Origin of the sequence: Cupriavidus sp. HMR-1 (assembly GCF_000319775.1) — a bacterium.
Classification (GTDB): Bacteria; Pseudomonadota; Gammaproteobacteria; order Burkholderiales; family Burkholderiaceae; genus Cupriavidus; species Cupriavidus metallidurans.
On record NZ_ANKP01000278.1, the window covers coordinates 1 to 57,671 of the forward strand.

Genomic DNA, 57,671 nt, shown 5'->3' on the forward strand with positions numbered 1-57,671 from the left:
CAACGTGGGCGCCAGCGCGCGCATTCCGGTCAATGCCAGCGAGCGGCGCAGCGATGGCCGGTGCAGGCCGAGCATCTGGCGCGCCCAGGGCGGCAACAGCGCCACACCCGCATCGGCCATGGTCCGTACCGCAGGTATCAGCAGCGGGTTGGCCACTGGCATCGTCATGACCAGTTGAACGACCTCTCGGGTGCGCTCGCTATTGACGAGCAGCGGCTGCTGCGCTTCCAGATATGCGTCGATCTCCGCGCGGGAACGCGGCACGTCCGGCGCGCCAAGCAGCGCGGCGACCCTGGCTTCTTCCTCGAAGTAACGATCCTGCTCGGCTGCGGAGAGCGGCCCGACATAGCGCAGGTATCCCGTCAGAAAGCTCGACACTTCGGCCACGTGTACCCACGTCAGCAGCGCCGGGTCGTCGGCGGCGTACGGCTGGCCATCGGGCGCGGTGCCCTTGATGCAGGCATGGATGCGGCGCACGCGCTCGATCAGCGCCATGGCGTCGGCATGGCTGCCATATGTGGTGCCCGCGATGAACTGCGCCGTTCGCCCGAGCCGGCCCTGCATGTCGGTGCGAAACGTGGAGTGGTCCCAGACGCCCGCCAATGCCAGCGGATGGAGCGCCTGCAGCAGCAACGCGCTGACACCCCCGGCCAGCATCGCCGGGAAATCGGAATGAACACGCCAGCAGACCGCGTCCGGCCCGAACAGGCCGGGGTCTCCGGGTGGGTTGTCGTAGTCGAGCGTCAGCCCGGAATTGCTGCGCGTCAGGGCGCGGACCTGCGCGCCGGCCTGGTTGCGCAGACGCTGCAACGGGCTGGCGGAAGGTGTGGACGGGGCGGACGAGCGGGGGAGTCCTGGCGGCATTGCGGCATGGGCGCCTCCTCGACGCCAGAAAGCCACGGGTTCGATGGGGTCAGTCGTAACGCAGGTCCGTGGCCTTGCCCCAGAATACACGGTACGCGTAGGCCGTGTAACCCAGGATCGTGGGCAGCACGATCACCGCGCCGATCAGGATCACCATCAGCGATTCCGGCGCGCTGGCCGCCTGCCAGATGTCGATGCGATCGACCACGAGGTACGGGAACAGGCTGTAGGCCAGGCCGTTGAACGCCAGCAGGAAGATCACGGCGGTGCCCACGAACGGCACCCAGCACCAGCGGTCGTTGCCGTTCGCGTGCAGGTCACGCATCCGGCGCAGCAGTCGCTCGATGACCACGAACAGCACCATCGTCAGCAGCGGAATCGGCGCCAACAGGATGATGTTCGGCAGGGAGAACCACTTCTCGAAGATGCGCTCGCTGACCATCGGCGTGACGATCGAGATCGCGGCCACGCCAATCGCGGTGAGCCACAGGCTGCGGCGCGCCCAGTAGATCGCGCGCAACTGCAGGTTGCCCGTGGTCTTCATGATCAGCCAGCTTGCGCCCAGCAGGCAGTAGCCGGCCACCAGGCACAGGCCCACGGCCACGGCGAACAGCAGGTTGGGCAGGTCGTAGCGGAAGCCGGTGATGTACAGGCCGAGCATCAGGCCCTGCGAAAAGCTGGCCAGCAGCGAGCCCGCGTAGAACGCGAAGTTCCACCAGGGCTTGTGCGGGTCTCGTGCCTTGACGCGGAAGTCGAATGCCACGCCACGGATGATCAGGCCGGCCAGCATCAGCGCCACGGGCAGGTATAGCTGCGTCAGGATGACGCCGTGCGCCATCGGAAACGCGGTCAGCAGCAGGCCTACGCCGAGCACGAGCCATGTTTCGTTGGCGTCCCAGAATGGCCCGATCGAGGCGATCATGGTGTCCTTGTCGGCGTCGTCGGCGCGCCGTAGCAGCACGCCCACGCCAAGATCGTAGCCGTCGAGGATCACGTAGATCAGCATCGACAGGCCCATCAACGCCAGGAACACCAGCGGCATCCAGCCGGCCGGCTGGGAAAGATCATGCATCGTGGCCGGGTTCATTGCGCGCTCCTGAGCTGACCGGGGATAACGGATTGGGAGGAATCGTCCTTTGACTTGCCGGCCTTGCGCGCCAGGTGGAATACCACCGAGATATAGGCGACGATCAGTACGGCATAGAGCGTCAGGTACATGGCAAGCGTGCTGCCGATCATCGTCGCGGGCACCTTGGAGGCGGCCTGCGCCGTGGTCAGCACGCCGTAGACCAGATACGGCTGGCGGCCGATCTCGGTGACGTACCAGCCGGCGACCAGTGCGACCCAGCCGGAGAACGTCATCGCCACCAGCAGCCGCGCCATCCACGGCGCGGGCGCGCCGCGCTTGCGGAACTGCCAGGCAGCGACCCACGAGGCCGCCAGCATCAGCAGGCCAACGCCAACCATGATGCGGAACGCGAAGAACAGCGGGGCCACGGGCGGGTGGCGATCGGCAAACGCGTCGATGCCCTTGATTTCGCCGTCGACCTTGTGGGTCAGGTAGATCGACGCCAGCTTCGGAATCGCGATCTCGAAATCGTTCGACTGCGTTGTGGCGTTGGGCAGGCCGAACAGCACAGCCGGCGCGCCCTTCTCGGTCTTCCAGATACCTTCCATCGCCGCGATCTTGGCCGGCTGGTGATGCAGCGTGTTCAGGCCGTGCAGGTCACCGGCCACGATCTGCAGCGGAATCAGGATCGCCGCCAGCACCACGCCCGTACGCATCGAATGCAGGACTTCGCGGCTGCGATCGTTGCGCAGCCAGCGGTATGCGGAAATGCCGGCCACCAGGAAGGCAACGGTCAGGCCGGACGCCAGCAGCATGTGGACCAGACGGTAGGGGAAGGACGGGTTGAAGATGACCTCGATCCAGCTTGTCACATGCGCGCGACCGTCGATCATCTCGAAGCCGGCCGGGGTTTGCATCCACGAGTTCAGCGCCAGGATCCAGAATGCCGACAGCGTGGTGCCACCGGCCACCAGCAGCGTGGCGATGGTGTGCATCCGGTTGCTGACGCGGCGCGTCCCGAACAGCATGATGCCCAGGAAGGTGGCTTCCAGGAAGAACGCCGTCAGGACTTCATAGGCCAGCAGCGGGCCCGCGATATTGCCGACGGTCTCCATGTATCCCGGCCAGTTGGTGCCGAACTGGAAGCTCATCGTGATGCCGCTGACCACGCCCAGCGCGAATGTCAGCGCGAAAATCTTCACCCAGACGCGATAGGCGTCCATCCAGCTTTCGTCGCCGGTCTTGTTGTAGCGCAGCTTGAAGAACAGCAGGACCCACGCCAGAGAGATGCTGATGGTGGGAAAGAGGATATGGAACGTGATATTCGCGGCGAACTGGATGCGGGCCAGTATCACCGGATCGACACTTGCAAACACGAATTACTCCTTGCGGGAACGGGCGGACTTCGCGGGGGCCTTGGCGGCTTCCCGGGGGGCTGGCTTGCTCGATGCCTTGCTGGATGCCTTGTCTCCGCCGATACCGATGGCGGAGGTCAGGCGGTCCTTCACGTCGAGCAGCTTGGTGACGCGCGAGCCCAGGCGCATCAGCTTTTCCAGCGTGGCGACGTCAAGCTTCTGCGTGTCGCCGAACCACGTGGTGACCAGGAAAATCAGCCCGTACATCTCCTTCATGCGCGCCTGCGCGTGGAGATCCTCGGGTGATGTCGGCGTTTCGAGCTGCACTTCGCGCAGCATCGACAACGTGGGATCGATCTCGCGCCGGCGGCGTTGCTCGGCCAACGTGCGGAAGATGGCCCAGACGTCGTCGGGCGCGGAGAAGTACTCGCGCCGGTCGCCGGGCTGGTGGGACAGCCGCACCAGGTTCCAGGATTCCAGTTCCTTCAGGCCGATGCTGACATTCGAGCGCGAAAACCCAAGAGATTCGGCGATTTCGTCGGCGTTGAGGGGGCGCGAGGCAGTGAAGAGCAGGGCGTAAATCTGACCAACCGTTCGGTTAATCCCCCAGCGACTGCCCATCTCTCCGAAGTGGAGAACAAAGCGCTGGATCAGGGGCGAGAGTTGCATGTTCGTTTCGAACTTTCAGAATTTTGTGAAAGTTTAGTACGAAACGCCTGATCGTGCTCAAAGAAGTTCGCGCGGCGCTTTGCCGCAGGTGTCAACCGCCAGGTGGTCTGCGAATGACGGAAGTTGTCACGTCTCAAAATTAGTGGGTTTTGTCTCACAGTTAGTGGGTTAAATTCTCAAAGTTAATGGGTACACTGGACGAGTCGGATTCGCCCATGGAGGCGGATCTCCGCGAGACGAGAGCTCCGAGGGGTTGTCGAACACGTACTTTTGCTAACGGGCGCTCGGCGAATGCCCCGAGTCGGCGATGCGATGGCCGGCCCCCAGCAGAGGGCGGCAAAGACTGGCTTTGAAGTGCGCAGCTCGTTGCTGGATGAATGTGACGGCGACGTCGCGGTGTGCTTTACCGCGCGCTTGTGGCCAGCGCATCCGAAACTGCGAGCAACGCGCCGTAACTATGACGGTTCGGAGAGTGGCGAGCGTTGAACGAGGGCACGGTCTTGCGCAGCTAGGACGAGATCTACGCGGAGGAAGGCAGGTAGTTGCTTCCGTGGCTCAGCGGGGGCAGGTTTGTAAGTCCGCTGGCGGGACCTTTTCTTTCCAGCTATTTGTGGATGGCTTCGGGTGCTGGTCGTTGACATCGACGTGCGCGGATTGTTGCCCCGGCGTCCGCATTCGTTTGCAGATTCATCCGGTCAACGCAATGGACGTCTCTGACCGACCCGGAGCGGTCCTTTATCCGTTCGAAGTCTGCGTCCCCTATTCGAGCAAAAACGGACGCTGAACCGCGCAGTAGCTTCTGGCCGAACCGAGGAGTCTGCAGGCCACTAAAACCTCGATGCACGGCCGGACTTGTTGAACTCGCAGTATCTGCACTCCCGCCGCTAGTGGCACAAGTGCCGCTTACTTCTCGGTGCGTGGTACCTGAAGCCTCGATGTCCAAAGCTGCTGGCACGAGGGTGAGGGACTTTTCTTCCAATTCGTCACGGTAGGAGGACCAGACGAAAACACGGAGTCTTTAAATATTTAAACGATGGCATGAATACTTTGATGGAACGCTCCAAACTGCGACGATTGCGGCACCATGCTTTCCGCGAGCGGTAGTAGCCGGAGGATAGGCAGCTCCTCGGAATTGCCGTAGTGCTTGTCTGCGACACGTTTAGATTTCATAAAGTAGCTTTTTCACCGATATAGGTAGGGTCATGCTCACTGTGAGAAGCCTGTTGTTAAGCCTTGTCTTGGGCTCGGTATTCATTGGGTTGGCGGAAGCGGCGGAGAGACCCAACATCGTGGTCATCATGGTCGATGACATGGCACCGATGGACGTGTCAGCCTACAACCGCGGGCTCGGCGCCGTTACCACGCCGAATATCGACCGCATCGCAAAAGAGGGGCTAATGATCTCCGATTATTACGCCCAACCGAGCTGTACTGCGGGCCGCGCGGCGCTCATCACTGGACAATATCCGATCCGTACCGGACTCACGGCAGTCGGGCAGCCTGGCGCGAAAGTCGGCCTGCAGGACTCCGACGTCACCATGGCCCAGTTGTTGAAGGCCGAGGGGTACGCGACCGGCATGTTTGGCAAATCGCACGTCGGCGACCGCAATGAGTACCTGCCGACAGTACACGGGTTCGATGAGTTCTACGGCTTTCTCTATCACCTCAACGTGATGGAGATCGCTGAAATGACTAACTTCCCGAAAGACCCGAAGTTCCCCGGCATTCCCCGCAACATGATTCACGCGGTCGCTACCAGCTCGAATGACACCACTGACGACCCGCGCTGGGGGCGTGTGGGCAAGCAGAAGATCACGGACGAAGGACCGCTCACGATCGAACGGATGAAGACCATCGACGACACCTTCACCGACATGTCGATCGACTGGATCAAGAAGCAGAAGGCAGCCAACAAGCCGTTCTTCCTGTGGTTCAACCCTTCGCGCATGCACCAGAAGATTCACGTCAGCAATCAGTGGTTGGGCAAGAGCGGGCACACCGAGTACACCGATGCCGTGATGCAGCTCGACTCGCTGGTTGGCAAATTGCTGGATTCACTCGATCAGGAGGGGTTAAGCAAGAACACTATCGTCCTGTTCACCTCCGACAATGGCGTGAACCTCTCGCATTGGCCGGACTCTGGCGCTGCGTCGTTTCGCGGCGAGAAGGGGCTGACTTGGGATGGCGGCTTCCGTGTGCCAATGCTGGTCCGCTGGCCCGATCACATCAAGCCTGATACCTGGACCGGAGAGTTCATGACATCCGAAGACTGGCTACCCACTCTGATGGCTGCCGTCGGCAAACCGGACGTGAAATCCCAGCTACTAACTGGCCTTTCCGTCGGCGGCAGGACATTCAAGAATCACCTCGATGGCTACAATCAGCTCGATATGCTGACAAAGCCCGATGGCAAGTCCCAACGGCATGAATTCTTCTACTTCGCCGAAACCAGCATGAACGCGGTTCGCGTGGACCAATGGAAGATACACACGGCCATCAAGGACAAGTGGATGGAGGCAGCCAAGGAGATCCCCGGCGGGCTCGTGATCGACATCAAGGTCGACCCGTACGAGCGCTCTCCCGAAACCGGCGACCATTTCCGCTGGCAACAGCAGCGGAGCTGGATCATTCCAATCATGGCACCGTATATCGAAGCGTTTCAGAAGAGCATGAAAGACTACCCGCCTTCACAGAAGGGCGCCGGCGGGATAGGGATGGCTTCCATGGAGAATTAGCCTAAAGCGGCCGTTTGACATTGAGTCGTAAAAGTCGGCTTTTGGGACGCCGTCCACGGAGCGTCGAAGGTCAGCTTCTGGCCCGTCTCGCCCTTCCGTCTATCCAGGAAAGGGGTTACTGGCGCCGACGGCGGCTACCGCCCCTTCTCGGCCAGTCAGCTTCACAGCGCCGAAAGGCCGAGTCGGCCAGTTTTCTGCTGTTCGGTTTCATAGGATCGAGGGCCGTTCCCGACTCCAGAGCGGCCATCGTCGACCAGACCAATGGCCGGCCGCACATCGGCCAACACCGACTTGCGGCCAGGCATCTGCTTTTCAAGTCAGTCTCAGTCTCCCCGTGAAGGGCAGGATGGACACGCGGACATCAGTAGTCGCCGTTGTCCCGCAACAGCGCCGGATTCACCACCCGGATGCTTCGAAACGCAATCTCGATCAAGCCGCGTCTCTCCAGTTTCTTCAGAAGCTCGTTCAATGTCTGGCGCGAGACACCGACCATGGCAGCCAGGTCCACCTGGGACACCTTGACCGTGACAGGACCGGCATGTTGCTGGTCCGGACGCTGTATCCGCAGCAATGCCGCCAGCTTTGCACAAACACGCTCTTCCGGAGAAATCAGTCTTGAATCCGAGACGTGGCGCAGCAAGCCGGCATATCGCTCCGCGATGAACAGCGCAAGGTAGCGGTAGAAACTCGGATCTTCCTTTGCGATTCGCTCGAATTGCGCCTTGGAAAGCGTGAATATCCGGACGTCCGTGTCGGCGATCACTGCCACGGTGGTCTTCTCGTTGGTGACCAGGGCCAATGGGCCAAACCAGAAACCGGGGTCTCCTACGTGATAGAGGTTCTCCTCGCCGCCGACCAGCACGCGCGTAACGCGGACGTGGCCCTCCAATACTGCACTCATCGCTTTGGGTGTACTTCCCTGTGCGGAAACCACCGCCTTCCTTGGGAAGGTGCGCACCGTACCGCGGGAAATGATCTTGTCCTGCAAGGCTGCGGGCAGACTCGCAAACCACGCATTGCTCACAAGGATGCGTCGGAGTTCCTGATCAGTGGCGTCACCGGTAGCGGGCATGGAAAAACGAGATGAGTTGTCGTCCGGGCGACAAGTGCCAGGGCGCTTCAAATGTAGCATGCCCTCGCATGCTGGCCGTGCGGGCCGGGACGCTCTACTACAGCAAGGAGACGAGTCGTGAAGCAACATTCTGGTTCGGGATCGGTCAGGTCGACCGCGTGCCATCCATTCCGCCGCCGAATCGCGATGGCACTGGCGTTCGCCGCTGCGTGTGGCACAGTTGGCACGGCAGCCGCGCAGTCGCCGCAGTCGCAGCAATCGAAGTCTGGCGGGACTGCAGTCGTCGATGCTATCAGGGACCCGATTCCCGGCCCGCGCAATTGCTTCTGGTCGCGTGGCCCGGTCAGTGCCGATCCGTACATCAATATCGCATATCCCGATGCCGGCACGTTTTACTGGGGCGCGACGTTCTCGATTCCTGAGGGCGCGAGGCTTTCCATGGAAGGCAATTTTCCGCACTCGCGGTATATGTCGCTGATCAGCTATGACGGCGCCGGCGTTCCCGTCGAATCCGTCGCCGACTATCTGATCAAGCCCGCAACGGGTGCGGTGAATCCTTTCCTGCCCGGGGCAAATCGCAACGCAAAGGCGCGAGGCTACTCGCTGGATGTCCTCGACGCAGCGCCTCCGGCCGACCAGCCTGTGGGCATGAACTTGCTTGGGCAGCAGCGCTCGATATTGCATGCTCCGAAGTACGGACCCGGCCAACAGCAGGTTCTCTATCGCATCTATGCGCGAGACAAAGGAGTGGACGAGACAGGAGGCGTCGGACTGCCTGTTCCCGTGCTAACACTCGCAGATGGCCGGGTACTCAGGGGGGATGCGGCGTGTCCCGCATTGCGCACCCGGCAGCCGCTGCAGATCGATCCGGCAGCGCTCGCGGTCCCGATGGAGAAGTACCACGAGCTTGTTGCCACCGCCCGCGAGGTAGGCAAGGAGAAGCACCAGCCTGCGTTTCCGGCAACCAGCCCCCCTACTTGGTTTATCCAGTACGACCGAGAATATCTGTACAGCCTATACACCGGGAAGCCACTGACCAGCCCGAAGAAGAGCACCGGGGGCTTCTATCCGAACCTCGACAACCAGTACATCCGCACTATTGTCAACCGCAAGCTTGGCAAGGTGTTCGTCATCCGCGCCAAGGCGCCGACAACGCCTCGCACAGCCAACGGTGATGCCGTGATGGGCACGGGCGAGCTTAGGTACTGGTCCATGTGCTCAAATCAGGGCTTTGCCAATACCCGCGTCAATGGCTGCGTCTACGACGAGCAGGTTCCGGTTGGTCCGGATGGCTTCTACACGATAGTAGTGAGCCGGAAGGAAGACCGTCCACGCAACGCAACGACACAGTGCGGCATTGCCTGGCTGCCGATGGCGGATGACGGAGATGGCGCCGAAGACGCTGATGTCACGGTGGTGCAACTGCGGCACATGCTTGGGACGACAGACTTTCCCCACGCGGTACAGGCCATTTCGAAGCCGGGCGATGAACGCAAAGTCATGGGCGACTATTACCCGGCGGGCCGCTACATGTCGACCTCGGCCTTCGAGATCGCGGTGCCTTGCATGCAGGACAAGCACTAATCAGCTGCCGTGCTGGCGGAGTTCTTTCGGAGCAGTCGGTCGCTGGCGACATCGCGGAGCCAGCGGCCGGCGAGCCCGCTACTACTTCAAAGCAGAAACAGTACGGCAAGGCGACGCGCATATGCGGATGCGCTGGCAAACGCCTACGCCACATCGCTTTCGCTCGGCAACGGCCAGCCGCTTTTCGTTCGATGCCGCAATCAGTTGGCTAGATCGCCGCAACGTCGTCGTCGACGTATGGGGCGTTTTACCGACAGATTGGTCGTCACACGCGTAAGAGCCAACGTTGCTACCGACCAAGGGGCGCCCGCTCAAAACGCCGTCGTTGGCCGGCTACTGTCTGGAGGGGAAACTCAGCCTGACTATTCAGATGGCAGCTTTGGGCCGGTTTCCGCCCTCAGCCTATCCGCGCCTAGGCTTCCAGGCGCTAGAGGCTTCTACCGCCCCATCTCTGCCGGTTGAACTTCGTTTAGCAGACGACCGGAGTCACAACTAAACCGGCCATCGAGATTGAAAAGGCCAATGACTCAAAATGGCCGGTCTCGGCCCTCTGCGTATCCGGGCGCGGGCTTCCGGCGCAGACCCCTTTGTCTACAGGCAAAGAAAGGTCCCATCCGAAAGGCGGGACCCCGTCGGCGTCTTAACAGTTTTTGTTAGCGGCTAGGCCATGATGGCGCCCTTTGGCGATGCTATTTACCGCGTGTGCGCAAGGCCGGTGGGTGGGGGGCAAGCCGACGCTCAGTCAGCCCCCTCAGTCACCCCCCCTCAGTCAGCCGTGATATTGCCGGTTTGGATGACCTTCTTCCACCGTGCAAACTCCGACGCCTGGAACGCCGTGAACTGCTCCGGCGTATTGGCCACCACTTCGAAGCCCAATTCCAGCAGCTTAGGCTTGTTGGCCGGATCGTTCATGGCCGAGACCACTGCGTTGTGCAGCTTGGCCTTGATATCGGCCGGCAGCCCCTTCGGTGCGGCAATGGCCTGCCACGAGTACACGGTCACGCCCTTGTAGCCAAGCTCTTCCATCGTGGGCACGTCAGGCAGGATTGGCGAACGTTTGCTGCTGGTGATGGCCAGCGCGCGCAGCTTGCCGGCCTTGATGTGTGGCACGGCGGTGTTGATGTTCATGAACGTGGCATCCACTTGGTTGCCGAGCAGGTCGTTCAGCGCGGGCGCGCCGCCCTTGTACGGTACATGCACGCCCGTGGTGTTGGTTTGCTGCCAGAACAGTTCGGCGGTCAGGTGGTCGCTGGTCCCATTGCCGGCTGACGCGAACGTCATCTTGTTCGGGTTGGCCTTCTCGTAGTTGATGACGTCCTGCAGCGACTTGTACGGCGAGTTGGCGGGCACGGCCAGCACATTGGGCGCTTGCACGGCCACGCTGATGTAGTCGAAGTCCTTCGTCGGGTCATAGCCGGCGGCCTTGGTCAGGTGCGGGCCAATCACGAACGGACCCAGCGACGATACGAACAGCGTATAGCCGTCGGCCGGCGCGCGCTTGGCAGCCGCCGCGCCGATCATGCCGGCTGCCCCGGGACGGTTGTCCACCACGAAGCTGCCGCCAAACGATTGCTGGAACTTGGCGCCCAGGATACGGGCAATGTTGTCGGTCGAGCCGCCCGGCGGGAACGGCACGATCATCGTCACGGGCTTCTCGGGCCAGGCCGCATGGGCTGCCGTCATGGCGGCCCCTAGCAGCAGCGATACCAGAGCTTTCTTTACCATCGTTGTCTCCTTGCTGTTTTCGTGATGTTTGCGGTGATGTTGTCCGATGTCCAGGACCGCAGGTCAGCTTGCGCCGAACTCGGCCTGCTCGCGCGTCCAGGCACGTGCCTGTTCGCTGATGCTCAGTCCCAGGCCCGGCCGGGTCGGGACGATGATGCGGCCGCTGGCGATGTCGAGCCGCTCGTTGAACAGCGGTTCGAGCCAGTCGAAATGCTCCACCCACGGCTCGCGCGGATAGGCGGCGGCCAGATGCACGTGCAATTCCATCGCGAAGTGAGGGGCGATCATCAGGCCGGCATGCTCGGCCAGCGCGCACACCTTGAGGAATGGCGTGATGCCGCCCACGCGCGGGGCATCGGGCATCAGGTAGTCGGCGGAGCGATGGCGGATCAGGTCCCAGTGCTCGGCGGCGCTGGTCAGCATCTCGCCGGTAGCGATCGGCGTGTCGAACTGCTGCGCCAGCGCGGCATGACCTTCGTGGTCGTAGGCATCGAGCGGCTCCTCGATCCACACCAGGTTGAACGATTCGAAGGTGCGGCACATGCGCTGCGCGGTGGGGCGGTCCCACTGCTGGTTGGCGTCGACCATGATCGGCACGGCATCGCCGAGCTTTTCGCGTACGGCCGACACGCGCTGGATATCGATCTTGCCGTCCGACTGGCCCACCTTGAGCTTGATGCCACCGATGCCGCGCTCAACGGAGGCGACTGCGTTGACCAGCAGTTGGTCCAGCGGCGTGTGAAGGAAGCCACCCGACGTGTTGTAGCAACGGACCGAGTCGCGATGCGAGCCGAGCAGCTTGGCCAGCGACAGCCCGGCGCGTTTGGCCTTGAGGTCCCACAGCGCCACGTCAAAGGCGCCAATCGCCTGCGTCGACAGGCCGCTGCGTCCGACCGAGGCGCCGGCCCAGCACAGCTTGTCCCACAGCTTGGCGATATCGCTCGGGTCTTCGCCCAGCAGGGTAGGGGCGATTTCTCTGGCGTGCGCAAACTGGCCGGGGCCGCCGGCGCGCTTGGAATAGCTGAAGCCCAGGCCTTCGTGGCCGCTGGCGGTGCGGATCTCGGCAAACAGGATGGCCACTTCCGTCATCGGCTTCTGGCGGCCGGTCAGCACCTTGGCGTCGCTGATCGGCGTGGCCAGCGGCAGGTAGCAGGACGACAGACGAATGGCGGTGATGGCGTCAGAGGCGGGCGAGGCGGTCATGGGTGCATCCTGGAAAGCGGTCAAGACTTCGGACATCGTATGACATCGTTGTCAAAAAATGGCCGGAATTCGGCCGATCGGCGTTGCTATAATGCGGGCCGCTGCCATGTTGTACGCGATACAAGCGCACAACGGCAGCGAAAACGCGTCTTCGACAGTCTGATCGGGCCATGCCCGGGACAGCGCGTGGGAAGAATGCTAACGTTGTCATTTTAAGCGGTCAACCGTTGCAATAGCTCTCGGCATCGTCGTTTACCCGCACCGCAATCATTATTTCGAGCAGGCATGTCCGATTCATCCGGCAACAAATCCGTCACACTGCACGACGTGGCACGCGAGGCAGGGGTGTCCCTGATCACGGCGTCGCGCGCCCTGAGCAACCCGGGCGTTGTGTCCGCCAAGACCATCGCTCGCGTGCAGCAGGCCGTGGAGGTCACTGGATACATCCCGAACCTGCTGGCGGGCGGCCTGAAATCGCGTCGCAGCCTGACCGTGGCGGCACTGGTGCCCAATATCGCCGTGGCGCAGTTCCTTCCGACCGTCAAGGCACTGACCGATGCACTGGACGCCGCCGGCTACCAGTTGATCCTCGGGCAGACCGGGTATGACAATGCCCGCGAAGAGGCGCTGCTGGGCACCATGATCAGCCGCCGCCCCGACGGCATCGTGGTGACTGGACTGGTGCATGCCCAGGCATCCCGCGACCGCCTGCGCCGCTCGGGCATTCCTGTGGTGGAAACCTGGGATCTGAGCGACCGCCCGGTGGATATGGCGGTAGGCTTTTCGCATCTGAAGGTGGGCAGCGCGGTGGCCGGCTACTTTTTGGCCAAAGGCTGGCGCCGTTTTGGCATCGCCACCGGCGACGATCAGCGCGCGGCCGTACGCCACGAGGGCTTTATTTCGACGCTCGGCCATGATGTGCCAACGGCCCGTGTACCCGCCCCAAGCAGCCTGGGCCTCGGGCGCAAGGCATTGAGCGATTTACTCGAGCAGGACCCAACCATCCAGGCGATCTTCTGCAGCTCGGATCAGCTTGCGCAAGGCGTGATGGAAGAGGCGAGGTCGCGCGGCCTGCGCGTACCCGAAGATCTGGCGATCTGCGGCTTCGGCGACGCCGACTTTGCGGCGGACATGTCGCCGTCGCTCACCACGGTACAGGTCGACGGCGCCGGCATCGGCACGCTGGCGGCCAATTTGCTGCTGTGGCGCTGCCGGGGCGAGACGGTGCCGGCGCCGGTGGTGGATGTGGGATTCAGGATTGTGGAGCGGAGGTCGACTTGAGTCGCGATGGCGTCACACATCCGGCCCTGTCCATCGCGTGGCTACGCGCGAAGTCACCAATCATACTGCCCATCCCCGACACTCGATCAGTCGATCACCTCGAGGAAAACGTACGCGCGGACTCTCTCAGGCTAACGCCGGAAGACTTCGACGAGTTGGAATGAGGGGCTTGGCCGGAAGATGCTTTCCAGAGGCTCGCATCCGAACGTCGCTTGGCTGGATTCGGCCTTGGTGGCAGGACACCGGCGGACCGCTTTTCGGCTGACCTCAGCAACCGCCGTCCAGGATTGCTTGACGGCAACAAGCGCGTGATCGAGTCTGATCGACAAGCCAGAAGAGCATTTGACCACCGCAAACTGCCGTCCCCGACGGGGGCTTGGATCAATAGGCTTGATTGGTTGGTCGGAACAAGATTTCGTTGATGTCCACGTCCTCCGGTTGGCTCATCGCGAATACAACGGCCCGGGCGAAGGCGTCCGAACTGATGGCGTTCGCGTAGGTCTTGGCCATCCCCGCAGCGATGTCCGGATCGGTGATGGTTTGCGTGAGCTCGGTGGCTACGGCGCCGGGCGAGAGGATGGTCGTGCGGATGTTGTACGGCTTGACCTCCTGGCGCAGACCCTCGGAGATGACTCGCACGGCGTGCTTGGTCGCCGCGTAGACAGTGCCGCCGGGACCGACCTTGTGGCCGGCCACCGATGACACGTTGATGATGTGCCCCGCCTTCTGCTCCGTCATCACTGGCAGTGCCGCGGCGATGCCGAAGAGGACGCCCTTGATGTTGACGTCGACCATCCGCTCCCATTCGTCCACGTGCAGCCGTTCAAGCATCGAGCTGGGCATGAGGCCCGCGTTGTTCAGGAGCACGTCGAGTCGGCCATGCAGGCTCGTCGCGCGCTCGACCAGCCTCTGCACCTGGCTGCGGTCTGTGACGTCCGTCTTCAGGACCGCGTCCTTGCTGATGCCGAGCTCGGCCGCCAGCGCTTCCAGTCGGTCGACGCGTCGAGCGCCGAGGACAACCCTGGCACCTGCTGCGGCGAGGACCCGCGCGGTTGCCTCGCCGAGACCCGAGCTTGCGCCCGTGATAACGACAACCTTGTTCTCGATTCCAATCATGATGTTCTCCCAATCTAGTGGTGAAAGATGCCCGTGCTGCAAAAAGGGTTGGGTCAGCGGGCGGGTGCAGTTCGTGCGGCCATCCAGAGAGCGATGCCTGCGCCGACCACAGCGGCACCGGCGCTAACGAGGAACACGCTCGGCAGGCCGGCGTGGCCGCCGACGACGCCGAGGAGCGGGCTGCCAACTCCGAGCGTGAGATCGAGGCAGGCGGTGTAGCTACCCATAGCCAGGCCCTTGCTATCCGGCGGCGCCTTGCGCACGACCTCCGTGCCGAACGCCGGGTAGACGAGCGCGTAGCCGAGGCCCGTGAGCGCAGCGCCAAGGAGCGCGACCGTGGCCGAGGACGCCATCCAGAGCAGCAGTTGGCCAGCGCCTTCGATGAGGATGCTCACCATGGCGACCTTGGGGCCGCCCAGCTTGTCCGGTAGGTGGCCGAATAGCGCACGCATCAGAATGAGGGCCACGGCAAATACCGAGAACGCCTGCCAGCCAGCACTCCAGCCGTTGTGCATGTAAAGAAGCGAGACGAACGCGGTGATGGCGCCGAAGCCAAGGCTGCTTGCGGCAAGACCAGCGCCCGGCAGAAGGGTGGACGAGAGCACCCGCGAGGCGGAGGCCTTCTTCGCCTGCCTGGCGGGAACCGTTGGAGCGCGCGTGAGCATGACGAGGGTGGCCAGCGGCATCGCCAGCGTTGCTACGGCTACCCCGAAGAAGCCGAAGCTCGCGTAGAGCACGTTGCCCATCGGTGCGCCGACGGCGAACGCCGCGAACATCGCCGAACCCACCCAAGCGATGACCTTGCCGGTATGGGTCACCCCTGCCAGGCCGAAGCCCCAGCCCAGAGCGCCGGTGATGATGAAGCTTTCGGCTGCTCCCAGCAGCGCGCGCCCGACGAGCAGAACGCCAACTGACATCACCGGCGTCTCTCTGAAGGCGAGGGACAGCAGGTACAGGCCGCCGGAGAAAGTTGCGCCGATGAGGCCTATGGCGACAGCGCGCTTGGGCCCGCGGGAATCAGAGAACTGGCCTGCGACGACGCGGGACAGGAGCGAGGCAACAAACTGGCTGCCTGCGACCAGACCGACCACGAACGAACTCATGCCCAGCCCGTCGTGCACGTGCAGGGGAAGCACAGGCATTGCGAAGCCGACGATGAGAAATCCGATGAAGACGACGCTGATGACGGGCCCGACGACCGAGAAGAACGAGGGCTCCCCGGTGGGCGGATTGGCGGTTTGTAGCAGCGACATGGCAGGCTTGGTAACTGGGGCAGCCTGAAATTTAGGCTTTGCCCATTGCCGTGACTAGGTGGGAGAATTCGCTTGGACTTATCGACTGGAGCGAAGAATGCCGCGCGAGAACCTTCACGACATCCTCGCGTTCATGGCCGTGGCCCGGGAGCGCAGCTTCACGCGGGCGGCGGCCCAGCTCCGCATCTCACAGTCGACACTGAGCCACACGGTCAAATCGTTGGAAGCCCGAATGGGCGTACGCCTGCTGACTCGGACGACGCGCAGCGTTTCACCGACCGAAGCCGGCGAACGGCTACTTCGAAACCTGTCTCCGCACTTCGAAGAGATTGAAGCCGAGTTGTCCGCGTTGAGCGACCTGCGCGACAGCCCGGCTGGCACCATCCGCATCACTGCCACGGACTATGCGGCCAACACCGTCATTTGGCCGAAGCTGGCTAAGACGCTGGTGCAGTATCCCGACATCCACGTGGAGGTCTCGATTGACTATGGCCTTCGAGACATCGTGGCCGACCGTTACGACATCGGCGTGCGCTTTGGCGACCAGGTGGCAAAGGACATGACTGCTGTGCGCATCAGTCCTGACCGGCAGATGGCCGTGGTGAGCTCGCCGGCGTACCTCAAGCGGCACGTCGCGCCGAAGGCACCCCAGGACTTGGTCGCCCACAAGTGCATCAACATGCGGCTGCCGACGCATGGAAGTCTGCTGACGTGGGAACTTCAGCGCGACAGCGAGACCATCCAGGCCAAGGTCGAGGGGCAAGTTGTCGTGACGAATACCTACCAGGCGCTCGAGACCGCCGCGCTAGGCTTGGGTCTGGCCTATGTACCCTACGACATCGCGGCGCCACTGGTACAGCAGGGAAAGCTGCGCCGCGTCCTCGAGGACTGGTGTCCGACCTACCCTGGGCATCACGCCTATTACCCGAGCCGCCGGCAGAGCTCGCGAGCGCTGCAGCTTGTCATTGATGCGCTCCGTCAGAAGGAATGAAGACACGGCGGGCCTCTCGGGCTGGTAGATTTATCGAACCAGGCCATAAGTGAAAGCGACAGAACCATCTTTTTCGATGAACGTGCGAGGACTACGATTTCTCCAACGCAAGTAAGGAGACTGTCCATGCCCCACGTTGTCATCAAGATGTTTCCCGGCCCCAGTGAGGATAAGAAGCGGGGCTTGGCCGACCGCATCACCAAGGCGCTCATCGAAAGCATCGGCACGGCCAACGAATCAGTGTCGGTTGCGATCGAGGAAGTGTCGTCGTCTCGCTGGATGGCTGATGTCTACCGACCGGAAATCGAGCCCAACATGGGCCAGCTTTACAAGCGGCCTGGCTACAAGCCCTTCTGACGATGGATCGGGTCTTCGTCATCGGCGCCACCGGTGGCACGGGCAGCCTGGTTGTGCAGACGCTGCTGGAGGCAGGCAAGAGTGTCGTCGCGCTGGTTCGCCGCCAGGAGCAAGCAGCCGAGCTTGTCGCTGAGGTGCTGGTTGCCCTAGTCGACTCATCCCTACGTGGAGTTGTCATCGAGGTCACGGACGGCACGAGTTCCGTAAGAGCTTCGCTCGGCGCGCTCTCTTATTCCATTTCGGCCTGACGGTCGCATCACTTCAGAGAACTCGATGTTAAAGACTCATTTTGCCGCGACGTGCCTACTGGCTGCGGCTCGCGTCTGCGCCGCCGATGTCACGTCTACAGGGCAGCAGGTTTCGACCATCGGCGCGTCGGGCTCGTCTGCCGGCCCCGCTGCCTACTTCACCGGTCAAGTCCGAATCGAGCCTGTTTTCCCTGCGACCGGCGACATCAACGTGTCAGCAGGACGGGTGACTTTTTCGCCGGGCGCGCGCTCAGCGTGGCATACCCACCCCACTGGCCAGTACCTCATCGTCACAGAAGGCGTTGGCCTCACGCAGGAGTGGAACCAGCCCATCCGGGAACTTCATGTCGGGAACGTCGTGTGGTGTCCGCCTGGCGTCAAGCACTGGCACGGAGCCGCTCCAGGGTCGTCGATGACACATATCGCCGTCACGGGCATGGTCGACGGCAAGAACGTCAACTGGATGGGGAAGGTCAGCGATGAGCAGTACCTCGGCCACTGAGCCGCCCGACGCCCCTCGCAGGCATCTTCTGATTGCTGCAGCGGCGTTGGCGGCATCTCCGGCGTTCTCCAAAACCGACTTCAAGGAACCTTATATGACCGCGCTGACAGTTACCCAGCTCACCATCGGCCCTATCGCAGGCAATGCCGCGGTGGGCGACATCGCTCGCCTGAACAGCGCACTGCGCAAGGGACTGGATGCCGGACTGTCCATCAGCGAGGTCAAGGAAATGCTTGTCCAGCTCTACGCGTATGCAGGCTTCCCACGCGCGCTCAATGCGCTGGGCGAGCTCATGAAGGTCGTCGAGGACCGGCGAGCCAAGGGCATCATGGACGCTCCGGGTCGCCAGCCCGGCAAGGTACCGACTGGCAAGGCGCTCCTTGAGGTCGGCACCGCAAACCAGACCAAGCTGTCGGGGGCGCCCGTGGGCGGGCCGCTCTTCGACTTCGCGCCGGCGATCGACTACTTCCTAAAGGCGCACTTGTTCGGCGACATCTTCGCTCGAGACAACCTCGACTGGCAGAGTCGCGAGCTCGCGACCGTCGCCATCCTGTCTGCACTGTCGGGCGTCGAGTCGCAGTTGCTGGCTCACATACGCATCAGCATCAACGTGGGCCTGACCGCGGACCAACTCAAGCAGTTTGGCCACGATCTCGCTGCGCGGGGGGAGGCGCAGGCAAGCCAGCGCTTAGCGTCCGCGCTCGAAAAGCACTTGGCTGGCAACCAGCAGCAGTGAGCATTTGAGCGCACTGCGAGACATGAATTGTCAACGCATTCAAGGAACCCACCATGGAACTCAAGCGCGCGGGCTCTCAGCCTTCCGTGAAGGCCCAAGCCGAATACTTCACGGGCACCGTTCGTATCGATCCCCTGAACGCACCACCGGCTCCGGCGCGTGTATCCTGCGCGAGCGTCACCTTCGAGCCGGGCGCTCGCAGCAACTGGCACACCCATCCTCTGGGTCAGACCCTCATCGTGACCGCGGGCTGCGGGTGGACCCAATGCGAGGGCGAACCCATCGTCGAAATCCGCGCTGGCGACGTTATCTGGTGCCCGCCGGGTCACAAGCATTGGCACGGCGCGTCGGCGACCACTTCGATGACGCACATCGCCATCCAGGAGGCGCTCGACGGCAAGAACGTCATCTGGATGGAGCGAGTAACGGACGAGGAGTACTACGTGGGCCCCCAGGAGTCTTCACCAACTACGCATTGCCCCTGAGGACGCACCCTGATCGAACCGGACGACTGGAATGGGCGACCGTCGAACACCATGTTTGCGCCATCAAGCGGCTGGGGTCCGCACATAGCGACGACCCGCGGAGCCACGCTCGGATGTACTCACGACTCGGATTACCCGCCCTCGATGTGTTTGGCGCATCGGGCCATATGATATTGCCGGTTCATAGCCAAGCCGACTCACTCACGTCCTCTTTGGCCATCGAGCAAACGTTCGATCTGAAGCTTCGAATAGCCGCAACCGCTGCGAATCAGGCAACGGCGCGGTCCGCTTCAATGACCGCTTATGGCCGGTGGGCGACGACCAGGGGCATGCACACTATTGCTTTCCTGTGATGCTTCGATATGTAGACCACTCCGGGTCCTGGTCCAGCGAAATGGCGATAGGCAAGCGCGACTTGCCATCTAGAGCCTTGTTGAGGACGCGCATGAAAAGGTCGTGCGAACGGGCAAGGTAGTACCATTTCACTTTCCCTTCCCCGGTAGCCACGGCGGCAAGTACGCCAGATCGCTCGCTTTCTTCAGCCGCCTGCAGGCCGTCCTCGAATGCGTAGTGAAGTTGAGATTCGCTCTTCGTTGGCATGCCGCGCTGATTGGCGACTGGCCATGAAATTACGACAAGCGCGCCGAAGGATGACCTGCGAACCCAGTCAGGCAACTCATCTCGATAGCGAATAATGCGACGTGCGCTCCCCGCTGAGTCCTTGGAGACAGCGACTTTCCAAGCCTTCTCGTCCTGACCTGAGTGTGAAAACGAGGCAACTGCGGCAGCCACGGTGGCTACGAACCATTTTGAGAAGCGCATCCGAATATGTAGGATTGTTTTTGGCGAAGCGCTACTGCAGCGTTTTCAGCCAAGCTTTTCTGGAGCCCTTTGATTTGGGGTATCGCAGGAGGGGCGCGATGAAATGTATCAAAAATGCGAGAGCGTGAGGTTTGCGACGACGAGGGGTGTGGGAGCCGCACAACGAGGGCGACGCTCGGAATCCAGCGGGTCGAGGGGACATCCCCATTGTTCTAGCGGCTTCTCCGAAGGGGACATAGCCGCAACAGTTCCCCAATGGCTGCTCCTGGCCGGGAGGGGACTTTGGAATCCCAGGCCGGCCCCGTAGCTTGACCGAAAAGGAGAGTGTCATTCCCTTGCGGACGCCGGCTTACAGCACTCAGTTTCCCTCCCCCGCTGTGTACCCACCTGTCACTCAAATTGCCTGCGATTAGGCGCCAAATCTCGTCAGGACGTAAGACAATCCGTCGTAGATCGGGAAGCATGCCGTGCTTTGGAGGCGGGAACAGGCGTCTTGCGTGGGCGGCCAATAAGTTGAGGCGCTAACGCTGTATAGCGCTCCTGTGGGCGCTAGTCCGATATCTCAGACGACCATAGTGGCAGTGCTTTCCAACCCTTGCGCCATGCAGAGGCCAATTCAATGTTCTGAAACGGGCACTCGGAGATCGGGATGCCGCGCCTCGCCGCAGCACTCCCACGATCGTGCGCTGACTCTGGCGTGGCGGCCTGTTCAAGCGCCCATCGCCACGCCTTGTCGCAAGTCGCCTCGTCGAAGAGGCCGAAATGGCATTGTTCAATATCGATGGCCAGATGAGCGGCAAGCGTTTGATATGCCGCAGAGCGTTTCTTCGTGCTCGGCTTCCAAAGCAGATCAAAAGGCGCCTTCGCTTTGTTCCGCGCGTTCCGGAGTGCTTTGTTGGCTAGAGTCCCAAGCGGCGTGGCGGTGAACGGGTGCATGCCCACATAGGCATCGCAATGTGTGCATGCGTATGACCACGGCCATTCTCCGTACGATGCGCCGTAGATCTCCCTGTTGTTGACGATGCGAACCGGGCTATCGCAGTAGGGGCATGCTTGGGGACGTGTCCCGCAGCATTTCGACATTGATAAATGGTCTGTCCCGCAGCATTCGTGGCCATGACAAATATCGCAACGGCAAAGTATCCGCGCATGTTGGCCTTATGCAAGAGGCTGCACGGCTCACGTTGCAGGATGGCCCGTGTCAGAGCGACGCAAGAACTGAGACGGTAAGCAAATCCATCGGTCAACGAAACGCCGAGTATCGCGCTGAACCATCTTCCATTTTCGACCCGAAAGGGCAGGCGAGGCTTACGTCGAGCATCATCTGTCCGTCCCTTCGCCAGTCCTACCAGGCTGCCGTTGCCAATTCTGAGCGGGCAATGCTTAGCCGAGATTCGGCACAGATCCAACAAGCATCGGAGGCCGTGCAACGAGCTGGTGCCCAGGTATCAAAGTACCGGTGCGAGTAGAAGTTCGGTGGGGCCAGCCAGCGTCTACCACCGGCATCAGCTCTGGGCTTCCGCCACGACCGGTGACGGCGGCATATGACTCACGATCGAAGGCGGAGCAACCGGCTGTAGCCGACCCATCTGCGACGTCCGATGCGATAGTTCGAAGGGCTGTAAATGCTTGGGACGCGGACGATCGCCCAGTGGTATGTGGAGCTTGAGGCGCAGCGGGCTTACAACGCCCTATGCTACCTGAGGCAGCAACAGATCCAGGGGAGCAGACAACGACCGGCGAGCCGGTCGTGTGCAATCTGCTGCTCGGCACTGTCGACTCAACTGACTTCATGCCGGCTGCGTGAACGGAGGGGGGCTGGTTCGGAAAACGCGGGTAGCGGGACGCCTTCTTGGGCTCCCCCGGCGATCTAGGCTGGCTCAGGATTGGGCGTCACGATGTTGAACCAGGTCGGGAATGTATCGAGCATGCCCAGTAGCTGGCCGAACACCTCCTGCTTGCCCTCGATGCGCAGTTCGCCAGCTGCGATGGCTTGCTCGATGCTCGTGGGCCCGGCTTGCTGCAAACGCGCCAGTACGGCCTTGCTGAGCTTGATGGTGGCGTCCGCCCTGGGTGTCGCGTTGGCGAAATGGTTGAGCACTCCGTGCTTGACCTCAAGCGTGTACTGCTGGTCCACGTCGGTCAGGACCACATTCAGCACGAGGTGCTTGCCGGCTGCCTTCGGCCCGTTCAGCCGCACGGCCATGTAGCTGAACAGCATTTCGGGCGCCATCGCGCGGACCACGTCGGGGCTGGCGGACTGCATGCGGCGGATGTTCGGCACGCCGTTGCGCAGTTCGTTCGCACCTTGCAGATACTCGGCGCGCCACGACGGGGCTTCGGCCTGGTAGCCGAGCTGTTCATACGTGTCGGCCAGCAGCTCGCGCGCTTCCTTGTTCCCGGGGTTGGCAAAGACCACCTGCCGTAGCGCCTCAGCAAGCCAGCGGTACTCACCCTTGTCGAAATCCGCGTGGGCACGTGCCAGGATCGCCGCCTCGCCGCCCATGTACTCGACGTACTTCTTCGCGGCCTGTGTGGGCGGCAGCGGATCGAGCGAGGACGGGTTGCTGTCGTACCAGCCAAGGTAACGCTGGTAGACCGCTCGCGTGTTGTGCTTGACGGTGCCCCAGTAACCGCGGTTCGGCCAGTATTGCGCCAGTTCGGGCGGCAGCTTGACGGCTTCGGCGATCTCCGTGCCGACGTATCCCTCGTTCATCAGGCGCACCGACTGGTCGTGGATGTAGCGGTATGCGTCGCGCTGCTTCTCGAAGTAGTCGATGATGCGGTCGTGGCCCCACATCGGCCAGTGGTGAGACTGGAACTTGACCTCGATGTCCTTGCCGTAGCTGGTGATCGTGGCATTGATGCCGTCCACCCACTTGAGCGCATCGCGGACCTGCGCACCGCGCAGCGTCAGAAGGTTATGCAGCGTGTTGGTCGTGTTCTCGGCCATCCACATTGCCTTGAACTGCGGGAACCACGTATTCATCTCGGCGGGTGCTTCGGTGCCAGGCGTGAGCTGGAACATCATCTTCACCCCATCGATGACCAGTTCCTGACCGTCTTTCGAGATCGTGTCGGTGGGTGGCACCAGCGACATGGTGCCGGGGGCGGCAAAGACGCCCAGACCAGCCGCCAGACGGCCCTGCGGATTGACGGGCAGCGGCGCGCCGCCCATGTAGACCGCGCGGCGGCTCATGGCGTTGCCGGCGATCACGTTCTCGCTGACAGCCTCTTCCATGAAGCCTTCCGGCGCGATGATGCGCACCTTGCCGGACTGGATGTCCGCGTCGGTCACGATCCCTCGGATGCCGGCGTAGTGGTCGCCGTGCGAGTGGCTGAACACCACTGCGACGATGGGGCGCTGGCCAAGATGTTTGGTCACGAGATCGTACGCGGCGCGCGCCGTTTCCGAGTAGCTCAGAGTGTCCATCACGATCCAGCCGGTATCGCCCTGGATGAACGTCATGTTGGCCAGGTCGAGGCTGCGGACCTGGTAGATGCGATCCGTAACCTTGTAGAGCCCGTAGTTCGCCAGAAGCTGGGAGTTGCGCCACAGGCTCGGGTTCACGGTATCGGGGGCATTCTTGCCGACGACCTGCGCGCGCAGGGTGGCCAGGCTGGTGCCGACGTTACCGTGGGCGGCGCGCATCTCGGCCAGATCCGGCGCGGCAATCAGGCCGCGTTGGGCATCCTCAAACTCCTGCCTGTCCTGGAACGGCAACTCCTTGAGCACGGCGGCATTGGCCGCGCGCGTGGCGGCCGTCGCGGGCTTTGGTGCGACCTGCGCTACGGCACTGCCATGCGCGAGGATGAAGGCCGCCAGCCAGACCGCCACGCGGGCAGGCGTGGACGCGCCGGTTTGCCGGCTGGACGATGTGGGGGAGTTGCGAAGGACAGGCATGGTACTCAGCTTGACAGTAGTGTGTGGATGCGAAAACAGCGGGGTGGCACGGCGCGGCGGGCGATGATGTGCCAGACACGACGAGCCCTGATGTTGGCCGCGGCACGAAGCGTGAAACGTTCGAATCGTGCCGCGGCATCTGATGCGTGTACTGATACCTCCAGCGTCAGAAGATGTGGCGAATGCCACTCATCACGCCGACCATGTTCTTCTGGCCGGGGGCCTGTGGATAGTTGAACAGGTAGCCGGTGAACGGGCCGTCGTTGGCCAGCGCCCCGTTGTGCACCCACGCGGTGGTGAAGTAGATGTCGGTGCGTTTGCTCAGCGCGTAGTCGGCCACGAAGCTGACCTGCTGCGGGTTGGCCGGGTTGGTCGGCACGCTGCTGTTGGAGAGGGCAAGCTGCTTGATGTTCGTGTAGAAGTACGCAAGCTGCAAGTCGAGTGCGGCGTTGATGCGGTAGCTGACACCAGCGAACCAGTAATCGTCACGCATGGCGGTGTTGCCGTTGGCGTAGGTCTGGTCGCCCCAACGGTAGCCTGCCATGACCTTCATCGGGCCGTTGGCATAGCTGCCGGCAATCGCTGCCTTGCGGACTTTGCCGGTGACGCCGATCGAGCCAGCCGGATTCCACTGGTCGTAGCCGACGCCCAGGCCGAAGCGTTCGTCGAGGTAGACCAGCGAGCCACCCCATGCCGTGTTGTCGCGCGGGGCGCCCGGCGTTTCACCGAGGCCGCTGCCATAGAGAATGCCGCTGGGGCTCAGCGATGTCAGGCCCACGCCGGTGCCGAACGAGTAGTGGGCAGCGGCGGACACTGGCCCGAAGTTGCCCGTGTACTTGACCGTGTTGGCGGGCCGGTAGTTGATGCCCAACCACCAGACGCCCGGCTCATACGCCGGCGCGGCGCGCGTGGGCGAGAAGTTCAGCATGCCTTCGGCAAGACTCGAATACTGCTTGCCGAACGTCACCTTGCCATACTGGTTGCTCAGGCCGAGATAGGCCTGGCGATTGAAGATGCCGGTGTTGCCGGCGAACGCACCGGTATCGGGACTGAACTGGCTCTCGAGCGTGAAGATGGCCTTCAGGCCGCCGCCCAGGTCTTCCGAACCGCGCAGGCCCCAGCGCGATGCGGACAAGCCGCCCGTGCCAGGCATGTCGACGCGGCTACCTGCCGGCGGAACGCCTGCGAGTGTCTGCGATGCTGACGTCGGCGCCGTGGCGACCCGGTTGATGTACTCGACGCCGAGGTCGATGACGCCGTACAGCGTGACACTGGACTGCGCGTGCGCCGCGCTGGTCATTGCACTGAGTGCAGCCAGTACGACAAGTGATTTCTTCATGCTTTGAGGTCTCCTCTGCCTTCTTGATTTGTGACGCCCACGTTTGGGGCTGTCTGTTGTCGGCCCTCGATGCTGCTGTGCTGCGCGGCAGATCCTGCGGCCGGAGGACCTGCGCGTCTCGACAGTAGAGACGGCACCCCCCTGCTTCGCCTATCAAAATGGGGGGGGGAGGGGTAGGGAGGGTGCCATCGCGGATGCGCACACCGTCCCGAAACCACGCCCTGATGCGGCACTTGGTGGTCCCGCCGCGGCCGTGCCTGGCGCATGAGGGAATTCACCAGTGTGTTGCCGGCGTCGGACATCCATGGCGGGCCGATCCGCTTCCGGCCACCGGGCAGTAGTGGCCCCTGTCTTCAGGGGAGGGGCGAGGGGGCGGGTTGCGTGACTACAGTGGCATGACAAGCAGAGAATGACGGCCGGCAACGGTCGGCCACGGAGTCCCCCATGTATCGACCAGATTCACACCATCACAGCAGGCCGGCCGCGAGGCTGCACTATCCATGCGGCGAGGCGCCCGCGCCAGGGCAGGCGTTCGAGATCGCGCCCGGCGTGTTATGGATGCGTCTGCCGCTGCCCAATGCGCTGTCGCATATCAACGTCTGGGCTATCGAGGACGGCGAGGGCTGGGCGATCGTGGATACAGGCGTCCATACCCCGCAGTCCGTGGAGGCCTGGCAGATGCTGCTGGAAGGCCCGCTGGGCGGCCGGCCGGTCACACGGGTGCTGGTCACGCATCAGCATCCGGATCACGTCGGCATGGCGGGCTGGCTCACGGAACGATTCGGTTGCCCGCTCTGGATGACGCGGCTGGAGTACCTGCACAGCCTTGCCACCGTTGCAGAGACCGGACAGGAGGTACCGCGCGAAGGCCTCGACTTCTATCGCCGCGCCGGTTGGGACGATGGCGCGCTCGACGGCTATCGCCAGCGATTCGGGCGCGCGGGGCGCATGATCTCGCGCCTGCCGCGCAGCTACCGACGTCTGAACGATGGCGAGACGCTGCGGATTGGTGCCCACACGTGGCAGGTACTGACCGGGCAAGGCCATACGCCTGAACACGCCTGTCTCTACTCGCATGAACTGGCGGTACTGATTGCCGGCGACCAGATTCTGCCGCGCATATCGCCCAACGTATCGGTGCATCCGATGGAGCCCGAGGCGAATCCGTTCGCCGGCTGGCAGGCATCGCTCTCCCGCTTCCGCAGGCTGGTCCCGGACGATGTGCTGGTACTGCCGGCACACAATGATCCGTTCGAAGGCCTGCACGCGCGCCTCGACCGGTTCGAGCAGTCGCTCTGGCGCGACCGGGCGCGGTTGCGCAACGCGTTGGGAGAGCCCCGGCGCGCGATCGACCTGTTCGGCGTTCTGTTTGCTGCGCCCGTGGCGGCAAACGATGCGCTCCAGTACGCACTAGCCACGGGCGAGACCGTCGCCTATCTCAACTACCTCCAGGTGCTTGGCGATATCGATGTGCGTATCGATGATGCTGGCGTGGCGTGGTATCGGGCCGTTGCGGCGATCGAGGTGCCACCGGCGACATCGATGCCCACCGAAGCGGCACTGCCGACATGACACCGGAACCCCTTGCCCCGGCGAGGTTCGCCGCGTCGGCTGACGCCGGAGGCGATCCGTTACGCGTGGCACCGGCGTTGCGGCAGTGGCGCGAGGTGCTGATGCAGCAGCTTTCGCGGTTGCCGGCAACCGGCGCATCGATCGATACGCGGCACGGCCTGCTGCTGCAGCTTGCCCGTTGTGAACTCGATCTCCGCGCGATGCTCCCTTCCGCCTCCCGGCACGGGGCCCGATCCCGTTAGCCCTGCCGGCGCCTGTCACCAGGCGGGGACGCCCCGGCCCGAGCCCAGTGCGGGTGGGCCGCGGAATTGCCCGGCTACCTCCCCAAACAGATTCCGCAAATCCGCAAAAGAAAACTCCGGCTCGAAGCCGGAGGGCCAAACACTGGCAAGTCAACGTGGAGACAACACGTGGAACAGGTGCGGGCATGCGGGCGCAAGAATCGCGTCCGCATGCCCGCGAAAGTCAGGACACGCGGCGGGACTGATCCTTCCAGTACTTCTCGCGAACGTGCCGACGCAGGACCTTGCCGACCGCACTGACGGGCAGGGCCTCGACCACCGCCACAGTCTTGGGCGCCTTGAAGCGGCCGAGCTTTTCCTTGACGTGTTCGATCAGCGCTTGCGGATCAACCGACGCGTCGGACTTCAGTACTACCTCCGCGTGCACGGCTTCGCCCCATTTGTCATTGGGCACGCCGACCACCGCGGACATGGAAACGGCGGGGTGCGCGTTGAGCGATGCCTCGACCTCGACGGCATACACGTTGAAGCCGCCAGTGATGATCACGTCCTTCTTGCGGTCGACGATGAACACGTAGCCCGCGTCGTCGACGTAACCTAGATCGCCCGATTTCCAGAATCCGTCGTGGAACTCGGCCGCGGTGCCTTCCGGGTTGGCGTGGTAGCCGCTGATCGTGCCGCGCCCGCGCAGCCAGAGTTCGCCGGTGGTGCCAGGTGGAACATCGTTGCCATCGGTGTCGACGATCCGCAGTTCGATGCCGATGGTCGGTCTGCCGGCGGACGCGAGCCGGCCGGTCTCCACCGCGGTCAGGTGGTCGGACGGTGTCAGCGTGCAAACCGCCTGTGCGCACTCGGTGGCGCCATAGAGCTGGAAAAAAATGTTGCCGAAACGCTGTTGCGCCTGGGCCAGCTTGGCGGGGCTCATCGGGGCCGCACCGTAATAGAGCGTGCGCAGGCTGGAAAGATCATGCCGCGAGGCTTCGGGCAGATCCAGCAGCCAGTTCACCAGCGTTGGCACCATCAGCGTAGTGGTGACTCTTTCGGCTTCGACATTGCGGCACCACGCCTTGAGGTCGGCGGCGTTCTGCGTCAAGGTGCAGCCACCGCGGAACATCGTGGGCAGGAACGAAAGGCCGGAGCCGTGGCTAACTGGCGCGATGTGGAGGTAGCGCGTATTGCGGTTCAGCGCCACGCCTTGCTCTTCATCGGCATACATCGTGTCGCGTGCCGCGAGCCAGTTGTCGATGGTGTACTGGGCGCACTTGCTCCTGCCGGTGGTGCCGCCGGTGAAGCGGTAGATCAGGACGTCCGAGCAGGTGTCCGACTGGATGCCGGGTTCCCCATCGGATACCCCTTCCAGAAGATCCCAGAAGTAGTGGATGCCCTCGCGCGGCGCCGGGATCGGGTCCATGCAGACCACGGTTGCGCCGTGCTCGCACAGCATGTCGCCGTAGCGATCCAGCAGCGCAGTCTCGATGAAGACGACCTTGGGTCGGATGAACTCGACCTGCCAGCGGTGCTCGTCGAACGCATCGCGGATGTTGGTATGGGCCAAGGCGGAATCGCCCTTGAAGGCGGTCCACGCATGCAGCAACGAGAGATTGTCGTTTTCCAGGATGCAGAGCGCGACATCGCCACGGCGCAAGCCAAGCCGACTGCGCATCATGTTGGCAATAAGGTTGGTCAGCCGGTGCAGCTCGCGGAAGGTGTATCGCCGGTTGCGCTCGATATTTACGAGGGCTTCCTTGTCGGCGAACTGCGTGGCGGCCTGCCCCATGACGCGGGCAAAGTCCATCTTCATCGTTGTCTCCGTGGCGCTCTTGTTGGGATTGGGTCCGACCCAGTGTAGGAGCGCCGATTTCCGGATTGCCCCTCTCCCGTGGAGAGGGGGAGTGGCTGGGAGCGGCCAACACGAATCCATCCCGGATGCGCCTCCCCTGCAAGAAAGGGGGGGGAGCAACACGCGGCGCCTCACTAAGATGAGCCTCACACATGGCACCGAGCGCCGTCCTGGCGCAGGCGATCGCCAGGATCAGGGAATAGGAGACAGCATGGATTTCGAACTGAATTCGGAACAGCGACTGTTGCAGGACAGCGTCCGCCGCTTCATCGAGCGGGAGTACAGCTTTGATGCGCGCGCCGCGCTGCTGACGGCGGGCGGCAGCGGCATCGCGGCCAACTGGAGCACGTTCGCGGAGAACGGCTGGCTGATGGCCGCGCTGCCGGAGGCCTACGGCGGCCTCGGCGGATCACTGCTCGACACCGCGATCATTGCGCAGGAGCTCGGGCGCGGGCTGGTCGTCGAGCCTTACCTCGGCTGCGCCGTACTGGCCGCGCAGACGCTGGTGGCCGGCGGCACCGAAGCGCAGAAGGCGTACCTGTTGCCGCTGGTTGGCGCCGGTGCGCTGCGTATCGCGCTGGCGTACAGCGAACCCGCATCGCGTGGCATGCCGGAGCCGGTGGGCCTGCGTGCGGAACGCGACGGCGACGGCTATGTGCTGCATGGATGCAAGTCGCTCGTGCAGGGCGCCGTCGGCGCATCACTGTTCATCGTTTCGGCCCAGATCCCCGACACGCCGGGCGTCACGCTGCTGCTGGTGGATGCCGATACCCAGGGTTTGAGCCGTCGGGCGTTGCCATTGCATGACGGAAGCTGGGTCGAGGCACTGACATTCGATGCCGTCCAGGTCCGGGCCGACGCCGTACTGGGTGAGCCGGGACAGGGGCTACGGGCGCTCCGGGCCGGTCTGGCCGCGGGCACGGTCGCGCTCTGCGCCGATCTGATCGGCGCGATGGAGAAGACCATCGAAATGACTGCCGAGTATCTGAAAACGCGGCAGCAGTTCGGCGCGCCAATCGGCACCTTTCAAGTCCTGCAGCACCGCATGGCCGACATGGCCGCGGAACTGGAAGTGGCGCGATCGATGCTGCACGCTGCACTGGCCTCGCTGGCCAATGACGATGCACCGAAGCAGTTGAAGGCGCTGTCGGCGGCCAAGATGCTGATTTGCCGCACGGCGAAGTTCATCTGCGGCCAAGGCATCCAGCTCCACGGCGGCATTGGCATGACCGAGGAGTACTCGGTTGGCCATTACTACAAGCACGCAGTGGTGGCGGACGCGCTGCTCGGTGGCAGCGATGCGCACGAAGCAGCCTGCGCCACTGCGCTGCAGACCGAACTTCGCGCCGAACCTGACACCGAACCGCTAGAAATCGCTGCCTGAGCGATATCCGAGCCATCACCCACATTCGGAATGAACGACACCATGAAGACCTACGAAACATTGGCCCAGATGCAGTCCCTGATTGGCGAGGTGGTTGGCACCAGCGACTGGGTCATCATCGATCAGCAGCGCATCCAGATGTTCGCCGACGCTACCGGCGATCACCAATGGATTCACGTGGACCCGGAGCGCGCCGCCAAGGGTCCGTTCGGCGCGCCGATCGCCCATGGCTTCCTGACCCTGAGCCTGTTGCCGGTCTTCACCACGCGAGCCTTTGCGATTCGCGACATCAGGATGGGCGTCAACTACGGCCTGAATCGCGTGCGCTTCCTGAAGCCGGTACCGGTCAACAGTCGGCTGCGTGCGCACTTCAAACTGCTGAGGTTCGAGCCGCTGGACAACAACGGTGCGCAACTGACCTACGAGATGACAGTCGAGATGGAAGGCGGCGACAAGCCCGTGTGCGTGGCCGAGTCGATCGTGCGCGCGTTTGCCTGAGACAGCCAGAACGACTGAAACGAACCAAGGAGAAAGAGAAATGAGCGATACATCCGCCGTGCTCCTGAGCGAGCAGGAAGTCATGATCCGCGATGCTGCCCGCAAGGTGGCGCAGGAAGTCGTTGCCGCCACCGCCGCCGAGCGCGATCGCAGCGGTGCGTGGCCGCGCAGCGAATTGAAGGCCGTAGGCGAACTCGGCTTTCTCGGCATGCACGTTCCCGAAGAGTACGGCGGCTCCGCTGCCACCTTCCCGGAGTACTGCCTGGCCATCGAGGAATTCGCTGCTGCCGACGCGGGCTTTGCCACCATCCTGCACGTCCACAACGGGCTGGCAGGCGCGGTGGTGCATGCCGGCACCGAGGCACAGAAGCGCAAGTACCTGCCCGGCATGGCGTCCGGCGAGACCATCGTCGCGGGCCTGCTGACCGAGCCGCAGGCGGGCTCGGATACCGGGGCCTTCCGCACCACGGCGCGACGCGATGGCAATCACTATGTGTTGAACGGCAGCAAGCAGTTCATCTCGAACGGCAACGAGGCCGGCGTCGGCCTTGCTATCGCGGCAGTCACCGAGACGCCGGAAGGCAAGAAGGGGCCGAGCCTGTTCATCGTCGATCCGCGTGAACCCGGTTACATCGTGACGCGCGTCGAGGACAAGCTCGGTCAACGCTCGGCGCAGGTCGCCGCGATCCAGCTCGATGACCATCGCGTGCCCGCCGAAAATCTGCTGGGCGAGGAGGGCGCCGGGTACAAGCGCGTGATGAGCATGCTGTCCGAAGGCCGTATCGGTATTGCGGCGGTGGCTTGCGGCGTTGCCCGCGCCGCGCTCGAGGCGGCCGTCCAGTACGCAAACGAACGTGAGGCCTATGGGCGGCCGATCATCAACCTGCAGGGCGTGGCGTTTGATCTGGCGGACATGGCCACCCAGGTGGAAGTGGCGCGCCAGTTCACGCTGCATGCCGCACGCCTGCAAGCCGCGGGCGTTCCCTGTGCGAAAGAGGCGTCGATGGCAAAGCTGTTCGCCAGCGAGATCGCCGAGAAGGTGTGCTCGGACGCGATCCAGATCCACGGCGGCTATGGCTACCTGACCGACTTCCCGGTCGAGCGGTACTACCGGGACGCCCGCGTGACCAAGATCTACGAGGGCACCAGCCACATCCAGAAGGTCATCATTTCGCGTGCGCTGGGCGCGCGCTGAGGCGGAACGATCGGAGGGGGAGCCGGGGCGGTCGGCATCTGACCGTTGCCCGGTGATAAGGGAGAGGGGCCAGCCACGAGCTGGCCCTTTTTTCATGGATGGCTACTTCAGAAGCCCACGTTGCCGGGCCAGCGCGATCGCGTCATAGCGGCTTGATACGCCCAGCTTGGCCAGGATGTTCTTCACATTCCATTTCACCGTGCCGAACGTGATGTTGAGCGTCAGCGCGATTCGCTTGTTCGACATCGCCTCGGCGATCAGCGTGAGGATCTCCAGTTCGCGTGGCGTGAGCGGGCCCCGTTCGGCATCTGGCGCGATACGGGTGGCGGCGCTTGCCACGGCGCTCACTGGTGCGGGTTCCGGACGCGCCGCGCCCGGCGTCATCCTCGCCAGGATATCGGCGAGGTAGCGTGCCTCCGGCTCTGGCAGGCTGTCGGCATCCTGAAGCCCGGCGAGTAATCCGGCTGTCTGCTCCTTGGTGTCGAGCAGCGTCCGGACCAGCCCGAGCTTTGCGGCAAGCGTGACCGCATCGGTCAGGCAGCGTGTCGTTTGGTCGTGCTGCTGAAGTCCATCATGCGCCACGGCAGCCAGCAGGTCGGCCACCACCAGCGTCTGGCCACGGCCATACTTCTCGCCGAAGCGTCTCACCTCGGCCAGCGCCGCCAGCGCGTCACGCGGATTGGAGTCGGCCAGCGCCAGACGTGCGCGGACCAGCGCCGCGATGGCTGGGATCTGGACAAATGCCCCGGTGCCGTTCTCATGCGTGTGGCGCAGCCCTTCGAGCCGCGTTGCCAGTTCCCTGGCGCGGCGCTGCTCACCGGTGGTCAGCAGGATGCGGATCTGCTCGGCCAGCATGTACGCCAGCGCACGATCAAGGCCAAGCAGATGGAAGTGCGCGGCCTGTGCCTCGAGGAAGGCGAGGGCGGTCTCCGGCGCGTCCTGCAGGAAGTCGAGTCGCGCACGGCAGATCGACGACTGTGTCATCACGTCGGGCCACGACGATTGCATCATCCCGGCACGGTTGGCGAGCGCCTCGCGCGCATCGTCGATGTGGTCGAGCTCGTAGCTGGCGAAGGCGAGGGTATCCGCGCACAGGTTGGCCGGCAGCGATGCGCGGCCGTACCTGGCCTCCGCGCGGGCCAGCGTGCTCGCGCCCAGCCGTTCGGCTTCCCGCACGTCGCCCGCGAACAGGCAGGTCTGCGCGCGGCGGCTTTCGAAGACCATCGCCATATCGTTGTCGCGGTCCTCGGGGGCGATAGGGTTGGCGTCGAACAGCTCACGCGTGTCGTCCAGTCGGCCGACGGCGAGATAGGCAACCGCAAGCCCAACCAGGCACGCGTAGCGCAGCGACGCGTTCTCCATCGGCGCGTTGCACAGCGGCTCCAGCACCTCGATCACGCGCTGCAGATCGTCGCGCTCCACGGCCACGGAAGAGTCGATGATCGGAAACTTCGACGAAATGGCCGGAATCTTGGCGGCTTCCGTGCGACGGATCTGTTCCAGCCAGCGTTCGGCCTTATCGGCCCGGCCGGTGAAGGCATGGGCCATGCAGCCTAGGAAGAACAGGCGCGGATGCGAGAACAGCGTTTCCTGTGGCAGGCGATCGATCATGTACAGCAACGGGCCGATGTACGACATGCTCCAGGTCGAGCGGGTGGCGGCTTGCTCCATCGCATCGGCGGCGAAGTCCAGGTCACCGCCCAGGCTGGCGTGGCGCACGGCTTCCACAAGCAGGTCCTGCGCGGCAAACCAGCAGCTCGCGCGGCGGTGCACGGCTTCCACTGCCTCCTTGCCCTGTTGGGCAAGGCGCTGGGCGAGGAACTCGCCGAACAGTGGATGAAAGCGGTACCACGGCGACGGATCGTCGGTCTCCACACGATAGATCAGCAGGTTCTCGTCCTCGGCGCGCTTGATGAGATCCGCCGCATCGGGGTTTTCCGTGACGGCCTCCGCCAGGCCAGCATTGAAGCGGCGAAAGACAGACAGTTTCTCCATGAATGCCGTCAGTGCCGGCGGCAGGTACGCCACCACATCCTCTGCGAGATAGGACTGCAGGTCCGCCGATTTCCAGAGTAGCGAGCGCAGGTTGGTCCGCTTGCCAGGCCGGATACGCAGCATCGTCGCCACCGGTTGCAGGCATGCCGGCCAGCCGTTGGTCAGATCGTGGATCAGGCGCACTTCGTCTGCCGTCAGCTTCAGCGTGCTGAGGCTCTGGTCGAAGAACACGCGCGTTTCATCGAGGCCGAACGGCAGGTCTGCGAAGTCGATCTCGGACACCTGACCCTGCATGCGCAGCCGACCCAGGCTAAGCGGCGGCATGGTGCGCGACGCGATCACGAAATGCAGGTTGGCGGGGCAGTGATCGAGCAGCTTCTGCATCAGGCGGTGAGCGGCAGGTGCCTCCGCGTACTGGTAGTCGTCGATCAGCAGGTACAGCTCGCGCTCGACTTCCTCGAGGGCACTGGTCGCCACGGCCACCAGTGCCTCCATCGACTGCTCGCTGCCTGCGGCATCGGGCACCACGTAGTCAGCGCGCATGCCCAGACGCTGGAACGCCGTCATCAGATAGGTACAGAAACTCGAAAACTGCCTGTCGTCATGACTGAGCGACAGCCACGCCACGTCGATGCCGGCGCGCATCAGCTCCTGTCGCCACTGCGCGAGCAGGATGGTCTTGCCGAAGCCAGCGCCGCCGGTGAGCAGGGTGACAGTGCAGTCCTTCGTATCGCGCAGACGGGCGAGCAAATGCTCACGCGGAATGTGGCGAGGGCTGATGCGCGGTGGGGAGAACTTAGTCGCCACCAGGAGGTTGTCGGAATTCATCGTGGATGCTTGCCAGGAGGGATTCGCCTTTGACACCGGCGTAGGGGTACCAGCCAGGGGCGTAGTGATGGCACATGAGTGACAGCACATTATGGCGACCCGCCACCCGTTTTGGGAATGGGGGTGTTACCGGGTATGCGCGACTACGTGCGATATCCGGCATATGTCGCTGCTCACGTCCGCAAGGGGAGGGGCAGGCAACCATGCCGCTGACGTACCTTGCTTCCAACCAGAAATGCTGTCGGCAATAGCACATTGGAACAAGGAGAAGACATGAGCGAACCCGTAACTTTTGCGGTGAAGGGTCAGGTTGGCTGGATCACCCTGATGCGCCCCGAGGCCCGCAATGCGATCAGCAAGGACATGGCGCTGGCAATGGCCGCGCAACTGCGCGCGTGGCAGCAGGATGAAGCCGTGCGCGTGGTGGCGGTGACCGCCACCGGTCCCGCCTTCTGCGCCGGTGCCGACCTGAAGGCAGGGGGCACTCCGGGCCCCGGCGAGCCGGACCTGCTGGACACGCTGGTCGCGTTCTTCGACACCCTGCGCGCGTTCCCGAAGCCCACTATTGCTGCCGTCAACGGCCTCGCCATTGCGGGCGGGCTGGAAACCGTGCTGGCGTGCGATTTTGTGATTGCCGCCCAGAGCGCGCGCTTTGGCGATGCCCACTCGAACTTCGGCGTGTTCCCCGGCGGTGGCGGTGCCGCCATCCTGCCGCGCAAGATCCCGCAGAACATCGCCAAATACCTGCTTTACACGGGCGATTCGCTGCCTGCGGCCGACATGAAGCAGTACGGCCTGGTGGCCGAGGTGGTGGCCGACGAGGAACTCGTGGACCGTGTGCAGGCCATCGGCGACAAGCTGGCGAAGAAGAGCCCGCTGGTGCTGCGCAAGATGAAGAAGGTGGCCGATGAAGCGGCCGACAAGCCACAGGCCGATGCGCTGCGCCACGAACTGCTGGAGTTGCGTAACCACCAGCGTTCGTACGACATCGCCGAAGGCCTGCGCGCGTTCGCGGAGAAGCGCACGCCCGAGTTCAAGGGTTATTGACCGGGTCAGATACCCCCAAGCACCTCAAGCCCCCCCAATCATCTCAAGTATCTACAGCATTGGAGTAAGGAGACATGGAGAACATCTATATCGTTGGCGTCGGCATGACGCCGTTCGGCCGACATGCAGACAAGACCGTCAAGCAACTGACCGCCTGGGCCGTGGAAGACGCGCTGAAGGACGCGGGTTGCGATCGCAAGTGGGTGCAGGCTGCGTTCTACGGCAACTGCACGCAGGGCCATTTTGATGGCCAGCACATGATCCGTGGCCAGGTGGCGCTGCTGCCGCTCGGCTTCGACAGCATCCCCATCTTCAATATCGAGGGCGCTTGCGCCTCGTCGAGTCACGCCTTCAATCTGGCAGTGACGCAACTGCGCGGCGGCGCCGCCGACGTAGCGATCGCCGTGGGCGCGGAGAAGATGTTCTACAGCGACAAGGCCAAGATGTTCTCGGCGTTCGAGTCGGCCTGGGACATCGAAACCTTCGACGAGAACCGGAACTACCTGGCGGCGATGGGCAAGGGCATCGTGCCGCCGCCGGGCTCGCAGTCGGAGAAGCCGTACAGCCCGTTCATGGACGTGTACGCGGCACTGGGACGCGGCGGCCTGATGGAACGCTTCGGCATCACCCAGCGCCAGCTTGCGGCGGTGTCGTCGAAGAACCACGGGCACTCGGTGCACAACGAACGCTCGCAGTATCGCAACCCGATCAGCATCGAGGAGGTGCTGGCCGCGCCTCCGATCACGTATCCGATCACGCTGCCGATGTGCTCGCCGATTTCTGACGGCGCGGCGGCAACCATCATCTGCACGGAATCGGCGCTGAAGAAATACGGTTTCGACCGCAAGCGCGCGGTCAAGGTGCTGGCGAGCGTGGTGCGTTCGGCCTCCGCTCGCGCAGCGGATGCATTCGATCAGGGCTGCACTCACCTGGCTGGCAAGGCGGCATTCGAGCAGGCCGGCATTTCGCCGAAGGATGTCGACGTGGCGGAGATTCATGACGCCACCGCTATTGGCGAGTTGCTCTCGATCGAATCGCTGGGTCTGTGCGAGCCTGGTGCAAGCGGCGAAATGGCGGAGCGCGGCGAAACCACACTCGGTGGCCGGCTGCCGGTGAATCCGTCTGGCGGCCTGGAGTCCAAGGGCCATCCGATTGGTGCGACGGGACTGGGCCAGATCTTCGAACTGGTCGAGCAGCTTCGCGGCAACTGCGGCAAGCGCCAGGTCGAGGGCGCGCGTATCGCGCTGCAAGGCAACGGCGGTGGGCTGTGGCGTGTGGAGGAATCGACCGAACACGTCGGCATCTTCGGGCTGGCATAAGGAGGGATGCCCACGTCTGCCGCGGCATTGGCAGAGGTGGCGCGTGAGCGGGGCCGGAAGGATGCGGGAGGGCACGCATTTCCCGGCCCCGTTTGCATTTGGAGCCATATCGGCTCACTCGGCAGTGTTCCCCCTCCCATATATGGAGGGGAGCACCGCAATCGCGGTGCGTATCGTCAAACGCGTCCAGTGGCAAGTTGCTCGGGTTTCCGGGCGCGCCATGGACCGGCGCCGGCCCCCCGGCGCACGACTCTCACAACAATGCTGAGGAGACGAAATGACGAGTGTGTCCCGCACGCTGGACGTGCAGCAGTTCATCAACGAACACCGGTTCTCACGATATCAGTGGAAGATCCTGGTCACATGCTTCCTGCTGATTGCCATCGATGCCTATGACGGCCTGGCCATTGGCTTTGTTGTGCCGGTTCTGGTGCGCGAGTGGGGAGTGAACAAGGCAGCGTTCGGCCCGGTGCTGAGCGTTGGTGTACTGGGCCTGGCACTCGGCGCGCTGCTCGCCGGCCCGCTCTACCATCGCACCAGCCCGAAGACGGTGATCATCGGCTCCATGCTGCTGTTCGGCGTCTGCAGCCTCGGCACCATGACGGCCAACTCGCTCGTGTCGCTCGGCGTCTGGCGCTTCTTCACGGGCATTGGCGTAGGCGCGGCGGTTCCCGGCGCCGCCACGTTGATGTACGAGTACGCGCCAAGGCGCATGAGCGCGTTCCTCGTCAATGCGATCGCGGTAGGCGCCCTGATCGGCGCCTCGGCCTGTGGATTGACGGCGGCGGCGATGGTGCCCACGCACGGATGGACCAGCGTCTTCCTGATTGGCGGCGTGCTGCCGATCGTGCTGGCCGTGTTCATGCTTGCCGCGATGCCGCAGCCGCTGCACTTCATGGTGCAGAAGGGCTACCCGGGGCATCGGATTGCCGCCGTGCTGCGTCGGATTGCACCCAATGCCGCGATCGATGACGATACGCGTTTCGTGCTGCCGGAGGCGCAGGATGCCGGCAAGCAAGGTGTCGCCGTGGTGCTGTCAAAGCAGTTCCGCACCGGTAGCGTTCTGCTGTGGGCCGCTTACTTCTTTGGCACGTTCGCCTACTACCTGTTGGTCGGCTGGCTGCCGACGCTGGTGCAGGACATGGGGGCCTCGCTGCGGAACTCGCAGCTCATCACTGTGCTGCTGACCGTCGGCGGCATCGTCGGCACGTTCTTGTTCGGCTGGCTGATGGACCGCTTCGATAAGTACACCGTGGTGGCCCTGGCCTATGCGCTGGGCGGCATCGGCATCTGGCTGGTCGGGCAGCAGCGGGGGGACCTGGCCTGGGTGGCGGTGTGCGTGTTCGCAGGCGGCATTGGCCTGAGTGGCGCGCTGATGTCGATGGGCTCGCTCGCGGCGGCGTTCTATCCCGCAAGCGGCCGTTCCACTGGCATCTCATGGATGCACGGCATTGGCCGGTTCGGCGGCATCGTCGGACCGATGGTCGGCGCGTACATGCTGCGCGACGGCTTCAGCCTGCCCGCCGTGTTCACGGTGGTGATGGTGTTCGTGCTGCTGTCCTCGGCGGCGCTGATCATCAATAGCGCGACTGCCCGACGCAGCGCGGCCAACGGCATGCAGACAGAGTCCGCGTAACGTGTCCTGACCATCCGCCGCCCCCGTCGCGCACGGCGAGGGCGGCGTTTTATTTATCTGGAACGCATCATGTTTGATCTGCAAGGCAAGGTTGCCATCGTGACGGGGGGTGCCGCGGGAATCGGTCGCGCTGCCGCCATTCAGTTCGCCCGGGCCGGCGCGAGCGTCGTCGTGGCGGATTGGTCAGTGGAAGCGGGGCAGGGTGTCGTGGCGGAGATCGGGCGGGCCGGTGGCGACGCGTGCTTCCAGCGCGTGGACGTGAGCCGTGATGACGACTGCGCGGCGATGGTCGGCGTTGCGCTCGACCGCTTTGGATCGCTCGATATCGCCTTCAACAATGCCGGTGTTTCGGGACCGGTTTCGCGCACCGAGGACCAGGGGCTCGAGAACTGGCACAAGGTCATCGGCGTCAATCTGACTGGCGTGTTCCAGTGCATGGTGCATGAGCTGCGGGCCATGAAGGCGCGCGGTGGCGTGATCGTCAATACGTCATCGGTCGCCGGTGTGAAGGGCGCGCCGTATAGCGCCGCATATTCGGCCTCCAAGCACGGCGTGATCGGGCTGACGCGTTCGGCCGCCAGGGAGTATGGCAAACACGGTGTGCGGATCAATGCCATTTGTCCCGGCGTGACCAGCACCGCCATGGCGGACGAGATCGCCGCCGGCTCCGCGCCTGGTGCGTCAGCGGCGCTGCTGGCGGCCACCGCGCTGCGCCGCGCCGCCACGCCGGACGAGGTGGCTGAGTTGGTGGTGTGGCTGTGCTCGGAAAAGGCGTCGTTTGTGACCGGGGCGCACTACATGGTGGATGGCGGGCTGACAACGTAGGGCGATCGCGTTACGCCCCTCTCCCATGAAATGGGAGGGGGGAGCTTGGAGCAAGCTAGCGGCAGATCATCCGCCCTTCGACGCATTCCCATCCGCGCCAAAGGCCGTCCATCCACCGTCCACAGGCAGCGTGACGCCGGTCACGTACGACGCCCAGTCCGAAGCCAGAAAGGCCACCGCCTGCGCCACCTCGCGGGGATGGCCGAGCCGCCCCATCGGCGTGCGGCGCTCGAGCGACGTGACATCGAGCCGGCCTTCGCGGGTCATGGCGTCGAGTGGCGGTGTCCGGATGATCGCGGGCGCAACGCCGTTCACACGAATGCCCTTCTGCGCCCACTCGCAAGCCAGCGAGCGCGTCAGCATCACCACTCCGGCCTTGGATGCCGTGTAGGCCGCGATGCCGGGGCCGCCGCCGAGACCATAGATCGACGCGATGTTGATGATCGCGCCGCCACCGGTCGCCAGCATGTGCGCACCGACGGCCCTGGACATCAGCCATGTGCCCGTCAGGTTGATGTCGATAGTGCGTTGCCACGTCGCCAGAGACTGCCGGTCCGTGCGCGCGGCGGACTCCAGCACGCCGGCGTTGTTGACCAGAACGTCGATGCGCCCCATATGGGCGATGGCCTCGGCGGTGATCCGTTCGACGTCGGCCTCGGAAGACACGTCGCCGTGCAGCATCTGCGGTCCATCCGAACGGTGAACTTCATTCAGGTCGGAGGCGCAGACCACCGCGCCCGCTTCCACGAAGAATGCCGCCACCGCCGCGCCGATGCCGCTGGCGCCGCCTGTCACCAGCACTCGCTTGCCGGTGAAGTCGATGCGCTGGATATCGCTCACTCCGTACATCGTTGCACCTCCATCTTAAGGGAGCCGTTACTTGCCGGTGAACGCCGGCTTGCGCTTTTCCAGCAAGGCGCTGACTGCTTCGCGATGGTCGTCGGTCTTGCTGGCCAGCCATTCGTACGACATACACGTATCCATGACTGAATGCGCGATCTGCTTGAGACCGATGTTGGTGGCCACCTTGGTCCAGCGGATGGCGTTGGTGGCGCCATTGGCCAGCCGGTCGGCGAACTGGTCGACACGCGCGTCCAGCTCGGCGGACGGCACGGCATGGTTGATCAGGCCGATGCGTGCCGCTTCCGTGGCAGTGATCGCGTCGCCAGTCAGCAGGTATTCCTTGGCGCGGGCATAGCCGATGAGCTGCGGCCAGATGATGGCGCCGCCATCGCCGGCCACCAGACCGACGTTGACATGCGGATCGGCGAACTTCGCGGTGTCCGCCGCGAAGATCACGTCGCAGAACAGGGCGATGCTGCAGCCCAGGCCGATTGCCGGGCCATTGACCTTGGCGATGATCGGCTTTTCGCAGTCGAGCTGGGCGAACACGATCTGCTTGCCTTCGCGCGCGGTCACGCGGAAGGCTGCCGGATTGTCGAAATCCGACTTCACGGCTTCAAGGTCGCCCCCGGCCGAGAACGCGCGTCCGGCGCCGGTCAGCACGATGACCTCGGATTCCGGGTCGTTGTTGGCGTCGATGAAGACGCGCGCCATTTCGGCGTGTAGCCCGGCGTTGAAGGCGTTGAGCTGTTCGGGGCGATTCAGGGTGATCTCCAGTACGCGGCCGCGCCGGGCGAACGAGATGTACTGGTAGTCGGCGAAGTTCATGGGGGTTCCTCCAGGTTGGTGTGGATGCGCTTGCCCGTTGCACGATAGCCAGCCGGCTTCGCGGGCGCCCCTCCCTGGATGGCGGGGGACGTTCCAACGCCATGCGTTGCAGACTTCCCATCACTTCCCGATGGGGTATCGCCGTCCGGGCCTTGCCGACGGCAAAAAAGGGAGGGGCGGACCCGGTTTGCTGCTCTCTAAGATGGTTCCCGCAGTACAGCACTTCAGAACATCAGAACAACTTGCCGGAGGGGAGCCAGCATGTCCGAGAACTCGGTGGTACTGGAAAGGATCGGCGGCACGGCGGTCATCACGCTGAACCGGCCGCAGCGGCGCAACGCGCTCGACGACACAATCATGGCGGCGATGGACCGCATCGTCCGGAGCATCCGGCAGGACCGCTCGGTGACCGCCGTCGTGCTGACTGGCGCAGGCGGCAACTTCTGCGCGGGCGCCGATCTGGGAGACGGCGACGCGCAGGCCGAGCGCGGCTTCTACGTGCGTGACCTGCTGCAGAACCATCACACATGGTTTGCCGCGCTGTGCGATCTGGAGATGCCGGTCATCTCCGCCGTGGACGGTTTTGCCACGGGCGCCGGGCTCTCGGTGGCACTGGCGGCGGACTTCGTCATTGCCAGCGACCGCGCGCGCTTCGTATCGAGCTTCGCCCGCGTGGGATTTGTCCCCGACCTCGCGCTGATGTACGTGCTGCCGCGCCGCGTTGGGCTGGTGCGTGCCAAGGAGATCGTGTTCTCCGCGCGCGAAATCCGCGCCGACGAAGCCGTGGCCATTGGTCTCGCCGAGACCGTAGTGCGGGCCGATGACCTGCGTGACGCGGCCATTGCGTTCGCGCGGCGTTTCGAAAACGCGCCGACCCGCGTGCTGGGCATGGCCAAGCACATCATGAACCGTACCTTCGAGACCGACCGGCAGGCGCTGCTGCAGCAGGAGGCCGCGGTGCAGGGCCTGTGCGCGGCCAGCCAGTACAACGCGGAAGCGGTACGCCGCTTCTTCTCGAAGGAAGCGCCAATCTTCCCGGGCACCGAACGTCTGTTCTGACGGGACGCCCCACGTTCCCGTCCCTGTTTATTCCAATTACTCAAGGAGAAAGTCATGACGCAAAAAGTCGTCGTTGCCGGTGTGGGCATGATCCCGTTCAAGAAGCCGGGCCAGAGCGATCCCTACACGATCATGGGCGCCCAGGCGGTGCGGCTGGCGCTGGCCGATGCCGGGGTGGGCTACGAGTCGGTCCAGCAGGCGTTCGCCAGCTATGTCTTCGGCGATTCCACCAGCGGGCAGCGTGTGCTGTACGACATCGGCATGACGGGCATTCCGGTCATCAATGTGCACAACAATTGCGCCAGCGGCTCCACGGCGCTGTATCTGGCCAACCAGGCCATCGCCAGCGGCATGGCCGATATCGTGCTCGCGTTTGGCTTCGAGCAGATGAACCCAGGCGCGCTGGGCACGATTTACACCGACCGTCCGGCGCCTCTGGAGCGGTTCAACCAGGCCTGCGAGAGCGTGGTGCCGGAAGGTGTGCCGCCCGCGCTGCAACTGTTCGGCGCCGCCGGACTCGACCACATGAAACGCTTCGGCACGCCGCTGGAGACGTTCGCCAAGATCCGCGCCAAGGCCAGCCGCCATGCGGCCAATAACCCGATGGCGGTGTTCCGCACGGTGGTGACGCCGGAAGAGGTGATGGCCGAGAAGGTGATGTGGCCGGGCGTCATGACGCGTTCGATGGCGTGCCCGCCGACCTGCGGCGCTGCCGCCGCCGTGCTGTGCAGCGAGGACTACGCGAAGAAGCACGGCCTGAACAGCCGCGTGTGGATTGCCGGTCAGGCGCTTACCACCGATGGTGTGGAAACGTTCAAATCCGGCGACCTGCGTCATCTGGCCGGCTTCGGCATGTCGCGCTCGGCGGCCGACAAAGTCTATGCGATGGCCGGCATTGGCGCAGAAGACGTCGACGTGGTCGAGCTGCACGACTGCTTCGCCCAGAACGAACTGTTGACCTACGAAGCACTCGGTCTGTGCCCGGAAGGCGGCGCGGCGAAGTTCGTTGACGATGGCGACAACACTTATGGCGGCAGGTTCGTGGTTAACCCGTCTGGCGGTCTGCTGTCGAAGGGCCACCCGATCGGCGCGACCGGGCTGGCCCAGTGCACGGAGCTGGTGATGCAGCTGCGCGGCCAGGCCGATCGGCGCCAGGTGGAGGGTGCTCGTGTGGCGCTGCAGCACAACGTCGGTATCGGTGGCGCAGCAGTCGTCACCATGTACCGGAATGCCTGACGGAGCCACGTATGGACTTTCAAGCTGATCCGGGTCTGGAGGCGTTCCGCCAGGAGGTCCGGCAGTTCCTGCGGGACAACGTGCCGCAGGAACTGAAAGGGCAACCGCGCTGCACGCGCTCGCCGCGCGAACAGATCCTGCGCTGGCAAAAGGTGCTGGCCGCACATGGCTGGGGTGCGCCATACTGGCCGGTGGAGCACGGCGGCACTGGCTGGTCGGTGGCGCAGACGCTGGTGTTCGACGACGAATGCACGCGGGCCGGCGTGCCAACGCAGGACGGCTTTGTGCAGAAGATGCTCGGCCCGGTGCTGAACGCGTTCGCCACGCCCGCGCAGAAGGCCGAGCACCTCGCCCCCGCCCTCAATGGCGAGCGGCTGTGGTGCCAGGGCTTCTCCGAGCCGGGCGCGGGGTCCGACCTCGCCTCGCTGAAGACGCGCGCGGTGCGCGACGGAGATCATTACGTCGTCAACGGCCAGAAGATCTGGACGAGCTACGCCCATCACGCGGACTGGATCTTCCTGCTGGTGCGGACGGATTCGTCCGGCAAGAAGCAGGCGGGGATCAGCTTCCTGCTGGTAGACATGAAGACGCCGGGCATCACCGTGCGCCCGATCCGCAGCATCGACGACGCGCACCACCTGAACGAGACCTTCTTCGAGGATGTGCGCGTCCCGGTGGGCAACTTGATCGGCGAGGAGGGCGCGGGCTGGAACATCACCAAGTACCTGCTCAACAACGAGCATGCGACCACCGCCGACCTGCCGGACCTCAGGCGCTACATGCGCGAGCTGCGCCGGATCGCGACAACGCTGGATGCTGGCGACGGCAAGCTGATCGACCGTCCCGAGTTCGCGCTGAGACTGGCACGGCTTGACGCCGACCTCGAAGCCATCGCGATGCTGGTGCAGCGCGTGGCGCAGCTCGACATGGCGCACCACCCGGCATCGCACCTGTTGGGTTCGATCCTGAAGCTGCGCGCTACCGAACTGCAGCAACGCATCACCGAGGCACAGACCGAAGCACTGGGCGACCACGGCGCCGTGGCATACGCGCATTGGCACGACGCTCCGCCGGCAGAGGCGTATCCGATGCAGGACCTGGCGCGTGGCATCGCCAACGACATGTTCCTGCGCCGCGCCGCCACCATCTATGGCGGTACCAGCGAAGTGCAGCGCGGCATCATCGCCAAGCTGATGTTCCAGCTATGAGACCGGAGGCAGCCATGGCATCGAAACGAAGCGGGCCGCTACAGGGCCTGCGGATCCTGGAAATCGCCGGGCTCGGGCCCACGCCGATCAGCGGCATGACGCTGGCCGACATGGGGGCCGATGTCGTGCTGGTCGATCGGCTGCAGCCCGGCGCGGAAGACCTCGATATCGGCCGGCACGCGATCCAGAACCGTGGCAAGCGTTCCATCGCCGTCGACCTGAAGACCCAGGCCGGCATCGATACCGTGCTGCGTCTGGTGGAGCAGTGCGACGCGATGATCGAGGGCATGCGTCCCGGCGTCATGGAGCGGCTCGGTCTGGGCCCGGACGTGTGTCTGGCGCGCAATCCGAAGCTCGTGTACGGCCGCATGACCGGCTGGGGGCAGGACGGCCCACTGGCGCAGGCTGCTGGGCACGACCTGAACTACGTCGCGCTGTCCGGCGCGCTCTGGTGGTCGGGCCAGCCTGGCGAGGCGCCGATGTCACCGCCGAGCCTGGTTGGGGATATCGGCGGCGGCGCGATGTATCTGCTGGTGGGGTTGCTGGCCGGCATCATGAGTGCCCGCGAAACCGGCAAGGGGCAGGTGATCGACGCGGCCATCGTCGACGGCAGCGCGCACATGATGAATCTGCTGTTGGGGCTGAAGTCCGCCGGTGTGTTCCGGAACCAGCGCGGCAGCAGCCTGCTCGATGGCCCGCACTGGTACCGCACTTACCGCTGTGCCGACGGCAACTACGTGACCATTGCCGCTGCCGAGCCGCGCTTTCACAAGCTGCTGCTGCAAAAGCTCGGTCTGACCGACGATCCGGCGTTTTCCACCCAGCACGACCAGACACAGTGGCCGGCGCAGCACGCGCGTCTGGCCGCCCTGTTCGCCATGAAAACGCGCGACGAATGGTCCGCGCTGCTGGAGGGGACCGATGCCTGCTTCGCGCCGGTGCTGAACCCGGATGAAGCGGCGGCCCATCCGCACATGGTGGCCCGTGGGGTCTATGGCGAGATCGATGGCGTCCTGCAGGCCAATCCCGCGCCCCGCTTCTCGGGCACGCCACTGGCGCGGCCCGGGTGGATTCCACAGCGAGGACAGGACACGGCATCGGTGCTGGACGACTGGTGCAACGCCGGGGCCACCTGAGCGTCGCCGGCATTCAAGGAGAGAGACATGAGTGATAGCAAGGTCCTGTTCGAGATGGACGGGAAGATCGCGGTCATCACGATCAACCGCCCGCAGCGCCGGAACGCGCTCGATGATGAAGCCAAGCAGTTGCTGGCCGACGCGATCCGGCGGGCGCGCGAGGACCGTTCGGTCCGTTCCGTGGTGTTGACCGGCGCGGGCGGCCATTTCTGCTCGGGCGCGGATCTCAGTGGTGAGGCCGAGGGCGAGATGCCGTTCCTCGTCCGCGATGCGCTGCTCGGCGCCCACCGCTGGCACGCCGAACTGATGGATCTGGAGAAGCCGGTGATCTCCGCCGTGGACGGTTACGCGGTGGGCGCCGGGCTGTCGCTGGCGCTGGGCGCGGACTTCATCATCGCCAGCGACCGGGCGCGGCTGGTGTCCAACTTCCCGCGCATCGGCTTCGCGCCGGACCTGGGGCTGATGTACATCCTGCCGCGGCTTGTGGGCCTGGTGCGCGCCAAGGAGATCGTCTTCTCCGCGCGCGACATCCTGGCCGACGAGGCACTGTCGATCGGGCTAGTGCAGGCGGTGGTGCCGTCCGAGCGATTGCGCGAGACCGCTGTGGAGTACGCGCGCCGCTTTGACAACGCGCCGACACACGTGCTCGGCATGGCCAAGGGCATCATGAATCGCACGTTCGAGACGGACCGGAACGCGATGACGCAACTGGAAACCGCCGTGCAGGGCCTGTGCGCGGCCAGCAGCTACAACGCAGAGGCCGTGCGCCGCTTCTTCGCGAAGGAAGCGCCGCTTTATCCGGGCGCCGAACGCCTGTTCTGATGGCATCGCCCCGCACGTCCACAAGGGGAGGTGAGGGGCGTCCGCCACCGGCGTAACGTGACAGCCAGGGCAGCGCGGGTGCCGGCGATGGACCGGTCCCGCGACGCCTTCCATCACTCAAGCAATTTCGGGGAATACCATGACGATTCGATTTGACGGCCGTGTGGCCATTGTGACCGGCGCCGGCAACGGATTGGGCCGCGTGCACGCGCTGGAACTGGCCCGCCTCGGCGCCAAGGTCGTGATCAACGATTTCGGCGGCAGCCGCGACGGCACGGGCGGCTCTTCCGATGCCGCGCTGGGCGTGGTCGAGGAAATCCGCAAGGCTGGTGGCCAGGCCATCGCCAACGGCGCCAACGTCACGGACTTCGAGCAGGTCACCGCGATGGTCGCGCAGGCTAAGGCGGAGTTTGGCCGTATCGACATTCTGATCAACAACGCCGGCATCCTGCGCGACAAGACCTTCGCCAAGATGGAGATGGCTGATTTCCGCGCCGTGGTGGACGTGCACCTGATGGGTTCCGTCTACTGCACCAAGGCGGTGTGGGAAACCATGCGCGAGCAGAACTATGGCCGCGTGCTGATGACCACCTCGGCGGCCGGCCTGTTCGGCAATTTCGGCCAGGCCAATTACGGCGCTGCCAAGATGGCCGTGGTGGGCCTGATGAACATGCTGGTCCTCGAAGGCAAGAAGAACGACATCCGCATCAACACGCTGGCGCCGATGGCCGCCACGCGCATGACGGAAGACATTCTGCCGGAAGACATCCTGAAGGCGACCGGGCCTGAGCAGGTGACGCCGGGGGCGCTCTTCCTGGTGAGCGAGGATGCCCCGAGCAAGGTCATCCTCGGCGCCAGCGGCGGTGCGTTCTCGGCCGTCCGCATGGAGGAAACCGCGCCGGTGTACATTCCCGGCAAGGAATTGTCGGTGGACGCCGTGGCGGCGCACTTTGCCCAGATTACCGACTGGGGCACCTCCGCTTACCGCGAGGACGCGAACCATCAGGTACATGCCTTCGTCACGGCCATGATGCAACGCGCAAAGGCCGCCTGAGCCGGGCAGGCTGGAAAATAGCCGTACCGAGGGGAATCCCGGCCACAGGGTCGGGGTTCCCCTTGCCTATTGAAGAATTGAAGACCTGATCTGTACCGAGGCATTGCGGCCTACGGGGCAGGCATGAAAGTAGACAGTAGAGGAGACTAAGGATGAAAACGAACTTCTCGCGCCTCTTCGGGAATCTGGTCCCGCGCTTCGCCGAGAGGGAGGCGCTGGTCAACATCGAACGCAATCGCCGCTACAACTACCGCGAATTTCATTCGCTGACCAACCGCATCGTCAATATGATGCGCGAGCGGCTGCAACTGCGTCGTGGCGATATCTATCTCTGCGTGCTCGAGAACGACAACATGTCGCTGCTCCACTTCTGGACGGCGCTCAAGGGCGACGCTGCCGCGGCCTACGCGAACTTTCGGGACTCATTCGACGAACACCGCCGCCAGGCCGAGTACATCCAGCCGAAGGTGGTCTTTATCGAGACCGCGCTGCTGGACCGCTACTACGACACGCTGCGTGCGCTCGGTGCCACCGTGGTGTGCATGGACCCGCCGGCCGCGCCGCGTGAGGGCCTGCATGATTTCTGGGAGCTGATGGAAGGTGTGGGTGACCACGATCCTGGCGTCGAGAACGACGCGGAGAAGGATGTACTGGTCTATCGCTTCACCGGCGGCACCACGGGCGCAGGCAAGTGCGCGCAGTACACGATGGATAACTGGCTGGCCTGCCGCGACACCATGTTCGTGGAGCCCGACCAGTTCCAGTTACCCGATACCCGCATGCTCCATATGGCGCCGATCAGCCACGGCTCCGGCTTCGGCGTGCTGGCGACGCTTTTCCGTGGCGGCTGCACCGTGACCCAGAACCTGCCCGACCTGGCGCTGATGTGCCGGAACATCGAAGCAGAGAAGATCACAATGACGCTGCTGCTGCCAACGCTGATCTACCGGCTGCTCGACATGCCGGAAGCGAGCAACTTCGATCTGTCGTCGCTGAAGACCATCGCCTATGGCGGCGCACCGATGAGCCCGGCCAAGCTCCGGCGCGCGCAGGAACGCTTTGGCAATATCTTCATCCAGTTCTACGGGGCGACCGAAAGCCTGCAATCGGTTGGCATCCTCGGCAAGGCCGATCACCTGACCGCAAGCGAAGCACAGCTTGGCTCCGCCGGGCGTCTGCAGCCGAACGTGGAGGTGCGGATCGTCGGCCAGGACGGCAATGATGTGGAACCCGGCACAGTCGGCGAGATCTGGGCCCGCAGCCGTGGCGTGATCTCCGGTTACTACAAGAACCCGGAAGCGACTGCGGCGGAGTTCGAGAATGGTTTCTGGAAGTCTGGTGACCTTGGCTACATCGATCAGGATGGTTTCGTCTATCTGGTCGACCGCAAGAAGGACATGATCATCACCGGCGGCTTTAATGTCTACGCGGTGGAGGTGGAGGCGGCACTGAACGCGCATCCGGCCGTGTCGAATTCAGCTGCGGTTGGCGTGCCGCATGAGGAGTGGGGCGAGGCGGTCCACGCCGAAGTCCAGCTGCGGAGCGGTGCGCAGGTCAGCGCCGAGGAACTGATCGAGTTCGTCAAGGCGCGCCTCGGCCGCTTCAAGGGACCGAAGTCGATCACGTTCGTCGAGGCGTTGCCGGTCAGCGTAGTAGGCAAGGTGCTGCGCCGGCAGGTGCGTGACAAGTACTGGGTGGGGAAGGGCCGGCACGTATCCTGATGCGGCTCCCCTCTCCCGCTTGCGGGAGAGGGGAGTAAAGCGACGGTAAAGCAACGGGTTACTTCACACCCACCTCGTGCAGTGACGCCATGTCGATCACGAAGCGGTACTTCACGTCGTTGGCCTGCATGCGCTGGAATGCCGTGTTGATGTCGCGCACGTCGATCATCTCGCAGTTCGGCAGTACGTCGTGCTCGGCGCAGAAGTCCAGCAGTTCCTGCGTGTCGTTCAGGCCACCGATCAGCGATCCGGAGATCGAGCGGTTATTCACCACCAGCAGCGCGCCATGGATCGGTTCCAGCGGCTCCAGCGCGCCCACCAGCACCAGCACGCCATTGCGCCCCAGCAGCATCAGGTAAGGGTTGACGTTGTGCTTCGTCGGAATGGTGTCGAGGATGAAGTCGTAGCGGTTGCCCGCCGACTGCATCGCCTTGGGGTCCTTCGACAGCAGCACATCGGTGGCGCCCAGCGCGCGCGCGTCGTCGGCCTTGCTGGCAGACGTGGTGATTACGGTGACTTCCGCGCCGAGCGCGACGGCCAGCTTGACAGCCATGTGGCCCAGACCGCCCAGGCCTACCACGGCCACCTTCGATCCCTTGCCGACGCCGTGACGGCGTAGCGGCGTCCAGACCGTGATGCCGGCGCACAGCAGAGGGCTCGCGTACTTCATGTCGAGCGCGGCCGGCACGCGCAGCACGAACTTCTCGCGGACGACGATGCTTTCCGCGTATCCGCCGTATGTAATCTCACCGGTATGACGGTCCTTGCCGTTATAGGTAGCGGTAAGACCCTTGGAACAGTTCTGTTCGTGGCCGTGGTCGCACGATGGGCAATCCTGGCAGCTATCAACCATGCAGCCGACCGCCACGCAGTCGCCAACCTTGTAGCGCGTGACGTGTGGGCCGATGGCGGTCACGTGTCCGACGATCTCGTGGCCGGGCACGCATGGGTAGACGGTGGTGCCCCAGTCGTTGTTGACGGCGTGGGCGTCCGAATGACAGATGCCGCAGTAGTCGATGGCGATGGCGACGTCATCGGCGCGCAGGGCGCGGCGTTCGATATGCATCGGCGTAAGGGCGGCATGGGCCTCGCAGGCGCCGAAAGCTTTGCAGGTGGTCATGGGAGATTGGTTGTGGAGGGTGACGGATGGGTTGGTCCCCTCTCCCGCTTCGGGAGAGGGCTGGCGGTTCAATCGACGATGACGAGCGATCAGGCTTCGATGCTCGGGCGCGTCCAGGGCGCCGGCGCGGTCTCCGGTGCGGCGATCTGGTTCGAGATCCACTTGCCCATGCGGCGCAGCGGTTCGATCGCATCCTGTGGCGCGGCCCACTTCATCACGGCCGCGTAGCCTAGCGAGACAATGCGCTGGGCGCCATACAACGGCAGCTTGTCCTTCAGTTCGTCCTTGATGCTTTCCGGGTAGACCCCGACGGTCTGCGTGTACGCGTCCACGGCGGCCATCACCTCGTCGAGGGTATCCACCGGCACCAGATTGGCGGTGCGGTCGTCGAGCCGCGTGGCAAACGAGACCGGCTCCGGAATCTGCGAGCAGATGATCGCGCCTTCGCCATCCTTGCCGCCGATGACCTGGTACCACTCGTCATCGAGCCGCAAGGCATCGACTTCCGCCTTGATCGCCGGATCGTAGCGCCTGGGCGAGGTGGAAAGCGTGTTGGGCAGGCCGAGCATGGCGTCGTACACGTAGCGGCCGAACGTGTTGAGCTTGCGCAGGCCAGCTTCATCGGTGCCGCATTGCACGTACGCCACGCGGGCGCATACGCAGCCTTTCTGGTTCAGCGCGCCGATGTCGCTGGCCAGGCGCAACGCTGCCTCGCGCATGGTTTGCTCGCTGGCGAAGGCGTCCTGACCGATGATGCTGGCGCTGCGTTTCGGGTCGAGCGAGATCAGTTCCAGACCCGGCTGGACGTAGCGGGTCACATGCTTCATCGAGGCGTAGCCACCCCACGCGACGATCTTCTCCAGATGCTGCGGCTGGTACAGGCGCTCCTCGAAAGCCTGGTCGCCACCTTTCCAGTAGGCCACGCTCAGGTGCCGCGTGAGCGGGTGGTCGGGCGCCATGTCGATCATTGTGCGCGCGATGGCCAGCGCGGTGAACGGGTCGTTGGACGGCGCTTTGATAATCGCGTCGCTGCGCATCACCATGTTGCGAATGATCGTGAGCAGGGAAAGACCGGCCGCGTTGCCAGCGACAATATGCAGCGTGCGTGCGCCGAAGCATCGCACTTCCAGATCGGTGCCGTCGATCAGCTTTTGCTTGACCCAGCCTTCGAGGTACTTGATGCCTACCGTGCTCTCCACCGCTTCGGTGATTGCCGCGCGCGACAGCATATTGCGCAGGCCCATGTACGTGCCCTTGATCATGGTCGGCGTGACCGGCGACGTGTGATACGACAGCGCGCAGGCTTCCTGCAGGTACTGATTGGTGGCGAAATCGAGGCGCTCGCCGAGGGCCTCGGCGTAGTCAAGGATATCGCCGAAGGTCAGTTCATAGAGATCCGCAAGACGCGCTGGATTCCCGAGCGGCAGTTGGTCGAGATACGCGTGCGCGTCCGGCGTCAGGAACGTCAGGTCGCCGCCACGGCCGCCCACTTCGATGAGGTTGTCGGTGATGACGTTGCCGCGAATGACCATCGGCGCGATGGGGTGAGTCATGATGTCGGTCCTCTCGTTCATTGTCATTGTTCTACGGTGTTCAGGAAGTCCATGGCCTCGCGGTGCGAGCTTTCTGTGGCCGCGCACGTGATCTTGTCGTCGCCGCCGTTCTTGTCGCTGTATCGCTGGATGCTGCCGCTCACGACGTAGCGGCTTGGACGGCCGCACGCGCAGGGCTTATCCCATTCGACCGTAACCTCGTCACCGGTGATGAAGCCCCCCCATTTGACTTCGGCGCCAAGGTCGAAGAAGGCGGCGCGGCCCGTGACCCGGCCCTTGCGCGGCAGCGGCTGGCCCGTTTCCGGATCGAGAACGAACGGAATCACGGTGTGCGTGAAGTGGAAATTGCCGTGTTCGCAGCGTGGATTCGACCCGCTGACCAGTTCCGACATCGCGTAGGTTTCGTTCAGGTAGCTGACGCCTGTAAAGCGCATCACCTCCTCGCGCCAGCCATCGGGCTGCACCACGCCCTTGGCGCCACCGGTCGTGGTAATGAAGGAGTCGGGATGGAATACACCTTCCAGCCCCTGTTCGAGCCCCGCCTTCGCCATGTTGTGCAGCAGGTTCCAGGTGGCGCCGATGTAGACGCGCTTGCCGCGCAGGTCCTTGGCCATGCGCTGGAAGAAGCTGGCGAGGTAGGCCGGCATCTCGGCCTGCAGTGTGTCGAAGGCCTTCTTCTTCGCCAGCAGGTCCGGGTTGATCTCCAGGCGATCCAGCGTGCCTCGTGCGTGCGCGGCGCGTAGTCTTGCGCCAAGGTGGAGCATGTCGCTCGACAGGGTTGCGGGGTAGGCCGCGTGGAAATGATCCTCGCCCGGCAGCAGCGCGCGAATCAGGAAGTCGTTCGCGCGCACATGGCTCAGGTAGCCGTTGCGGTAGTACGGATATGGGATGTGCATTTCCGGCATGGGCGTATCCGGTCCGGCCATGCGCAGGATGTACAGCTTGCGGATGTCGCATGCCTTTTCCCACTCGCGAATGCCCTGCGGCAGGAACGACACGGTGCCCGAGGTGCCTGAGGTATGGCTGATGCGCATCTCTGGCACGGCGGCGTCGAGCGTGGCGAACCAGTCGTCCAGACCCTGGCAATGGCTGACGTCCACGGCAGCAAAGCGCGCCGCCATCTCGGGCGTCATCAGCTTGCCCAGCCACTTGTTGATCTGGCTGAAGTTTCGTTTCTCGAGGAGCGATGGTGGGTAGGATTTGAAGACCGTGTGCTCGAACAAGAGCGGCACCACATCATCGAGCTTGTCGATGCGGGTCAAGTCTTCGCCGTCGGCAAGCTTCGTCAGGACCGGCACACGGTCACGCAATTGGGCGAATCGCTGTTTCAGCGCCACCAGTTGTATCTCATCGACTTCGTCTCGGGGCATGTTCTGCCACGTTTGCAGATCGTGGTTCGCGAGTGCTGACGGATCGTTCAGCAGTAACTCGACCTTCCTTTCCAGGGACATGTTTTCGCCATGCGTGAGCGTTGATGGGAAGCCCAGTATAGGAGCGCGAATGCGTCCCCAGACTCCGGGTTTCCGGGTCGGTATTCAGTACCCAATTCACTGAAACTAAAGGGAAAAAATGCGGCGCAAGGTCGCAGGCTCTGCATTTTCGTGGAACGTATGAACGCCCGGGCGGAACATCCGGAAAGGGAGGGGACGAGCGGCTTGATTCCGCAGCAAGCTGGTTAGCTTGCTGGCCACGTCGGGCCATTCCAAACGAACTGGATGAGGTGATCGACAATGTCGTCCCGCAAGCACCACACAGCGCCTGATCACCTGCACATCGAAGTCCCGGCAAGGCCGCGCAAGCAGCCCAGACAGGAGCGGTCGCTCAAGCTCGTCGACGCCCTAAAGACAGCCGGGTGGGAGATTCTCGAGAAGGAAGGGCGAGAGGCGCTGTCGCTGGAACGGCTATCCGTACGCGCTGGCGTGGCGGTCAGCTCCATTTACGAGTACTACCCGACGATGGAGTCGCTGGTCGTCGCAATCTTCGACGACTTCCGCGCGGAGGCCAGGCGCAGGCTCGTAGAGGATCTGCAGCGTCTGCCGCCGGGCACGAAGTTGTTTGATGGCATCCTGCTATTGCTGCGCATTGGCCTGCCGATGCTGCACAAGTGGGTGCAGATCGATCGCGAACTGCTCGTGAAGTCGTCCCAGTATGACGAACTGGTGCGTCTGGACGTCATCAAGCCTGAGCAGTACTGGACCTCCATGGCGACGGATGCCCTGATGGAACGGTTCCCCGACGAGGTACTGGTGCGCGACAAGGCCAAGGCGCGCTTCATGGCCTTCCACACAATCCTGGCCTTGCCACGAGCGATGGCACTGATGCGGCCAGAATTCCTCATCGAGCCGGATACGGAGCTTCTGATGTGCAGAATGCTTTACGTGTTGCTGACGTCCGCCTAAGACCGCGCTTCAGTCACTAAGGGCTGAATCTGGAAACGGCAACAAATGGCCGGTAAGGGGCCTTGGAGATCGGCGGCTGGCGTCGACTGCCAGTGCTCTTCCCTCGCCAGTTCTGTGTACCCATTTACTGTGAGACTGATCGCGCCTTTTACTCACTTACTTCGAGATTTTGACTCAGGTAGTTTGCGACAAGGCTCCGTAAGTCCTTGATTGTTCGACGTCAGGTTTCCCATTAACTGTGAGATGGGACATGCGGATCAGTCACCGGCATCTGATGGTCGGCATGGCGAACGTTTGCGGCGACAGAATTGAGTGTGATTGCGTGAACCTACATCCCTCGGTGTGTCTGGCTGACCCTCTGCAGCCCCTTCAGCGACACCTCACCTTCACGCTCAAGGCTCCCGACGTCCGCCACGTAGCAGTCTGCGTCACCGCTCGGATAGATGAACTCGCATCACAGATTTCTGGCCATCTCCATTGCGGAGATGGCTTTTTTTGGGGGAATTGCGTGAGCCGGCATTTTGTGAATATTAAGCCACTTATCTATGTGGGCGTTCGTGCCATGCGCACCACAATGCGCTTGCGACTCACATAATGAGCTTTATAGATTGCATATTGCACTGTTACAATTTCATACGATTACTTACAAATAGCATTTTCGAGAGACGCATGCGTATCTCGGGGCGGGGGTTATCCATGCATATTCTTGTTCGTTGCGGGGCCGTGGCAGTTCTTGGCCTTGCCGGATGCGCACAGACGCCGGAAGGACAGTTGGCGCCGCAGTCGCAGACAGTACGCCTGTGCAACGGCAACACCTGCACCGAGCGGGATCGGCGCGTATCGACATTGCCAAGCGCACAACCAACCGATGCCGAGCGCCGCATGCAGGCGCTGACAGAGGTGGCCGAGCGCAATCCGAACGGCGCCTATGACCTCGGCCTGCGCCTGTTGCGCGGCGACGGTGTCGAGCGCAACAGTTATCAAGCCATCGAATGGTTGCGCAAGGCCGGAGACAACGGCCACGTGCAGGCTCAGTTGGCGCTTGGGCGCATCTATCTGATGGGCCTCGAGGAGATGGGTTCGGACCCCGCGCAGGCAGAGTCCTGGCTGTTACTCGCTGCCGCCAAGGGCAGCAAGGAAGCCAAGGACCTGCTTCCAAAAGCGCAGGCCGCCAAGAAGGATGAACAGAGTCTGTATCGGGTGCGCGAAGCCTATCGCACGTCCTGGATTGCGTGGTACAGCAGCGCTCCGTACTACTGGGTCTGGGGCCCTTCCGGCTGGTACCTGCGCTAACTCTCCTTTCCCCAGATTTCTTGCTTCAATTCCATCAACAGGAAGGGATTCCATGTACAAAAACAAGAAAACTTCTTTGCGTATGGCCACATTGGTCACGTCCCTGGCTCTGGCTGGTTGTGCCAACCTGGGCGGCGGCACGATCAGTACCGGCACAGCACCCACGGCAGCCACCGGTGCCGCGGGCGGCGCAACGAGCGTGAATGCCAATCAGGCGCTGGAGCGATGCGACGCGCCTCTGGGCACGATCGCTGTGGATGATGGCCGTGGCAAGGAATGGTATGCCAGCTTCGGTGCAGCCACGAAGATCACGACCATCGAGCCGTTGATCCGCTTGGCCGTGCAACAGTCGAACTGCTTCGTGATTACGTCGGTTGGCAACAACCGTACCGAAAGCAAGCTTTCGTCGATTACCGACAAGCAGCGCAATTCCGGCGAGTTCCGTGCAGGTTCGAAACAGCAGAAGGGCCAGCGCGTAGCGGCTGACTACTACATGGAGCCATCGATCATCATCGATAACGACGCCACGGGCCAGATGGTTGCCGGTGTGGGCGGCCTGCTGGGTAGCGTCGGCGCGCTCGTTGGCGGGGCCATGCAGGGCAAGGCATCGGTCGTGACGTTGACCATGTTTGATATCCGTTCGGGCGTCCAGCTGTCCATCTCGGAAGGCAATGCGACGGCAACCAACTTCGGTGCCGCGATGGGCGCCTTCGGTGGCGGTGCCGCCGGTGGGCTTGGCGGCTTTTCCCGCACGCCTGAAGGCAAGGCCACAGTGGCAGCTTTCATGGACGCCTACAACAACATGGTGATCTCGCTGCGCAACTACAAGGCGCAGGAAGTCAAGGGCGGCCTGGGGCGTGGCGGCCAGCTCAAGGTAGGTTCGTAACCTCCCTTGAACGGTCAGGGCCGGCTCTGACGAGCCGGTCTGCACCTTGCCCTTGCGGAGGTAGCGACTGATTTGCGCGCCGGTGGACGTTGTCTTCGATGCCTGATAAGCGGGCGCGACGGCACAGCGGAGTCCGATCCTGCAATGTCGCTGCTCGCAGCCGCGCCTTCCGTAGACGTTTGCAGCGACCGCCCCAGTAAATGGCCAGTCAATCGAGCAGCAAGTTGGGCCGTTCAAGGAACGCGTACCAGCGGGTGCGCTTTTCCTTGCGCTTCTTCCATTCCATTGCCCACGCTTCCAGCAGTGACTTTGGCTGCGTCAGCCGGCGTCGAAAGCGCCCGGTCCCAATGATCAGGTGCTTGTCCCATTAAACGCCATCCATGGCGTGATCCTGATCGTCAGCGTTCTGATTCCGTTTGTTTATCTCGGCGCGTTCAAGAACGCGCATTGAGACTTATGGTTTTCTGGCAGATTGCCCCAAGAGCGGCGGTAGCCTTGTTCCCTCTCGAATGCTCTTCTAGAACAGCCCCCGGCTGCGGTCACGATACAGGTTCACTGACAGCCACATGTCCTCGGCTGGCGGCACCAGCAGGGGCTGCCGGTCCGATACGTTGGGGTGCCGATAGCACGCCGCACGGTAGGCCTTATGCGCGATCTCGTCGATTGTCTGCTGGTGCAGCATCAGACCGTTGTCACTTGGACACCCTCGGGGCCCGGCCGTCGCCATGATGCGCTGGTTGCCGTCCGGCGCATGGAACCGGCTCGCGTTGGTGTCGGCCACATCGCGCAGATACCGCCCGCCGCGATGGTCCGCGACGGACA

At 63.5% G+C, this 57,671-nt stretch carries 48 protein-coding genes and 1 pseudogene (1 of these 49 running past the window's edge); 28 read left to right on the top strand and 21 right to left on the bottom strand.

All coding sequences use genetic code 11. The features are described from left to right. From D769_RS30095 to D769_RS30110, 4 genes are all read right to left on the bottom strand, one after another. A partial coding sequence (locus tag D769_RS30095; RefSeq protein ID WP_040011365.1) for an oxygenase MpaB family protein occupies window positions 1–864 on the bottom strand: 864 nt, incomplete at its 3' end. Window positions 865–913: 49 nt separating this feature from the next. Beyond that, a complete protein-coding gene (locus D769_RS30100) occupies window positions 914–1,951 on the bottom strand; it encodes a cytochrome d ubiquinol oxidase subunit II (RefSeq protein ID WP_008652469.1) in 1,038 nt (345 codons plus the stop codon). Further along, window positions 1,948–3,309, bottom strand: coding sequence for a cytochrome ubiquinol oxidase subunit I (locus D769_RS30105; protein ID WP_008652471.1), 1,362 nt, complete (start codon window positions 3,307–3,309; stop codon window positions 1,948–1,950). Before D769_RS30105 ends, D769_RS30100 begins: the two co-directional genes overlap by 4 nt. Window positions 3,310–3,312: 3 nt before the next feature. Next, on the bottom strand, window positions 3,313–3,957 hold the full coding sequence (locus tag D769_RS30110; protein WP_008652475.1) for a GbsR/MarR family transcriptional regulator: 645 nt from the start codon (window positions 3,955–3,957) through the stop codon (window positions 3,313–3,315). Between the two features lie 1,202 nt (window positions 3,958–5,159). On the opposite strand from D769_RS30110, the gene D769_RS30115 reads away from it, so the two are divergent. Beyond that, window positions 5,160–6,692: an arylsulfatase gene (locus D769_RS30115; RefSeq protein ID WP_040011360.1), complete on the top strand. Its 1,533-nt coding sequence runs from the start codon at window positions 5,160–5,162 to the stop codon at window positions 6,690–6,692. Window positions 6,693–7,053: 361 nt separating this feature from the next. On the opposite strand, the gene D769_RS30120 is transcribed toward D769_RS30115, so the two are convergent. Then, the gene (locus D769_RS30120) at window positions 7,054–7,824 is read right to left on the bottom strand and encodes a Crp/Fnr family transcriptional regulator (protein ID WP_241227922.1); all 771 of its coding nucleotides are present in this window, start codon (window positions 7,822–7,824) and stop codon (window positions 7,054–7,056) included. A 126-nt stretch (window positions 7,825–7,950) separates the two neighbouring features. Here D769_RS30120 and D769_RS30125 point away from each other — a divergent pair, with 126 nt between their 5' ends. Continuing rightward, on the top strand, window positions 7,951–9,348 hold the full coding sequence (locus D769_RS30125) for a hypothetical protein (protein WP_008652478.1): 1,398 nt from the start codon (window positions 7,951–7,953) through the stop codon (window positions 9,346–9,348). 765 nt (window positions 9,349–10,113) lie between these two features. On the opposite strand, the gene D769_RS30130 is transcribed toward D769_RS30125, so the two are convergent. Both D769_RS30130 and D769_RS30135 read right to left on the bottom strand, forming a co-directional pair. Then, the gene (locus tag D769_RS30130; protein WP_008652479.1) at window positions 10,114–11,073 is read right to left on the bottom strand and encodes a tripartite tricarboxylate transporter substrate binding protein; all 960 of its coding nucleotides are present in this window, start codon (window positions 11,071–11,073) and stop codon (window positions 10,114–10,116) included. 63 nt (window positions 11,074–11,136) lie between these two features. Continuing rightward, complete coding sequence (locus D769_RS30135) at window positions 11,137–12,276, bottom strand: mandelate racemase/muconate lactonizing enzyme family protein (protein ID WP_040011366.1); 1,140 nt, start codon at window positions 12,274–12,276, stop codon at window positions 11,137–11,139. A 285-nt stretch (window positions 12,277–12,561) separates the two neighbouring features. Here D769_RS30135 and D769_RS30140 point away from each other — a divergent pair, with 285 nt between their 5' ends. After that, entirely contained in the window at window positions 12,562–13,557 is a 996-nt protein-coding gene (locus tag D769_RS30140; RefSeq protein ID WP_008652481.1) for a LacI family DNA-binding transcriptional regulator, read from the top strand. A 381-nt stretch (window positions 13,558–13,938) separates the two neighbouring features. Here the strand turns inward: D769_RS30140 and D769_RS30145 are convergent, their stop codons facing one another. Together D769_RS30145 and D769_RS30150 are read right to left on the bottom strand one after the other, a co-directional pair. Next, entirely contained in the window at window positions 13,939–14,676 is a 738-nt protein-coding gene (locus D769_RS30145; RefSeq protein WP_085959104.1) for an SDR family oxidoreductase, read from the bottom strand. 50 nt (window positions 14,677–14,726) lie between these two features. Further along, window positions 14,727–15,926: an arabinose transporter gene (locus D769_RS30150; RefSeq protein WP_008652483.1), complete on the bottom strand. Its 1,200-nt coding sequence runs from the start codon at window positions 15,924–15,926 to the stop codon at window positions 14,727–14,729. A 97-nt stretch (window positions 15,927–16,023) separates the two neighbouring features. Here D769_RS30150 and D769_RS30155 point away from each other — a divergent pair, with 97 nt between their 5' ends. From D769_RS30155 to D769_RS30180, 6 genes are all read left to right on the top strand, one after another. After that, window positions 16,024–16,917 carry a LysR family transcriptional regulator gene (locus tag D769_RS30155; RefSeq protein WP_008652484.1) on the top strand — a complete coding sequence of 298 codons (894 nt, stop codon included), beginning with the start codon at window positions 16,024–16,026 and terminating at the stop codon, window positions 16,915–16,917. A gap of 126 nt (window positions 16,918–17,043) precedes the next feature. Further along, complete coding sequence (locus tag D769_RS30160; protein ID WP_008652485.1) at window positions 17,044–17,274, top strand: tautomerase family protein; 231 nt, start codon at window positions 17,044–17,046, stop codon at window positions 17,272–17,274. Window positions 17,275–17,276: 2 nt separating this feature from the next. Beyond that, window positions 17,277–17,522 (top strand): SDR family NAD(P)-dependent oxidoreductase, encoded by a 246-nt coding sequence (locus D769_RS30165; protein ID WP_008652487.1) that lies wholly within the window; start codon window positions 17,277–17,279, stop codon window positions 17,520–17,522. Between the two features lie 25 nt (window positions 17,523–17,547). After that, window positions 17,548–18,024 (top strand): cupin domain-containing protein, encoded by a 477-nt coding sequence (locus D769_RS30170; protein WP_008652489.1) that lies wholly within the window; start codon window positions 17,548–17,550, stop codon window positions 18,022–18,024. Between the two features lie 94 nt (window positions 18,025–18,118). Then, window positions 18,119–18,760: a carboxymuconolactone decarboxylase family protein gene (locus D769_RS30175; RefSeq protein ID WP_008652490.1), complete on the top strand. Its 642-nt coding sequence runs from the start codon at window positions 18,119–18,121 to the stop codon at window positions 18,758–18,760. 53 nt (window positions 18,761–18,813) lie between these two features. Next, on the top strand, window positions 18,814–19,245 hold the full coding sequence (locus D769_RS30180) for a cupin domain-containing protein (RefSeq protein ID WP_008652491.1): 432 nt from the start codon (window positions 18,814–18,816) through the stop codon (window positions 19,243–19,245). Between the two features lie 336 nt (window positions 19,246–19,581). Here D769_RS30180 and D769_RS30185 read toward each other — a convergent pair whose 3' ends face one another. The 4 genes from D769_RS30185 to D769_RS30195 form a co-directional block, all read right to left on the bottom strand. Further along, window positions 19,582–20,067, bottom strand: coding sequence for a DUF695 domain-containing protein (locus tag D769_RS30185; protein WP_040011361.1), 486 nt, complete (start codon window positions 20,065–20,067; stop codon window positions 19,582–19,584). A gap of 549 nt (window positions 20,068–20,616) precedes the next feature. After that, window positions 20,617–21,150 carry an Rmf/CrpP family protein gene (locus tag D769_RS31605; RefSeq protein ID WP_008652493.1) on the bottom strand — a complete coding sequence of 178 codons (534 nt, stop codon included), beginning with the start codon at window positions 21,148–21,150 and terminating at the stop codon, window positions 20,617–20,619. A gap of 787 nt (window positions 21,151–21,937) precedes the next feature. After that, a complete protein-coding gene (locus D769_RS30190) occupies window positions 21,938–23,971 on the bottom strand; it encodes an alkyl sulfatase dimerization domain-containing protein (RefSeq protein ID WP_008652495.1) in 2,034 nt (677 codons plus the stop codon). 166 nt (window positions 23,972–24,137) lie between these two features. Then, entirely contained in the window at window positions 24,138–25,310 is a 1,173-nt protein-coding gene (locus D769_RS30195) for a porin (protein ID WP_008652497.1), read from the bottom strand. A gap of 444 nt (window positions 25,311–25,754) precedes the next feature. On the opposite strand from D769_RS30195, the gene D769_RS30200 reads away from it, so the two are divergent. Then, a complete protein-coding gene (locus D769_RS30200) occupies window positions 25,755–26,882 on the top strand; it encodes an MBL fold metallo-hydrolase (RefSeq protein ID WP_008652499.1) in 1,128 nt (375 codons plus the stop codon). Further along, on the top strand, window positions 26,879–27,124 hold the full coding sequence (locus tag D769_RS30205) for a hypothetical protein (protein WP_035884057.1): 246 nt from the start codon (window positions 26,879–26,881) through the stop codon (window positions 27,122–27,124). The genes D769_RS30200 and D769_RS30205 overlap by 4 nt, the downstream gene beginning before the upstream one ends. A 223-nt stretch (window positions 27,125–27,347) precedes the next feature. Here the strand turns inward: D769_RS30205 and D769_RS30210 are convergent, their stop codons facing one another. Next, window positions 27,348–28,925: an AMP-binding protein gene (locus D769_RS30210; RefSeq protein ID WP_008652500.1), complete on the bottom strand. Its 1,578-nt coding sequence runs from the start codon at window positions 28,923–28,925 to the stop codon at window positions 27,348–27,350. Between the two features lie 250 nt (window positions 28,926–29,175). On the opposite strand from D769_RS30210, the gene D769_RS30215 reads away from it, so the two are divergent. The 3 genes from D769_RS30215 to D769_RS30225 are packed head-to-tail and all read left to right on the top strand — an operon-like array spanning window position 29,176 to window position 32,041. Next, the gene (locus D769_RS30215; RefSeq protein WP_008652502.1) at window positions 29,176–30,348 is read left to right on the top strand and encodes an acyl-CoA dehydrogenase family protein; all 1,173 of its coding nucleotides are present in this window, start codon (window positions 29,176–29,178) and stop codon (window positions 30,346–30,348) included. A 42-nt stretch (window positions 30,349–30,390) separates the two neighbouring features. Next, window positions 30,391–30,846 carry a MaoC family dehydratase gene (locus tag D769_RS30220; protein ID WP_008652504.1) on the top strand — a complete coding sequence of 152 codons (456 nt, stop codon included), beginning with the start codon at window positions 30,391–30,393 and terminating at the stop codon, window positions 30,844–30,846. Window positions 30,847–30,904: 58 nt separating this feature from the next. Beyond that, entirely contained in the window at window positions 30,905–32,041 is a 1,137-nt protein-coding gene (locus tag D769_RS30225) for an acyl-CoA dehydrogenase family protein (protein ID WP_200876311.1), read from the top strand. Between the two features lie 102 nt (window positions 32,042–32,143). Here D769_RS30225 and D769_RS30230 read toward each other — a convergent pair whose 3' ends face one another. Beyond that, window positions 32,144–34,864, bottom strand: coding sequence for a LuxR C-terminal-related transcriptional regulator (locus tag D769_RS30230; RefSeq protein WP_008652509.1), 2,721 nt, complete (start codon window positions 34,862–34,864; stop codon window positions 32,144–32,146). 273 nt (window positions 34,865–35,137) lie between these two features. Between D769_RS30230 and D769_RS30235 the strand changes: the two genes are divergently transcribed. The 4 genes from D769_RS30235 to D769_RS30250 all read left to right on the top strand — a co-directional run bounded on the left by D769_RS30235 (window position 35,138) and on the right by D769_RS30250 (window position 39,691). Continuing rightward, on the top strand, window positions 35,138–35,911 hold the full coding sequence (locus D769_RS30235) for an enoyl-CoA hydratase/isomerase family protein (RefSeq protein WP_008652512.1): 774 nt from the start codon (window positions 35,138–35,140) through the stop codon (window positions 35,909–35,911). Window positions 35,912–35,985: 74 nt separating this feature from the next. Next, complete coding sequence (locus D769_RS30240) at window positions 35,986–37,230, top strand: thiolase family protein (protein WP_008652514.1); 1,245 nt, start codon at window positions 35,986–35,988, stop codon at window positions 37,228–37,230. 277 nt (window positions 37,231–37,507) lie between these two features. Next, window positions 37,508–38,866, top strand: a complete 1,359-nt coding sequence (locus D769_RS30245; RefSeq protein WP_008652516.1) for an MFS transporter — start codon at window positions 37,508–37,510, stop codon at window positions 38,864–38,866. Window positions 38,867–38,935: 69 nt separating this feature from the next. Beyond that, window positions 38,936–39,691, top strand: coding sequence for a glucose 1-dehydrogenase (locus D769_RS30250; RefSeq protein WP_008652517.1), 756 nt, complete (start codon window positions 38,936–38,938; stop codon window positions 39,689–39,691). A 66-nt stretch (window positions 39,692–39,757) separates the two neighbouring features. Here D769_RS30250 and D769_RS30255 read toward each other — a convergent pair whose 3' ends face one another. Both D769_RS30255 and D769_RS30260 read right to left on the bottom strand, forming a co-directional pair. Continuing rightward, a complete protein-coding gene (locus D769_RS30255) occupies window positions 39,758–40,540 on the bottom strand; it encodes an SDR family NAD(P)-dependent oxidoreductase (RefSeq protein WP_008652518.1) in 783 nt (260 codons plus the stop codon). Between the two features lie 27 nt (window positions 40,541–40,567). Next, window positions 40,568–41,362 carry an enoyl-CoA hydratase-related protein gene (locus tag D769_RS30260; RefSeq protein WP_008652519.1) on the bottom strand — a complete coding sequence of 265 codons (795 nt, stop codon included), beginning with the start codon at window positions 41,360–41,362 and terminating at the stop codon, window positions 40,568–40,570. Between the two features lie 261 nt (window positions 41,363–41,623). On the opposite strand from D769_RS30260, the gene D769_RS30265 reads away from it, so the two are divergent. The 7 genes from D769_RS30265 to D769_RS30295 all read left to right on the top strand — a co-directional run bounded on the left by D769_RS30265 (window position 41,624) and on the right by D769_RS30295 (window position 49,598). Continuing rightward, window positions 41,624–42,421 carry an enoyl-CoA hydratase/isomerase family protein gene (locus D769_RS30265; RefSeq protein ID WP_008652520.1) on the top strand — a complete coding sequence of 266 codons (798 nt, stop codon included), beginning with the start codon at window positions 41,624–41,626 and terminating at the stop codon, window positions 42,419–42,421. Between the two features lie 54 nt (window positions 42,422–42,475). Continuing rightward, entirely contained in the window at window positions 42,476–43,657 is a 1,182-nt protein-coding gene (locus D769_RS30270) for a lipid-transfer protein (protein WP_008652521.1), read from the top strand. Window positions 43,658–43,668: 11 nt separating this feature from the next. Then, entirely contained in the window at window positions 43,669–44,865 is a 1,197-nt protein-coding gene (locus D769_RS30275) for an acyl-CoA dehydrogenase family protein (protein WP_008652522.1), read from the top strand. 14 nt (window positions 44,866–44,879) lie between these two features. Then, entirely contained in the window at window positions 44,880–46,001 is a 1,122-nt protein-coding gene (locus tag D769_RS30280) for a CaiB/BaiF CoA-transferase family protein (protein WP_008652530.1), read from the top strand. Between the two features lie 27 nt (window positions 46,002–46,028). Beyond that, window positions 46,029–46,823 carry an enoyl-CoA hydratase/isomerase family protein gene (locus tag D769_RS30285; protein ID WP_008652531.1) on the top strand — a complete coding sequence of 265 codons (795 nt, stop codon included), beginning with the start codon at window positions 46,029–46,031 and terminating at the stop codon, window positions 46,821–46,823. A gap of 139 nt (window positions 46,824–46,962) precedes the next feature. After that, window positions 46,963–47,877, top strand: a complete 915-nt coding sequence (locus D769_RS30290) for an SDR family NAD(P)-dependent oxidoreductase (protein WP_008652532.1) — start codon at window positions 46,963–46,965, stop codon at window positions 47,875–47,877. Window positions 47,878–48,029: 152 nt separating this feature from the next. After that, a complete protein-coding gene (locus D769_RS30295) occupies window positions 48,030–49,598 on the top strand; it encodes an AMP-binding protein (RefSeq protein ID WP_008652533.1) in 1,569 nt (522 codons plus the stop codon). Between the two features lie 58 nt (window positions 49,599–49,656). Here the strand turns inward: D769_RS30295 and D769_RS30300 are convergent, their stop codons facing one another. The 3 genes from D769_RS30300 to D769_RS30310 all read right to left on the bottom strand — a co-directional run bounded on the left by D769_RS30300 (window position 49,657) and on the right by D769_RS30310 (window position 53,722). Beyond that, window positions 49,657–50,718: an NAD(P)-dependent alcohol dehydrogenase gene (locus tag D769_RS30300; RefSeq protein ID WP_008652534.1), complete on the bottom strand. Its 1,062-nt coding sequence runs from the start codon at window positions 50,716–50,718 to the stop codon at window positions 49,657–49,659. A gap of 89 nt (window positions 50,719–50,807) precedes the next feature. Then, window positions 50,808–52,271: an acyl-CoA reductase gene (locus D769_RS30305; protein WP_035884159.1), complete on the bottom strand. Its 1,464-nt coding sequence runs from the start codon at window positions 52,269–52,271 to the stop codon at window positions 50,808–50,810. A 23-nt stretch (window positions 52,272–52,294) separates the two neighbouring features. Beyond that, window positions 52,295–53,722, bottom strand: coding sequence for a hypothetical protein (locus D769_RS30310; protein ID WP_008652536.1), 1,428 nt, complete (start codon window positions 53,720–53,722; stop codon window positions 52,295–52,297). 279 nt (window positions 53,723–54,001) lie between these two features. On the opposite strand from D769_RS30310, the gene D769_RS30315 reads away from it, so the two are divergent. The 3 genes from D769_RS30315 to D769_RS30325 all read left to right on the top strand — a co-directional run bounded on the left by D769_RS30315 (window position 54,002) and on the right by D769_RS30325 (window position 56,849). After that, on the top strand, window positions 54,002–54,670 hold the full coding sequence (locus D769_RS30315) for a TetR/AcrR family transcriptional regulator (RefSeq protein WP_008652537.1): 669 nt from the start codon (window positions 54,002–54,004) through the stop codon (window positions 54,668–54,670). 696 nt (window positions 54,671–55,366) lie between these two features. After that, a complete protein-coding gene (locus D769_RS30320) occupies window positions 55,367–55,963 on the top strand; it encodes a tetratricopeptide repeat protein (RefSeq protein WP_040011363.1) in 597 nt (198 codons plus the stop codon). Between the two features lie 82 nt (window positions 55,964–56,045). Beyond that, window positions 56,046–56,849: a hypothetical protein gene (locus tag D769_RS30325; RefSeq protein ID WP_008652543.1), complete on the top strand. Its 804-nt coding sequence runs from the start codon at window positions 56,046–56,048 to the stop codon at window positions 56,847–56,849. Window positions 56,850–57,390: 541 nt separating this feature from the next. Here the strand turns inward: D769_RS30325 and D769_RS30330 are convergent. Next, window positions 57,391–57,671: pseudogene (locus D769_RS30330) on the bottom strand (LuxR family transcriptional regulator); its annotated part runs 148 nt beyond the window's last position; the annotation flags it as partial.

Coding starts and splice junctions, on each gene's coding strand:
- D769_RS30215 (WP_008652502.1), top strand. CDS start 29,176: ATGGATTTCGAACTGAATTCGGAACAGCGACTGTTGCAGGACAGCGTC.
- D769_RS30140 (WP_008652481.1), top strand. CDS start 12,562: ATGTCCGATTCATCCGGCAACAAATCCGTCACACTGCACGACGTGGCA.
- D769_RS30230 (WP_008652509.1), bottom strand. CDS start 34,864: ATGAATTCCGACAACCTCCTGGTGGCGACTAAGTTCTCCCCACCGCGC.
- D769_RS30300 (WP_008652534.1), bottom strand. CDS start 50,718: ATGACCACCTGCAAAGCTTTCGGCGCCTGCGAGGCCCATGCCGCCCTT.
- D769_RS30115 (WP_040011360.1), top strand. CDS start 5,160: ATGCTCACTGTGAGAAGCCTGTTGTTAAGCCTTGTCTTGGGCTCGGTA.
- D769_RS30290 (WP_008652532.1), top strand. CDS start 46,963: ATGACGATTCGATTTGACGGCCGTGTGGCCATTGTGACCGGCGCCGGC.
- D769_RS30150 (WP_008652483.1), bottom strand. CDS start 15,926: ATGTCGCTGCTACAAACCGCCAATCCGCCCACCGGGGAGCCCTCGTTC.
- D769_RS30305 (WP_035884159.1), bottom strand. CDS start 52,271: ATGACTCACCCCATCGCGCCGATGGTCATTCGCGGCAACGTCATCACC.
- D769_RS30210 (WP_008652500.1), bottom strand. CDS start 28,925: ATGAAGATGGACTTTGCCCGCGTCATGGGGCAGGCCGCCACGCAGTTC.
- D769_RS30170 (WP_008652489.1), top strand. CDS start 17,548: ATGTTAAAGACTCATTTTGCCGCGACGTGCCTACTGGCTGCGGCTCGC.
- D769_RS30315 (WP_008652537.1), top strand. CDS start 54,002: ATGTCGTCCCGCAAGCACCACACAGCGCCTGATCACCTGCACATCGAA.
- D769_RS30200 (WP_008652499.1), top strand. CDS start 25,755: ATGTATCGACCAGATTCACACCATCACAGCAGGCCGGCCGCGAGGCTG.
- D769_RS30280 (WP_008652530.1), top strand. CDS start 44,880: ATGGCATCGAAACGAAGCGGGCCGCTACAGGGCCTGCGGATCCTGGAA.
- D769_RS30310 (WP_008652536.1), bottom strand. CDS start 53,722: ATGTCCCTGGAAAGGAAGGTCGAGTTACTGCTGAACGATCCGTCAGCA.
- D769_RS30205 (WP_035884057.1), top strand. CDS start 26,879: ATGACACCGGAACCCCTTGCCCCGGCGAGGTTCGCCGCGTCGGCTGAC.
- D769_RS30190 (WP_008652495.1), bottom strand. CDS start 23,971: ATGCCTGTCCTTCGCAACTCCCCCACATCGTCCAGCCGGCAAACCGGC.
- D769_RS30245 (WP_008652516.1), top strand. CDS start 37,508: ATGACGAGTGTGTCCCGCACGCTGGACGTGCAGCAGTTCATCAACGAA.
- D769_RS30260 (WP_008652519.1), bottom strand. CDS start 41,362: ATGAACTTCGCCGACTACCAGTACATCTCGTTCGCCCGGCGCGGCCGC.
- D769_RS30240 (WP_008652514.1), top strand. CDS start 35,986: ATGGAGAACATCTATATCGTTGGCGTCGGCATGACGCCGTTCGGCCGA.
- D769_RS30275 (WP_008652522.1), top strand. CDS start 43,669: ATGGACTTTCAAGCTGATCCGGGTCTGGAGGCGTTCCGCCAGGAGGTC.
- D769_RS30155 (WP_008652484.1), top strand. CDS start 16,024: ATGCCGCGCGAGAACCTTCACGACATCCTCGCGTTCATGGCCGTGGCC.
- D769_RS30285 (WP_008652531.1), top strand. CDS start 46,029: ATGAGTGATAGCAAGGTCCTGTTCGAGATGGACGGGAAGATCGCGGTC.
- D769_RS30270 (WP_008652521.1), top strand. CDS start 42,476: ATGACGCAAAAAGTCGTCGTTGCCGGTGTGGGCATGATCCCGTTCAAG.
- D769_RS30110 (WP_008652475.1), bottom strand. CDS start 3,957: ATGCAACTCTCGCCCCTGATCCAGCGCTTTGTTCTCCACTTCGGAGAG.
- D769_RS30320 (WP_040011363.1), top strand. CDS start 55,367: ATGCATATTCTTGTTCGTTGCGGGGCCGTGGCAGTTCTTGGCCTTGCC.
- D769_RS30250 (WP_008652517.1), top strand. CDS start 38,936: ATGTTTGATCTGCAAGGCAAGGTTGCCATCGTGACGGGGGGTGCCGCG.
- D769_RS30185 (WP_040011361.1), bottom strand. CDS start 20,067: ATGCGCTTCTCAAAATGGTTCGTAGCCACCGTGGCTGCCGCAGTTGCC.
- D769_RS30175 (WP_008652490.1), top strand. CDS start 18,119: ATGACCGCGCTGACAGTTACCCAGCTCACCATCGGCCCTATCGCAGGC.
- D769_RS30120 (WP_241227922.1), bottom strand. CDS start 7,824: ATGCTACATTTGAAGCGCCCTGGCACTTGTCGCCCGGACGACAACTCA.
- D769_RS30195 (WP_008652497.1), bottom strand. CDS start 25,310: ATGAAGAAATCACTTGTCGTACTGGCTGCACTCAGTGCAATGACCAGC.
- D769_RS30220 (WP_008652504.1), top strand. CDS start 30,391: ATGAAGACCTACGAAACATTGGCCCAGATGCAGTCCCTGATTGGCGAG.
- D769_RS30130 (WP_008652479.1), bottom strand. CDS start 11,073: ATGGTAAAGAAAGCTCTGGTATCGCTGCTGCTAGGGGCCGCCATGACG.
- D769_RS30295 (WP_008652533.1), top strand. CDS start 48,030: ATGAAAACGAACTTCTCGCGCCTCTTCGGGAATCTGGTCCCGCGCTTC.
- D769_RS30235 (WP_008652512.1), top strand. CDS start 35,138: ATGAGCGAACCCGTAACTTTTGCGGTGAAGGGTCAGGTTGGCTGGATC.
- D769_RS31605 (WP_008652493.1), bottom strand. CDS start 21,150: ATGTCGAAATGCTGCGGGACACGTCCCCAAGCATGCCCCTACTGCGAT.
- D769_RS30125 (WP_008652478.1), top strand. CDS start 7,951: ATGGCACTGGCGTTCGCCGCTGCGTGTGGCACAGTTGGCACGGCAGCC.
- D769_RS30265 (WP_008652520.1), top strand. CDS start 41,624: ATGTCCGAGAACTCGGTGGTACTGGAAAGGATCGGCGGCACGGCGGTC.
- D769_RS30325 (WP_008652543.1), top strand. CDS start 56,046: ATGGCCACATTGGTCACGTCCCTGGCTCTGGCTGGTTGTGCCAACCTG.
- D769_RS30180 (WP_008652491.1), top strand. CDS start 18,814: ATGGAACTCAAGCGCGCGGGCTCTCAGCCTTCCGTGAAGGCCCAAGCC.
- D769_RS30100 (WP_008652469.1), bottom strand. CDS start 1,951: ATGAACCCGGCCACGATGCATGATCTTTCCCAGCCGGCCGGCTGGATG.
- D769_RS30135 (WP_040011366.1), bottom strand. CDS start 12,276: ATGACCGCCTCGCCCGCCTCTGACGCCATCACCGCCATTCGTCTGTCG.
- D769_RS30160 (WP_008652485.1), top strand. CDS start 17,044: ATGCCCCACGTTGTCATCAAGATGTTTCCCGGCCCCAGTGAGGATAAG.
- D769_RS30255 (WP_008652518.1), bottom strand. CDS start 40,540: ATGTACGGAGTGAGCGATATCCAGCGCATCGACTTCACCGGCAAGCGA.
- D769_RS30165 (WP_008652487.1), top strand. CDS start 17,277: ATGGATCGGGTCTTCGTCATCGGCGCCACCGGTGGCACGGGCAGCCTG.